At 46.0% G+C, this 57,671-nt stretch carries 53 protein-coding genes, 3 tRNA genes and 1 pseudogene (1 of these 57 only partly in view); 15 read left to right on the forward strand and 42 right to left on the reverse strand.

Annotated features, from left to right (window positions below; genetic code table 11):
* Positions 1-46 precede the first annotated feature (46 nt).
* Genes ACRJJO_RS08000 through ACRJJO_RS08015 form a run of 4 tightly spaced genes read right to left on the reverse strand, consistent with a single transcriptional unit; the run spans position 47 to position 4,548 of the window.
* On the reverse strand, positions 47-1,096 hold the full coding sequence (locus ACRJJO_RS08000; RefSeq protein WP_431065378.1) for a putative bifunctional diguanylate cyclase/phosphodiesterase: 1,050 nt from the start codon (positions 1,094-1,096) through the stop codon (positions 47-49).
* On the reverse strand, positions 1,018-3,399 hold the full coding sequence (locus tag ACRJJO_RS08005) for a CHASE domain-containing protein (RefSeq protein WP_431065320.1): 2,382 nt from the start codon (positions 3,397-3,399) through the stop codon (positions 1,018-1,020). Before ACRJJO_RS08005 ends, ACRJJO_RS08000 begins: the two co-directional genes overlap by 79 nt.
* On the reverse strand, positions 3,396-3,839 hold the full coding sequence (gene rnhA, locus ACRJJO_RS08010) for a ribonuclease HI (RefSeq protein WP_431065321.1): 444 nt from the start codon (positions 3,837-3,839) through the stop codon (positions 3,396-3,398). Before rnhA ends, ACRJJO_RS08005 begins: the two co-directional genes overlap by 4 nt.
* A complete protein-coding gene (locus tag ACRJJO_RS08015; RefSeq protein WP_431065322.1) occupies positions 3,832-4,548 on the reverse strand; it encodes a class I SAM-dependent methyltransferase in 717 nt (238 codons plus the stop codon). Before ACRJJO_RS08015 ends, rnhA begins: the two co-directional genes overlap by 8 nt.
* Before the next feature lie 91 nt (positions 4,549-4,639).
* Here ACRJJO_RS08015 and ACRJJO_RS08020 point away from each other — a divergent pair, with 91 nt between their 5' ends.
* Positions 4,640-6,253 (forward strand): LysM peptidoglycan-binding domain-containing protein, encoded by a 1,614-nt coding sequence (locus ACRJJO_RS08020; protein ID WP_431065323.1) that lies wholly within the window; start codon positions 4,640-4,642, stop codon positions 6,251-6,253.
* 57 nt (positions 6,254-6,310) lie between these two features.
* Here the strand turns inward: ACRJJO_RS08020 and ACRJJO_RS08025 are convergent, their stop codons facing one another.
* The 4 genes from ACRJJO_RS08025 to ACRJJO_RS08040 are packed head-to-tail and all read right to left on the reverse strand — an operon-like array spanning position 6,311 to position 12,388.
* On the reverse strand, positions 6,311-7,924 hold the full coding sequence (locus ACRJJO_RS08025) for an ABC transporter ATP-binding protein (RefSeq protein ID WP_431065324.1): 1,614 nt from the start codon (positions 7,922-7,924) through the stop codon (positions 6,311-6,313).
* Positions 7,921-9,252: an ABC transporter permease gene (locus ACRJJO_RS08030; protein ID WP_431065325.1), complete on the reverse strand. Its 1,332-nt coding sequence runs from the start codon at positions 9,250-9,252 to the stop codon at positions 7,921-7,923. Before ACRJJO_RS08030 ends, ACRJJO_RS08025 begins: the two co-directional genes overlap by 4 nt.
* The gene (locus tag ACRJJO_RS08035; protein ID WP_431065326.1) at positions 9,252-10,232 is read right to left on the reverse strand and encodes an ABC transporter permease; all 981 of its coding nucleotides are present in this window, start codon (positions 10,230-10,232) and stop codon (positions 9,252-9,254) included. The genes ACRJJO_RS08030 and ACRJJO_RS08035 overlap by 1 nt, the downstream gene beginning before the upstream one ends.
* 35 nt (positions 10,233-10,267) lie before the next feature.
* Positions 10,268-12,388 (reverse strand): ABC transporter substrate-binding protein, encoded by a 2,121-nt coding sequence (locus tag ACRJJO_RS08040; protein ID WP_431065327.1) that lies wholly within the window; start codon positions 12,386-12,388, stop codon positions 10,268-10,270.
* A 344-nt stretch (positions 12,389-12,732) separates the two neighbouring features.
* On the opposite strand from ACRJJO_RS08040, the gene ACRJJO_RS08045 reads away from it, so the two are divergent.
* Positions 12,733-13,515, forward strand: coding sequence for an enoyl-ACP reductase FabI (locus tag ACRJJO_RS08045; protein WP_014149471.1), 783 nt, complete (start codon positions 12,733-12,735; stop codon positions 13,513-13,515).
* 415 nt (positions 13,516-13,930) lie between these two features.
* Here ACRJJO_RS08045 and ACRJJO_RS08050 read toward each other — a convergent pair whose 3' ends face one another.
* From ACRJJO_RS08050 to ACRJJO_RS08090, 9 genes are all read right to left on the reverse strand, one after another.
* On the reverse strand, positions 13,931-15,793 hold the full coding sequence (locus ACRJJO_RS08050) for a SurA N-terminal domain-containing protein (protein ID WP_431065328.1): 1,863 nt from the start codon (positions 15,791-15,793) through the stop codon (positions 13,931-13,933).
* A 507-nt stretch (positions 15,794-16,300) separates the two neighbouring features.
* Positions 16,301-16,377, reverse strand: a tRNA-Asp gene (locus ACRJJO_RS08055).
* Positions 16,378-16,385: 8 nt separating this feature from the next.
* Positions 16,386-16,461: transfer RNA gene (locus ACRJJO_RS08060), tRNA-Val, on the reverse strand.
* A 13-nt stretch (positions 16,462-16,474) separates the two neighbouring features.
* A complete protein-coding gene (locus ACRJJO_RS08065; protein WP_431065329.1) occupies positions 16,475-16,747 on the reverse strand; it encodes an HU family DNA-binding protein in 273 nt (90 codons plus the stop codon).
* 181 nt (positions 16,748-16,928) lie between these two features.
* Complete coding sequence (lon, locus tag ACRJJO_RS08070) at positions 16,929-19,346, reverse strand: endopeptidase La (protein ID WP_431065330.1); 2,418 nt, start codon at positions 19,344-19,346, stop codon at positions 16,929-16,931.
* 400 nt (positions 19,347-19,746) lie between these two features.
* Positions 19,747-21,018 (reverse strand): ATP-dependent Clp protease ATP-binding subunit ClpX, encoded by a 1,272-nt coding sequence (gene clpX, locus ACRJJO_RS08075; protein ID WP_341327972.1) that lies wholly within the window; start codon positions 21,016-21,018, stop codon positions 19,747-19,749.
* A gap of 84 nt (positions 21,019-21,102) precedes the next feature.
* On the reverse strand, positions 21,103-21,750 hold the full coding sequence (clpP, locus tag ACRJJO_RS08080; protein ID WP_431065331.1) for an ATP-dependent Clp endopeptidase proteolytic subunit ClpP: 648 nt from the start codon (positions 21,748-21,750) through the stop codon (positions 21,103-21,105).
* 18 nt (positions 21,751-21,768) lie between these two features.
* Positions 21,769-23,064 carry a trigger factor gene (tig, locus tag ACRJJO_RS08085; protein WP_431065332.1) on the reverse strand — a complete coding sequence of 432 codons (1,296 nt, stop codon included), beginning with the start codon at positions 23,062-23,064 and terminating at the stop codon, positions 21,769-21,771.
* Between the two features lie 113 nt (positions 23,065-23,177).
* Positions 23,178-23,262, reverse strand: a tRNA-Leu gene (locus tag ACRJJO_RS08090).
* A 526-nt stretch (positions 23,263-23,788) separates the two neighbouring features.
* On the opposite strand from ACRJJO_RS08090, the gene ACRJJO_RS08095 reads away from it, so the two are divergent.
* Complete coding sequence (locus ACRJJO_RS08095) at positions 23,789-25,423, forward strand: hypothetical protein (RefSeq protein ID WP_431065333.1); 1,635 nt, start codon at positions 23,789-23,791, stop codon at positions 25,421-25,423.
* An 861-nt stretch (positions 25,424-26,284) separates the two neighbouring features.
* On the opposite strand, the gene norR is transcribed toward ACRJJO_RS08095, so the two are convergent.
* Positions 26,285-27,808 (reverse strand): nitric oxide reductase transcriptional regulator NorR, encoded by a 1,524-nt coding sequence (gene norR, locus ACRJJO_RS08100; protein WP_431065334.1) that lies wholly within the window; start codon positions 27,806-27,808, stop codon positions 26,285-26,287.
* A 366-nt stretch (positions 27,809-28,174) separates the two neighbouring features.
* Between norR and ACRJJO_RS08105 the strand changes: the two genes are divergently transcribed.
* From ACRJJO_RS08105 to ACRJJO_RS08130, 6 genes are all read left to right on the forward strand, one after another.
* A complete protein-coding gene (locus tag ACRJJO_RS08105; RefSeq protein WP_431065335.1) occupies positions 28,175-29,173 on the forward strand; it encodes a hypothetical protein in 999 nt (332 codons plus the stop codon).
* A 332-nt stretch (positions 29,174-29,505) separates the two neighbouring features.
* Positions 29,506-31,086, forward strand: a complete 1,581-nt coding sequence (locus ACRJJO_RS08110) for a DHA2 family efflux MFS transporter permease subunit (protein ID WP_431065336.1) — start codon at positions 29,506-29,508, stop codon at positions 31,084-31,086.
* A complete protein-coding gene (locus tag ACRJJO_RS08115) occupies positions 31,083-32,537 on the forward strand; it encodes an efflux transporter outer membrane subunit (protein ID WP_431065337.1) in 1,455 nt (484 codons plus the stop codon). The genes ACRJJO_RS08110 and ACRJJO_RS08115 overlap by 4 nt, the downstream gene beginning before the upstream one ends.
* Entirely contained in the window at positions 32,534-33,724 is a 1,191-nt protein-coding gene (locus ACRJJO_RS08120; RefSeq protein ID WP_431065338.1) for an efflux RND transporter periplasmic adaptor subunit, read from the forward strand. Before ACRJJO_RS08115 ends, ACRJJO_RS08120 begins: the two co-directional genes overlap by 4 nt.
* A gap of 80 nt (positions 33,725-33,804) precedes the next feature.
* Positions 33,805-34,164: a BrnT family toxin gene (locus ACRJJO_RS08125; protein WP_431065339.1), complete on the forward strand. Its 360-nt coding sequence runs from the start codon at positions 33,805-33,807 to the stop codon at positions 34,162-34,164.
* Positions 34,142-34,324 (forward strand): BrnA antitoxin family protein, encoded by a 183-nt coding sequence (locus ACRJJO_RS08130; protein WP_431065340.1) that lies wholly within the window; start codon positions 34,142-34,144, stop codon positions 34,322-34,324. Before ACRJJO_RS08125 ends, ACRJJO_RS08130 begins: the two co-directional genes overlap by 23 nt.
* Positions 34,325-34,879: 555 nt before the next feature.
* Here the strand turns inward: ACRJJO_RS08130 and ACRJJO_RS08135 are convergent.
* A complete protein-coding gene (locus ACRJJO_RS08135) occupies positions 34,880-35,800 on the reverse strand; it encodes an Rpn family recombination-promoting nuclease/putative transposase (RefSeq protein WP_431065341.1) in 921 nt (306 codons plus the stop codon).
* Between the two features lie 496 nt (positions 35,801-36,296).
* Between ACRJJO_RS08135 and ACRJJO_RS08140 the strand changes: the two genes are divergently transcribed.
* Together ACRJJO_RS08140 and ACRJJO_RS08145 are read left to right on the forward strand one after the other, a co-directional pair.
* Positions 36,297-36,593, forward strand: a complete 297-nt coding sequence (locus tag ACRJJO_RS08140; protein WP_431065342.1) for a BrnT family toxin — start codon at positions 36,297-36,299, stop codon at positions 36,591-36,593.
* Positions 36,583-36,861: a hypothetical protein gene (locus ACRJJO_RS08145; protein ID WP_431065343.1), complete on the forward strand. Its 279-nt coding sequence runs from the start codon at positions 36,583-36,585 to the stop codon at positions 36,859-36,861. Before ACRJJO_RS08140 ends, ACRJJO_RS08145 begins: the two co-directional genes overlap by 11 nt.
* Positions 36,862-37,699: 838 nt before the next feature.
* Here ACRJJO_RS08145 and ACRJJO_RS08150 read toward each other — a convergent pair.
* From ACRJJO_RS08150 to ACRJJO_RS08160, 3 genes are all read right to left on the reverse strand, one after another.
* Positions 37,700-38,086: a type II toxin-antitoxin system VapC family toxin gene (locus ACRJJO_RS08150; protein ID WP_404356657.1), complete on the reverse strand. Its 387-nt coding sequence runs from the start codon at positions 38,084-38,086 to the stop codon at positions 37,700-37,702.
* The gene (locus ACRJJO_RS08155; RefSeq protein ID WP_431065344.1) at positions 38,086-38,346 is read right to left on the reverse strand and encodes a hypothetical protein; all 261 of its coding nucleotides are present in this window, start codon (positions 38,344-38,346) and stop codon (positions 38,086-38,088) included. Before ACRJJO_RS08155 ends, ACRJJO_RS08150 begins: the two co-directional genes overlap by 1 nt.
* 559 nt (positions 38,347-38,905) lie before the next feature.
* Positions 38,906-39,445 carry a hypothetical protein gene (locus tag ACRJJO_RS08160; protein ID WP_431065345.1) on the reverse strand — a complete coding sequence of 180 codons (540 nt, stop codon included), beginning with the start codon at positions 39,443-39,445 and terminating at the stop codon, positions 38,906-38,908.
* Between the two features lie 74 nt (positions 39,446-39,519).
* Between ACRJJO_RS08160 and ACRJJO_RS08165 the strand changes: the two genes are divergently transcribed.
* Both ACRJJO_RS08165 and ACRJJO_RS08170 read left to right on the forward strand, forming a co-directional pair.
* Positions 39,520-39,768, forward strand: a complete 249-nt coding sequence (locus ACRJJO_RS08165; RefSeq protein ID WP_431065346.1) for a type II toxin-antitoxin system Phd/YefM family antitoxin — start codon at positions 39,520-39,522, stop codon at positions 39,766-39,768.
* A complete protein-coding gene (locus ACRJJO_RS08170; protein WP_431065347.1) occupies positions 39,765-40,151 on the forward strand; it encodes a type II toxin-antitoxin system VapC family toxin in 387 nt (128 codons plus the stop codon). Before ACRJJO_RS08165 ends, ACRJJO_RS08170 begins: the two co-directional genes overlap by 4 nt.
* Positions 40,152-40,472: 321 nt before the next feature.
* On the opposite strand, the pseudogene ACRJJO_RS08175 reads toward ACRJJO_RS08170, so the two are convergent.
* The 3 genes and pseudogenes from ACRJJO_RS08175 to ACRJJO_RS08185 all read right to left on the reverse strand — a co-directional run.
* Positions 40,473-40,700 (reverse strand): annotated as a pseudogene (locus tag ACRJJO_RS08175) (type II toxin-antitoxin system YafQ family toxin); the annotation flags it as partial.
* Between the two features lie 22 nt (positions 40,701-40,722).
* The gene (locus ACRJJO_RS08180; protein WP_431065348.1) at positions 40,723-40,989 is read right to left on the reverse strand and encodes a type II toxin-antitoxin system RelB/DinJ family antitoxin; all 267 of its coding nucleotides are present in this window, start codon (positions 40,987-40,989) and stop codon (positions 40,723-40,725) included.
* A gap of 308 nt (positions 40,990-41,297) precedes the next feature.
* Positions 41,298-41,744, reverse strand: a complete 447-nt coding sequence (locus ACRJJO_RS08185; protein WP_431065349.1) for a hypothetical protein — start codon at positions 41,742-41,744, stop codon at positions 41,298-41,300.
* Between the two features lie 550 nt (positions 41,745-42,294).
* Between ACRJJO_RS08185 and ACRJJO_RS08190 the strand changes: the two genes are divergently transcribed.
* The gene (locus ACRJJO_RS08190) at positions 42,295-42,765 is read left to right on the forward strand and encodes a hypothetical protein (RefSeq protein ID WP_431065350.1); all 471 of its coding nucleotides are present in this window, start codon (positions 42,295-42,297) and stop codon (positions 42,763-42,765) included.
* A gap of 244 nt (positions 42,766-43,009) precedes the next feature.
* Positions 43,010-43,288: a hypothetical protein gene (locus ACRJJO_RS08195; protein WP_431065351.1), complete on the forward strand. Its 279-nt coding sequence runs from the start codon at positions 43,010-43,012 to the stop codon at positions 43,286-43,288.
* 224 nt (positions 43,289-43,512) lie between these two features.
* On the opposite strand, the gene ACRJJO_RS08200 is transcribed toward ACRJJO_RS08195, so the two are convergent.
* The 17 genes from ACRJJO_RS08200 to ACRJJO_RS08280 all read right to left on the reverse strand — a co-directional run.
* Complete coding sequence (locus ACRJJO_RS08200) at positions 43,513-43,752, reverse strand: toxin-antitoxin system HicB family antitoxin (protein WP_431065352.1); 240 nt, start codon at positions 43,750-43,752, stop codon at positions 43,513-43,515.
* Entirely contained in the window at positions 43,752-44,168 is a 417-nt protein-coding gene (locus ACRJJO_RS08205; protein WP_431065353.1) for a putative toxin-antitoxin system toxin component, PIN family, read from the reverse strand. The genes ACRJJO_RS08200 and ACRJJO_RS08205 overlap by 1 nt, the downstream gene beginning before the upstream one ends.
* Positions 44,169-44,802: 634 nt before the next feature.
* Entirely contained in the window at positions 44,803-45,075 is a 273-nt protein-coding gene (locus tag ACRJJO_RS08210) for a hypothetical protein (RefSeq protein WP_431065354.1), read from the reverse strand.
* Positions 45,068-45,349 (reverse strand): helix-turn-helix domain-containing protein, encoded by a 282-nt coding sequence (locus ACRJJO_RS08215; protein WP_431065355.1) that lies wholly within the window; start codon positions 45,347-45,349, stop codon positions 45,068-45,070. Before ACRJJO_RS08215 ends, ACRJJO_RS08210 begins: the two co-directional genes overlap by 8 nt.
* Positions 45,339-45,653, reverse strand: a complete 315-nt coding sequence (locus tag ACRJJO_RS08220) for a transcriptional regulator (protein ID WP_431065356.1) — start codon at positions 45,651-45,653, stop codon at positions 45,339-45,341. Before ACRJJO_RS08220 ends, ACRJJO_RS08215 begins: the two co-directional genes overlap by 11 nt.
* A 649-nt stretch (positions 45,654-46,302) precedes the next feature.
* Positions 46,303-46,425 carry a hypothetical protein gene (locus tag ACRJJO_RS08225; protein WP_431065357.1) on the reverse strand — a complete coding sequence of 41 codons (123 nt, stop codon included), beginning with the start codon at positions 46,423-46,425 and terminating at the stop codon, positions 46,303-46,305.
* 220 nt (positions 46,426-46,645) lie between these two features.
* Positions 46,646-46,870, reverse strand: a complete 225-nt coding sequence (locus tag ACRJJO_RS08230) for a hypothetical protein (protein ID WP_431065358.1) — start codon at positions 46,868-46,870, stop codon at positions 46,646-46,648.
* 461 nt (positions 46,871-47,331) lie between these two features.
* A complete protein-coding gene (locus ACRJJO_RS08235) occupies positions 47,332-47,556 on the reverse strand; it encodes a hypothetical protein (RefSeq protein ID WP_431065359.1) in 225 nt (74 codons plus the stop codon).
* A gap of 306 nt (positions 47,557-47,862) precedes the next feature.
* On the reverse strand, positions 47,863-48,318 hold the full coding sequence (pssE, locus tag ACRJJO_RS08240) for a PssE/Cps14G family polysaccharide biosynthesis glycosyltransferase (RefSeq protein ID WP_431065360.1): 456 nt from the start codon (positions 48,316-48,318) through the stop codon (positions 47,863-47,865).
* Entirely contained in the window at positions 48,315-48,815 is a 501-nt protein-coding gene (pssD, locus tag ACRJJO_RS08245) for a PssD/Cps14F family polysaccharide biosynthesis glycosyltransferase (protein WP_431065361.1), read from the reverse strand. Before pssD ends, pssE begins: the two co-directional genes overlap by 4 nt.
* Positions 48,816-49,071: 256 nt before the next feature.
* The gene (locus ACRJJO_RS08250) at positions 49,072-50,484 is read right to left on the reverse strand and encodes a BNR-4 repeat-containing protein (protein ID WP_431065362.1); all 1,413 of its coding nucleotides are present in this window, start codon (positions 50,482-50,484) and stop codon (positions 49,072-49,074) included.
* Positions 50,468-51,652, reverse strand: coding sequence for a glycosyltransferase family 4 protein (locus ACRJJO_RS08255; RefSeq protein WP_431065363.1), 1,185 nt, complete (start codon positions 51,650-51,652; stop codon positions 50,468-50,470). Before ACRJJO_RS08255 ends, ACRJJO_RS08250 begins: the two co-directional genes overlap by 17 nt.
* Positions 51,642-52,976, reverse strand: a complete 1,335-nt coding sequence (locus ACRJJO_RS08260) for an O-antigen ligase family protein (RefSeq protein WP_431065364.1) — start codon at positions 52,974-52,976, stop codon at positions 51,642-51,644. Before ACRJJO_RS08260 ends, ACRJJO_RS08255 begins: the two co-directional genes overlap by 11 nt.
* 3 nt (positions 52,977-52,979) lie before the next feature.
* Positions 52,980-53,891, reverse strand: a complete 912-nt coding sequence (locus tag ACRJJO_RS08265) for a glycosyltransferase family 2 protein (protein ID WP_431065365.1) — start codon at positions 53,889-53,891, stop codon at positions 52,980-52,982.
* Between the two features lie 85 nt (positions 53,892-53,976).
* Complete coding sequence (locus tag ACRJJO_RS08270; protein ID WP_431065366.1) at positions 53,977-54,594, reverse strand: YdcF family protein; 618 nt, start codon at positions 54,592-54,594, stop codon at positions 53,977-53,979.
* 16 nt (positions 54,595-54,610) lie between these two features.
* A complete protein-coding gene (locus ACRJJO_RS08275; protein ID WP_431065367.1) occupies positions 54,611-56,395 on the reverse strand; it encodes a hypothetical protein in 1,785 nt (594 codons plus the stop codon).
* 3 nt (positions 56,396-56,398) lie between these two features.
* A protein-coding gene (locus ACRJJO_RS08280; protein ID WP_431065368.1) for a lipopolysaccharide biosynthesis protein crosses the window boundary here: on the reverse strand, positions 56,399-57,671 show its 3' portion. It continues 38 nt past the right edge of the window; the window shows 1,273 of its 1,311 coding nt (coding positions 39-1,311); its start codon lies off the right edge, out of view — the gene reads right to left on this strand; the stop codon is at positions 56,399-56,401.

Raw genomic sequence — 57,671 nt, forward strand, 5'->3', positions numbered from 1 at the left:
TCTTTCATCTTTCATCTTTCATCTTTCATCTTTCATCTTTCATCTTTCATCTTTCATCTTTCCTAACCCAAGCCTCAAAATCCGCACTCGTCATCGGCCGAGAAAAATAATACCCTTGAAACACTCGACATCCCTTATTATACAGAAAGTCTCTTTGCTCCTCGGTTTCGACCCCTTCGGCAATGACATCGATTCCGAGATTATGAGCCATATTGATGATGGTCTCGATAATAATGGCATCGTTGAAATCGGTAGCAATATCTCTGACAAAACTCTTGTCGATTTTTAATTCGTCCAGCGGCAGTTGCTTGAGATAGGTCAATGACGAATACCCTGTCCCAAAATCGTCTATCGAGATTTTTACACCCAATTGTTTCAAGGCTCGCATTTTTTCGACCGTGTCATCGATATTATCGATCACAACGCCCTCGGTTAATTCGATAACGAAACGCGAAGCCGGAACCTCATATTGCCTTATCGCGTCAGCAATTTGATCGACAAAGTCTTGCTGACGAAATTGCTTAGAGCTGACATTGATCGAGATATGCTGGATGTCCAAGCCGTTATCGAGCCACTTTCGCATTTGCGCGCAAGACTCGCGAAAGACCCATATACCCAAAGGCACAATCAAACCCGCTTCTTCGGCAACCGGTATAAATTGGTCGGGAGCGATTAAACCTTTTTGCCCATGCTCCCAGCGAATCAAGGCTTCCGAACCGGAAACCCGCCCTAAACGATCGGTTTGCGGCTGGTAATACAAAATAAAATCCTGATTTTCGATAGCCGATCGCAACTCTTTCTCTAAAAACATTCGGGCATCGGCTGCTTCTTGAATGCTTTGATGAAAAAAGCTTATCGTATTTCGCCCTTTAGCCTTGGATTGATACATAGCCTTGTCGGCCTGTTGCAGAATCTGATTGGCCGTTTGACCACTATCCGGAAACAAAGCGATACCAATACTCGGCGAACAATGGTGTTCGAAATCTCCAAAAAAATATGGCCGATTTAGTACACACCTTATTTTTTCGGCAACATGTAATGCCTCATCGCTAGCCGCTTCGAGACTGCTTTTATTGGCATGAATAATATAACGAATTCGTCTCCGCCCAGTCTTGACGGGATATCTTGTTCTCTGAGTGAATCCTTCAGACGACCCGCAACTTGAATCAACAACTCATCCCCGACATGATGACCCAATGAATCATTCAACACTTTGAATCGATCCAAATCGAGAAAAATAATAGACCCGAAAGTTCCTTGGCGTTTGCTCACAGCCAATTCGTTGGAAAGCTGATTGACCAGTAAACGGCGATTAGCCAGAGCTGTCAGCGGGTCATAAAAAGCAAGATCATGAATCTCGTTTTCCGCTTTCTTTTTCTCGGTAATATCATAAAAAATAGCGACAAAATGCGTCGTATCGCCTGTTTCATTCTTAACAGCCGTGATCGTTTGCCATGTCGGAACATTTTCTCCATTCTTGCGCCGATTCCAAATTTCGCCTTCGAATTTGCCAACCGTCAGCAAATTCCGCCAAAGCTCGTCATAAAAATCATCATAATGACGGTCGGATTGTAAAATCCGTGGAGTCCGCCCCACCACTTCATCGGCGCTAAAACCGGTAATTTCAGAAAAAGCATGGTTGACGCGTAAGATATTGCCGGCATTATCCGTAATTAAAATTCCCTCATGGGTTTCAAATGTCGTCGCGGCCAACCGTAACTGGCTTTCACTTTCCGCGAGGCTAGCATTGCTCCGCTTCAGTTCCAACGTTCGGTTTTTAACTTCTTCCTCCATCCTTAAGGTCCGCCCGGTCAACATCAATAAACCGATGCCGGTCAACCCTGTAAACAAAAAACCTCCTAACAACAACCACCAGACGCTCCACGATAAATGGTTATGAAAAAATTGCCCGGAAGGTTCGTAAAGTATATTCCAGACGCGATCCCCGACTTCAATTCTCTCCGCAATCTTTAAAGGCAAATCGATGACTTTATGAGTCGGCCTTTCTGGAAAATTGCTAAATAACATCGAGTCATGATCGGAGATTCGAATCAACAACTGCATATCCGGGAGGTTACTCAACACTATCGATACAAGATCGTCGATGCGAAACACCGTCGCGGCAACGCCCTTAAAATGCAGCCGCCTGGACTCGATGGTATCCACCGGTTGAAAGCGCTCATAAACCGGGGAATAAATAACGATACCGCTTTTGTCGGCATGACCGTCCTGCACCAATTTGAGCTTACCGGTAACCGCGGGAACCCCGCGATCTCTTGCGTTCTCGACCGCGCTTGATGCTATGGGGTTAACAAAAATATCGTAACCCAAAGCCTTCTCGTTGCCTTCTAACGGCTCAAGAAAAGTAATCGGCAAATAGCTCATGCGGGGGCCGGCTGAAACCATCCGCCCGAATTCGTCAGGCTCTCGTATTGCAAAGCCTTCATTTTGGGAATTTTCGAATCTATCCCGCTCTGATGCTGGCACATGAGCCATCCACTCCAACGCCACTAGACCGGGGTGCTTATCTAAAAGCGGAGCGGTAAAGATTTTAAAACCTTCTTTGGAAATGGGGTCGGCGCTATCGAATAAACCTTTTAGGATCTCATTGGTACCAATGTGGTCTTGAACCAAGACGCTGAAAGCATTATGGAACAACATCGCCTGTCGCTCGAAGACCGACTCGATTCTTAGAGACTCCTGCCGATTGGCATATTGAAAAACGCCAATGACCAACAGAACCAGTAAAACCAACGGATAGGCCACATAGTTGCGACGCACCCTCCATGAAGATCTTGGCTCGCCGATAAATGTCAGAACAAATGGTGTAAAAATCAACACGCCTATCGTATCGCCAATCCACCAAGTCCCCCAGCTCAACAAAATATCATCGCCGGTAATCACGCCGCGAATCCACAGCGCTGTAACTCCAACTGCCGGTGCTACCAAGCAGGCCAACGGTCCGCCTAGTAACATGAAGCGCAAGATGCGTCGATCTTCCGTTAATGAATCGCCGCTACCGACCCACCGCTCGATTAACGTAGCTCCGACCAATGCTTGAACACAGCAAGCCACACTGACGGCACTCCCGATCACCATGGAGCCAACAATCATTTCGACTGAAGAATGATCGAGAAAGGCATACACCTGTACAAACAAAGCGCCGAAAAAAACACCCGCCAGCACCCGAACCCGATAAACCAATATCAATGCTAGTGCGATACCCGAAGCGGGCCAAACCGGGCTCACGCCGCTCGGCGGAATTGCCAATAATGTGCCGAGACAACCGCCAACTATATAACTGAGCGAGGCAACTACATTGAGCACGACCGTGCTTCCATTAAAAAAACTTCCACCGGGAACAGTTTGAGAAGAGTCGGCGCGCTGAAACAAACTCATGCTCTCTTTAAAGAATCGATGCCTTGATTAGCCAGTCGGTCTGCCGTCTCATTACCTTGATCGCCGGAGTGTCCTTTAACCCAGACCCACTCGACCCGATGCCTAGCCATCGATGTGTCGAGACGCCGCCATAAATCGTCATTTTTTACCGGTTTTTTGGCAGCGGTCAACCAACCTCTTATTTTCCAATTCGGCATCCATTCGGTGATGCCTTGCAGTACATATTTCGAATCGGTAAATATCTTGACGGAACACGGACGGTTCAGTGCTTCAAACGCTTGAATCGCAGCCATTAGCTCCATTCGGTTATTCGTCGTTTGTGCTTCGCCGCCGAATAACTCCCTGGTCGACCCTTTATAACTTAGAAAGGCCCCCCAACCGCCAGGCCCGGGATTACCGCGACACGCACCATCGGTATAAATAATAACGGGCTCAGTCATCTTTCGTTAAACGCTGTGACGATTCAAAACCGTTCAAAATAGCCATACGTGGCTGTTTTACGGCTTTGGAATCCAAAGGAATAAGTGTGTATCGACGCTTGATTGCCCTGATTGCGTAGGCAGTGGCACGCAACGAGGATCTTTCAGACTTGGCATTCGCAGGATTTGAACGAACCGAATCGATACTTAAATCGGCAACCGATTTTGCTTCGAAATTAAGCAGCTTTAACCAATCCAGCACTCTTCTCTTACTGATAAAATGTCCGGTCCACGAATCCGCCATTTTTTTTTCCCAAAGATATTGATAGCGAACCCAAAAACTCCACGGATTAAAATTGATAATCAACACATGGCCTTCCGCTTTTAGTACCCGTTCGATTTCACGCATTGTTTGAAAACGGTTCGCATCGAATTCCAGCAAGTGAGGCAATAAAATCAGATCGACACTATCGCTAAGTATAGGCAAGCAATAAGCTTTAGCCTTAATTTTAAGCGCACCATCGCATCCTAGATTATTGGCATCTAAAATCGTAAACCCGTTATAAAGCGTGCAGTCAATAAATTGATCCTCCCAACCCAAACCGCCTATTTGCAGCACTTTTTGTTTACAACTGACCGTAATCGAACGCCGAATATATTCGGCTTCAACCTCTTGCAGCATTTTTCCTCTTGGTGTTTCATACCAGGAGAATAAAAAATCGCGCTTCATAAAAATAAGCTCAAAAAATTTAAATTACAGTGAATTATGATAAAAACGGGCTATACTACTCATTTCGTGCAATGAATTTAAAGATATAGATATGCCTAAGACTAATTCTAACAGGTCATTGACGCTTTTTTCGTTTTTGATTTTGACGCTCTCAGCTGGTTGTACTCAACAACCTACCAAAAGTTCACTTAGTATTAGCCAAAAACCACCGCTCGTTAAAAAAGATGATTACAAACCACGCCTAAATAAACTGAAATTCGCCAAGTCCAAAAAAAGCTTATTCAAATCTGGCAACCATACCATTTGGGAACGTTTGGTCTCGCTTTACGCACTGCCCGAAATCGAGAATGAAAGGATTGACAAGGAAATCAACTGGTTTCTTAAAAACCCGGAATACTTAGTACGCGTGCAAAAACGCGCCGAACCTTACCTGCATTTGATTTTAGAAGAAATTGAATCAAAAAATATCCCTGGTGAATTGGCCCTGTTACCGGTAGTCGAAAGCGCATTCCGGCCCGACGCCTACTCTCCAGCACATGCCTCAGGGCTTTGGCAATTCATTCCGGAAACCGGCCGCTTGTATGGCCTCAAACAAAATAATTGGTATGACGGACGCCGCGATGTTTATGCTTCCACTCAGGCTGCAACCAAATTCTTAAAAGACCTCGGCGATAATTTCGAGGGCGATTGGTTGCTCGCGCTGGCTTCTTATAACTGGGGCCGAGGCAATGTGCAAAAATCGATAGACAGAAATCTAGCCCAGGATTTACCTACCGATTACTGGTCATTGAAAATGCCCAACGAAACGTTTAACTATGTGCCGCGATTGTTGGCTGTTGCGAAAATTTTCGCTAACCCGGATCAATACAACATCCCGTTGTATGAGATCCCCGACCAGCCTTATTTCGAAGTCGTCGACCTGGATACGCAACTCGACTTAAAAAAAGCCGCCGAACTCGCCCAAACCAGCGTCGACGAAATCAAGCGCTTGAACCCGGCCTTCAAACGCAACGCTACCGCACCAAACGGCCCACACCGTTTATTGATACCGGTAGATCAAGTATCGATTTTCAAAGAAAACCTAGCCAAGCTTCCGGTTGCGCAACGCTATACTCAAGCATCCGTAAAGGTAGTACCGGACAAAAGTCGCGTCAAAGCCGCCGCGAGTCGCAAAATTAAACATAAAATCCGCCCTGGTGAATCCTTGGGCTTAATCGCCCGGAAATACAAGACTTCAGTCGGCGCTATTCGCACAGCTAACCGCCTTGGCAAAACAGACCACATTCAATCGGGAAAATCACTGATCATTCCCGCAAGCGGAAAATCGTCCATTGCCGCCAAATCAGCGCCGACCACTGCAAAACCAATCATTTACACGGTCAAACCCGGCGATACTTTCTGGAAAATCTCCCGGCAATTTTCGGTTAGCACTCAAAAAATTTATCAGTGGAATAAGTTGAACGCAAATTCGAACTTAAGAGCCGGACAAAAGTTGACGATCCATAAAGGCTCACAAATCGTTGCTAAAGCTAACTCCTCTTCACAACCGATTAACTATACTGTCCAACCGGGTGATTCTCTGATGCAAATCTCGCGAAAATTTAAAGTCCCAGTTAGCGATTTGTTGAAATGGAACTCGACCAGCGTCGACAAGATTTTGAAGCCGGGTCAACAACTGAAAGTATTAGCCGACAAATCGACTTAAGATTTGGCCCCATTTAGCGAATAAAGGCAAGAGCAATTATATTGCCCTTGCCTTTTTTTATACATCCTTGTTTTGCAAGCGCGGAACCGCCGCCAATAATTCGCGGGTATAGGTATTTTTCGGATTCAGCAGTACCTGTTCGACTTCACCGTGCTCGACGATCTTGCCGCGATACATCACCGCCACCTCGTCGGCAATTTCCGCAACGACACCAAGATCATGCGTAATAAATAAATAACTCACGCCTTGTTCTTTCTGCAAATCCTTCAACAACTCGATTATTTGCGCCTGAACCGAAACATCCAACGCGCTAGTCGGTTCGTCGCAAACAATCATTTTTGGTTGCACCGCCAAGGCTCTGGCAATACAAATTCGCTGCCGTTGACCGCCTGAAAATTCATGCGGATAGCGATGCGCACTATCAGGCGGCAAATCAACCCGTTCGAGCAACTCGACAACTCTCGCATATCTATCGACTGCACCAACCTTGGGATACAAGGCTCTAATTCCTTCATCGATAATCTCGCTAACCAACATTCTAGGATTCATCGACGAAAACGGATCTTGAAACACGATTTGAATATCGGCACGCTTGCGCCGCAAAGCTTCACCGGTCAGTTTATGTAATTCGATGCCGTCCATAACAACCCTTCCGGAATAAGCCGGAATCAAATTCAATAGCGCCTTGCCAAGCGTCGTCTTGCCGCAACCCGACTCGCCGACCAAGGCCAATGTCTTACCATGTTCAATTTCGAAGCCAACGCCATCGACTGCCCGAACATGGCCGACGACTCGCTTAAAGATCCCTTTTCTAATGGGATAATAGACCTTGAAATCATCGATCTTCAGTAGCGGGGGGGTTTGCTCTCTTTGATGACCGAGACAACTATCCATCGACGGCAAGGCATCGAGCAATTTTCGCGTATAAGGATGCGTGGGATTTTGAAATATCGAAGCGCTCCGACCAGTCTCGACGATTTTGCCATTTTGCATCACGGCAATGCGATCGGCCATCGTCGAAACCAATGCCAAATCATGACTGATCAACCATAACGCCATGCCGGTCTTATTTTGAATCGCCTTAAGGAGCGCCAAGATTTGCGCCTGAATCGTCACATCCAGCGCGGTCGTCGGTTCGTCGGCGATCAATAAATCGGGTTCGCCGGCTAAGGCAATCGCGATCATGACCCGCTGCCGCTGTCCCCCCGATAATTGATGCGGATATTCACCGACCCGCTTTTCAGGCTCCGGAATCTCAACCCGCGTTAATAATTCGATGACGCGTTGCCGAATCGCTTGTTTCGTCATCGAGAAATGTAATTTAAGCACTTCAGCAATTTGTTCACCGACCGTCATCACCGGATTAAGCGACGACATCGGATCCTGAAAGATCAGTGCAACACGCCGACCGCGAATTTTGCACAACTCATATTCGGCCTTGCGCAATAGATCGACGCCATTCAGGTTGATTTCATCAGCATTGACGCTTGCATTGACCGGCAATAACCGCAATACCGATAACGCGGTAATCGACTTGCCGGAACCCGATTCGCCAACGATTGCAAACGTTTCACCGGCATGCACCTCGAAGCCGATGGCATCGACTACCGGATTATCGACGCCGAATTTGACTGTTAGATTTTTAACTTCAAGAACGGGGCTTCGGTTCATCCCATGCGCCTCGGATCGAATGCGTCCCTGACCGAATCGGCGAACAGATTCGCGGCAAGTACCAGCGTAAACATAAATAGGAACGATGCCGCCAACGACCACCAAACCACCGGTTCGCGCGCCATTTCAAGCCGGGCACCGTTAATCATATTACCCCAACTATGCGTGGTCGGATCGACACCGATATTGATATACGACAAGACCGCCTCAGCCAACACCAAAGAACTAAAGTCGAGAACGACCGAAATCAATACGATATGCATCACGTTCGGCAGAATATGCCGGAATAATATAATTCTTCGTCTGACACCAAGCGCCGAAGCCGCCTGCACATACTCCATCTCGCGAAGTTTCAGCGTTTCGGCGCGCAGCATACGGCATAGCCCCGTCCAATTGGTCACACCCAAAATTATGCATAAAAACAGTAGCCTCATATCGGCGCGAACGATCAAGCTCGTGAACTGTTCTTCATTTTTCGCCATATAGACTTGCACGACCAGAATCGAGGCGGCAATCAACAATACACTCGGAATCGAATTGAGGGTCGTGTACAAATATTGAATCGTATCATCGACCCATCCTCGGAAAAAACCCGCGAGAATACCAAACACGATTGCCAGCGGCAGCATAATCAGCGTCGTCAGCGTCCCGATAACAAGCCCGGTTCTAATGCTTTTAATCGCCTGGTATAACACATCCTCACCAACTTTATCGGTGCCTAAAACGTGATAATAGGAAGACAACTCAAGCAATGTACCGCACACCGTCACGATCCAAAAGACGGTCCAAGCAACAGCCTTGACTGAAGCTTGACTTATTAAAGCATTTTGCCGACGCCGAAGCCTTTGCACCAATAAGACAAGCACGATAGCCGCAGGAATTGCGCTTTTAATGAATCCGATAGAGGCCTTCATTAAAACATCGTAGAACAACTCGGATTCCGGATCATCCAAATGAGCCCCGCCGTATTGCAATCGCGGATAAGCCCATACCGGACTGCCATCTTCTAGCACCATTAACTCCTTGCCGAAAAGATGGGCAGCAAATGGTGCCGAATAGGTCTTTTCGCCATGCAAACGAATCGGCGACAGCCATTGATCCAAAACACTGACGATTTCATTGGAATCCTTCGAATGAAAATGCATCGAGTCGAGCAAACCCACCGCCACGAAAAATAGCAGCACCGTCAGCGATACCATGCCGGTCTTACTCGTGCCTATTTGCCTTAACGGCCGGCTCATTCGAGGGTTGCGCAGCATATAAACCGACAATACGATCATGCCGAGCAGCAACACAAAAATAAGCGCATCGGTCCATAAAACAACCATTATGACAACCTGACTCTAGGGTCTACTAAAGTATAAGAAATATCGGTCAATAACAGCCCAACGATATAAAGCACCGAGCCAAGAAAGACCATTGACCGGACAATCGCGAAATCCTGACTGTTAATCGCATCGATCGTATAACTACCCAGGCCAGGAATACTGAAAAACGACTCCATGATCAAGCTTCCCATAAATAACAACGGCAGCACCACGACCACGCCGGTCAAAATAGGTATCATTGCGTTTTTTAACACATGCCGGAATAACACTTGGGTCTCGGACAAGCCTTTGGCCCTAGCGGTTCGCACATAGTCCTTTTCGACCTCCTCCAAAAACAGCGTTCTGTACCATCTCGCCCCGGAACCGATGCCGGAGATCACACCGATGACTATCGGTAGCACTATGAACTTCAACGCTTGAAAGCCCCCATCGTAGCCGGAAATCGGCACCAGCTTCAGCACCTTGCCGATAAAAAATTGTCCGCCGATGATATAAAACAATGACGATACCGACATCAACACGACACAAAGCACAATACCGCCGAATTCAAGATAAGATCGGCGAAACAAAACCATCAGCAAAGCGACGCAAATATTCGTGATCAGACCCAGCAATAAAGTCGGCAATGCCACTGCCAAACTGGGCCACATCCGCTGCTTGATATCGGCACCGATATTACGCCGATCACTGTCGGAAATTCCGAAATCGAACCAAAACAAACCGGCCGATTTTTGAAAAAAAATCGTTTCGGTGATCTTGCTTGTACCGCTAGCCTCAGCGTTCCACAACAACGGCAAATGATAACCTCGCTGCTGCTTCCAGTTCTCGACGGCTTGCTCGGTGACGTGCTTGTGCCCGAGTTGCATACGCGCCATATCTTCGGGACTGTTTACCACGAAAAACAACACAAACGTCAAAATGTTTACGCCCAGCAATAGCGGAAATGCATATAAAATTCGTCGGATGATATATTGAATCATCGCTAGGTCTCCAAAACCTTGTAAATCAATAAAGACTAATGAACAATCGCTCTAATTTTCCGGCGATAAGCGAGTACTGCCGGAACAATCAAGACCGCTAACAACAATAAAACGAGCACAATAGGCCAGAAAACCGGCTGATTCCACTGCTGTCTTTTTTCGGTACGGATGGCTGTATCGATGCGAACGTACTTTAGACGATTATTCGCCATTAAATTCGGCTTCACATTTTTATACCACTGGTGATAAAGAATGAAATCTTTCGGGTAAAAGCCGAATAACCACGGCACATCATAACGAACTTGTTCTTGTAATTTCTGAATCAAGCGAAAACGCTCATCCGTGTTATCCATATTACGCATTTTTTCGAATATGCGATCGAACTCCGGATTTTGGTAATTGCCGGTATTTTCGCCGCCGAATTGCACTTTTCCGTTTGGTCCATAAAGCAGAAAAAAGAAATTCTCCGGATCTGGGTAATCGGCATTCCAACCCCACATATAAATTTGCGCATTGCCGGCACGCATTTTTTGTTGAAAACGATTGTAATCGGTCCCACGTATGACCAACTTAATCCCTAATTGTCTAAATTGCTTGCGAAACCAGTTCAATCTAGACCGGTCATCGATACCCGACGAGGTCGTGTCGAAATACAGAATCAAGGGTTGGCCGGTTTTGGGGTCTATCCCCCCGGGGTATCCGGCCTCAACCATTAATTGACGAGCCGCCTCAATACTCTTTCGCTTTGGCCTGCCGTCCACCCAATCGTAAACATAGCGATTGAGCCCTTCCTGCCCTTCTGCGTAGCCGAATATACCCGGCGGCAAAACGCCCTGTGCGGCTTCGCCGCGACCATTCATGAATATCGAAATAAATTCCTCATAGTCGACCGCGATAGCGATCGCTTGGCGTAACTTTCTAGCCTCATCGGACAAACCACCGACTAGGCTATCCAGCATATTGAAGCCCATATAATAAATTGCGGTCACCGTCGATGTTTTCAATTGAATGCCTTTTTCTTCCATCGAGCGGGTCAAACCCACTTCGCCGCTGCCGGAAAATTGCACGGCTTGGTCGAAACTATCGGAGGCGATGCCGGATGCATCATAGTAACCTTGCAGGAATTTTTGCCAGTAGGGAATCGTTTCCTTTTCCAGCGTAAACACGACTTTATCGATAAAAGGCAAGGCCTTGCCGGCATCTTCGAGCAAGCCTTGCTCTCGGTCTTCCGGTTCACCTTCGTCGGGATAGGCTTCGAAACGAAAATTGGGGTTTTTTTCCAGCACCATGCGCCGATTCGGATTATTTTCCGCCAATAAAAAAGGTCCGGTACCGATCGGATACCAATCGAGCGTGATGTTTTTTTCGATCAAACCATTCTGATGATAAAAAACATCGGCTTCCCAAGGCATCGGCGCGAAAAACGGCATTGCCAACCAATAACTGAATTGCGGATACTTTCCGTTGATTCGAATTTTGTAACGGTACTTGCCCAACGCTTCCACACCGGATAGTTTCCGCTGCATTAATTCACCGATTTCGACGTCTCGGGTAGCCTCATAAAACTCATCGAACCCGACAATATACTGCTTCATTAATTCAGCGATCGGAGATTGAATCTTCGAATAAGCCAGGCGTTTGATTTGATAAACATAATCTTCAGCCACCAACTCCCGGGTCTCTAACTGATCGAAATCAGCCAACGCGGTTATGTGCGCTATCTCCGAATCACTCAATGCATGATATCGATACGTTCCGTCACTGTTTTTGGCAAACGCCGGATGCGGCTGATAACGAATTCCCGGCTTGATTTCAATCAGATAATCGGTAAAGGAAATATGCGCTTCCGCAGCGTTTTCAGGTAACGGGTTGCCTTCGACATCAAGATAGACGACTTCCGGCATTTGCATCGCGGTCAACGGTACCAATTCATAAGGCCTTTTGAGGTAGTGATATTGAAATGGCGGCTCATAAATCTGTCCGAGAAACGTATATTCGTTGGCGCTATAGGAAATCGCCGGATCCAGATGCTTCGGCCGCTCGGTAAATGCAGAATAAAGCACGGCCAAATCAGCGTCTTTTTTGGAATAAGGATTATTTAATTGCGAGATATCGCAAGCACTTAAGAATATGGCAGCAATTCCCAGTTTGAGCATTTTCGCCGATCTTAGGGTGAGGGGTATGCCTGACGAGGAACGCCGTAAACCCATCCATGGGGGCTTGGCGGCAGCTAAGCGCCAAGGATGGCGTGAATGCAGATTTTGCAGGAGCAAAAATCTGTCCCGCTGCCGACATCCTCGCCAAGCACACCCCATACCCTTTTTGATCCCTAAATTGGGAGTTGCTGAGAATATGGCAAACGCCGACAAAACTGCTTTTACACCGATAGTTTTAGATTTTATGTTCATCAGCAGCGTATTCATCCACAAAAGGCTGGACATCAAATTAACGGTTAGAGATACTTTGCGTTATTCTAACAATAAACCAATGGAGAGATCATATGGGTTTCATGCAAGGCAAACGTGTCTTGATTGTCGGCTTGGCCAGCAACCGCTCAATCGCTTGGGGTATTGCCAAGGCAATGCACCGTGAAGGTGCCGAACTGGCATTTACGTTCCAAAACGACAAATTGCAAGAACGTGTCGTCAAAATGGCCGCCGAGTGCGGCTCCAATATCACTGTCGAATGCGATGTCAGCAATGACGACCATATTGAAGGCGTATTCAAGGAACTGGGCAAGCATTGGGATGGATTGGACTGCATCGTGCATTCGGTGGCTTATGCGCCTAGAGAAGCGCTGGACGGCGATTATGTCGAAGCCACGACCCGAGAGAATTTTCAAATCGCTCACGATATCAGTTCTTACAGCTTTACCGCACTAGCCAAAGCGGGCCGACCGATGATGAAAGGACGCAACGGCGCCTTGTTAACGCTAAGCTATCTAGGCGCCGAACGCGCGATCCCGAATTACAATGTCATGGGTGTCGCCAAAGCCAGCCTGGAAGCCAATGTCCGCTATATGGCCGTAGCCTTAGGTGCCGAAGGCACCCGTGTCAACGCGGTTTCAGCCGGCCCCATTAGAACACTAGCCGCTTCCGGCATCAACAATTTTAAGGCGATGCTGAGTAAAGCGGCCGATACGTCTCCTTTGAAAAAGAATGTCACCATTGAAGAAGTCGGCAACGCAGCGGCATTTTTATGTTCGGACCTGGCTTCCGGCATCACCGGAGAAATCACCTATGTTGACGCAGGCTATAACATAGCGGGTTTAGCTGCATCCTAATTCTTTCCAAGAATAACGCAGTCAAAAAAGGGAGCTTTAAGCTCCCTTTTTTGACTGTGAAAGTATGCGAACCGAAGCGGGTGCGGTTGCTCGATCGACAGGCGTCGGCGGCAGGGCAGATTTTTGCTCCTGCAAAATCTGCATTCATGCCATCCATGGCAATCAGTCGCCGCCGTCGAGCCTACATGGACGTATTTACCCAGCACCTAAATTATCAATGTAATCAATCATGGCCAATAGGCTATGGAATTTAGGTGCTGGGTTTACGGCGTCCTGTCGGGCGAGTAACCGTACCCAGCCATTCCTCGCACTTTCATTTGCCGGGGCGATGGCCGGGCCTTCATGAACGTTATGCCGTTTTAAATCCGATAAGGCAACGCTTTTGCTAAAACGCTGCCCCAAGATCCGGACTCAATCATTTTGATCGGACAATTACATCGGCCTTTTCTTGCAAATTAGCCATTACCGCACTAAATAACGACTGACCTAAAGCATTGGCAATATTTTTGGTTGCCAATTCCATGCGTTTTTTGTCTTCTTCAGTCATCTTGCCATCGGTAACATTCTGCAAGCTAACCAACACTTGCTCACCGCTGCTCAAAGGCGCGACAAAAAGATTCGGCTGATCAGCGACAGGTTTGGCGGCTTTAAAAACAGCCTGCAAAAGTTCGCCAGGAACTTCCGCACTGGTCCGCGACAAGCCTGTTATCGATTTGTGACTAACATCGTTTGCTTCTTCGGCTAATTTCTTCAAGCTCTCGCCGGCTATTGCCCGGCTTTTAAGATCGAAGACGCGCTCTTCAGCCTGCCGTCTAGATTTCGATACCAACAACGCTTCGATGACGTCATTCTTGACTTCAGCCAGTTCGCGCACGGCAGCAGGCTGATGATCCTTGACATGCAATACGATCAATCGATCGCCCTCCAACTCGAGCGGCTCGCTGTTATTGCCTTTCAAGACATCTTCAGAAAATGCCGCATTACGAACCAACTGTTCCGCAGCGATTCCTTCGCCTTGGTCACGGGTAAAGAGTTTCGTCGTTTTAATAGTCAACCCTAATGCGTCCGCTACTTCGAGCAAGTCTTCGGAATGCTCATAGCTGAACTCCGTCAGCGTTTGCCCAAGCTCGTAATATTTATTTTCGGCTTCCGTTTTTTGATAGGATCGTATTACTTCATCCTTAACGTCCTCGAAAGACTTAGTTTCTCGGGGAACCAGTTCGGTCACTTTAATCAGGTGATAACCGAAAGCCGATCTAACCGGATCGGAAACCTCACCCAATTGCAACGCACTCGCAGCATCCTCGAAAGCTTTTTCCATCACGCCGGCTTCGAACAGTCCTAAATCACCGCCGGATTTTGCCGTTAATTTATCATCGGACAAAGCTTCCGCAACTTTAGCAAACGATTCGGTTTGCAATTGCTGTTTCGCTGCCTGAGCCTTTGCCAACGCCGCCGCATCATCGGTTTCACTAGTCACTGCAAACAGTATGTGGCTGATTTTTCGGCGCTCTTTAGTGCTGAAAAAATCCTTTTGCTCTTCATAAAATGCACGCAATTTATCGTCGACAACTTCGACCGCGTCGGCAAGCTCAATTAGCGATAACTCGATATAATCGACCGAAACTTGCTCGGGGGTACGATAATTATCTTGATATTGCCGGTAAAAAGCCTCAATTTCTTCTTCACCGGGCTGCTCGTCAATCCTTTTGACCGAAACGGTCAAATATTCAATATCCCGTAGTTGATTTTGAATTTTAAAAAAACTTTCAACATCGTATAGTGTGGCAAAACTGCTTTTAACAACCGCATGTTGAAACTGCTCCATCATCAATGCATTCTTAATTCTGCCTACAAACTCCATCGAAGACATGCCTTGAGAACCCAGTAATGCTTGGTATTGGTTTTTATCAAACCGGCCATCTACCTGAAAGTAATCCAAGGACTGGATAAAATCCCTAGCCGTTTTATCGGTTATCACTAAGCCTTGCGATTGCACATGCTGCAAAAGCACCTCATCTTGAATCAATTTTTGCAGCGCTTGCTGCTTAAGCGTTTCCTCTTCAATATCCAAACCTTGCAAACTTTGACTGAATTGAGCGTAAGCTTTAGATACATCGCGTTGAAAAAAATCTCTATCGCCGACCGATGCAACCGGAGTTTCTTTCCCGACATCGACATAGTTTTGAATTCCCCATAAAGCAAAAGGCACTGTGATTGCAATCAGAATGACCCACGAGAACACGCCCTGCGCTTTTTCTCTTATCTTTGTCAGCATATGCTAGATCCTTAAATAAAAGTAACTTGATTTGTAAGAACACTCATGTGCATTGATTCTTAGGCTACCGCCAAATTTCCATTCGACCCTTGTTATACTTTTCGTAGATCAAAATTCGGCCCCGCCCTCCCCGTCAAAGATCCAGCACCTAAATGATCCAGTATAGTTAACCATAACCAATGAGCTATTGGAATTTAGGTGCCGGGCCTGTCAAGCGAGTTGCCGAATCCTCAACAAGCTCATAGCCCAAATACGTTATTTATCACGAAATCCTTAGGTGCTGGGAGAACACATCCACTCAGACCCTGCGGTCTCAACAGCAGTAATTAAAACGCTTGGATTTAGAGTCTGGATGATCCTTTCCATGCGAGTTTGGCGGCAATCTTAACGCCATAACCCAGCTCCTCCAGAAATTAGGATGCTCTTCCGATCAGATTGGAGTAATAGCTACCTTTAATCGACGCAAAAAAAAACCCCGAACCGTGTAACGGCCCGGGGTTTTATATTTGGCGGAGCGGACGGGGCTCGAACCCGCGACCCCCGGCGTGACAGGCCGGTATTCTAACCAACTGAACTACCGCTCCTAAGTCTGTGGTGGGTGCTGAGGGGATCGAACCCCCGACCCTCGCCTTGTAAGGGCGATGCTCTCCCAGCTGAGCTAAGCACCCGACTAAAGAAGCGCTAGTTTACAGCATCTTTTAAAGATTTACCAGCTTTAAATGTAGGAATTTTTGCTGCACTAATGGTGATTTCTTCACCTGTTTGCGGATTACGTCCTTTGCGCTCTGCTCTTTCTTTGACAGAAAACGTACCGAAACCAACCAACGCTAAAGAATCGCCTTTGCTTAAAGCTGTTGTTACCGCAGTTAAAAAACCATCTAAAGCACGACCGGCATCCGCTTTCGTTAATCCTGATGAATCCGCGATAGCATCAATAAGTTCAGATTTGTTCATTATTCCCCCTAGGAAATTATTAAAGTTAAGTGTATAAGCAAAGCGCTTATTCTCTTATGTCGCCCCCCGCTACATAAGAAAGCGGACATTTATATCAACACGACTCCTTAAGTGTCAAGCTTTAAACTCTCCAGACCAGGCATTTTCCGGTTTTACCCACACTTTAACAAAAAAAGGTCGATTAATGCGCGGTTACATTCTGTTTTTTTGCTTTAGCAGCCGCTTCGGTTTTTTTTGCATGTTCAATCGATTTTTTCTTATTCCCGGGAACCGGCATGTACTGCAACGCTTCAACCAAGACCTCATCGATCCAATGTACACATTTAATCGTCAGCTTTTCTTTTATATTTACCGGAATCTCGGCTAAATCTTTTTCATTTTCCGCCGGAATCAATACCGTAGTAATGCCTCCGCGATGAGCGGCCAGCAGCTTTTCTTTCAGACCGCCGATAGGCAATACTTCGCCTCTTAATGTGATTTCCCCCGTCATTGCTACACTAGCCTTAACCGGTATTTTGGTCAATGCGGAAATAATCGCGGTACACATCCCGATACCGGCACTAGGCCCATCTTTCGGTGTCGCCCCTTCAGGGACATGAATGTGAATATCGTTTTTTTGAAAAACTTCATTATCGATATCGAGCACAGCCGCACGACTTCGCACCACCGTCATTGCCGCCTCGATAGACTCTTTCATCACATCTCCGAGTTTTCCGGTTGCGGTTTGCTTGCCTTTACCCGGAATAACAGCTGTCTCAATCGTCAGCAATTCGCCGCCAACCTCGGTCCACGCCAAACCGGTCACTTGGCCGATTTGATCATGCTCTTCCGCCAATCCGTAATTGAAACGCCTAACGCCCAAATATTTACCCAGATTAGTCGAATTAACTAGTACCTTAGCGTCTTTTTGTTGAAGCAACAAATCCTTAACGACTTTACGGCAAATTTTAGAAATCTCACGTTCCAAGCTTCTGACACCGGCCTCTCGCGTATAGTAACGAATAATATCCCTGACCGCCGATTCATCAATATCGATTTCTTTTTCTTTCAAACCGTTATTTTTGATTTGCTTGGGAATCAAATAACGCATCGCGATGTTGATTTTTTCATCTTCAGTGTAGCCGGCGAGACGAATAACCTCCATGCGATCAAGTAATGCCGCCGGAATATTCATCGTATTGGCCGTCGCTACAAACATCACATCGGACAGATCGAAATCCACTTCTAGATAATGATCCGAAAAGGTGTGATTTTGCTCGGGATCGAGGACCTCTAACAATGCCGATGCGGGATCGCCACGAAAATCGGCAGCCATTTTGTCGATTTCGTCCAATAGAAACATCGGGTTTCGCGTTTTCACCTTAGCCAAATTCTGCAGAATCTTGCCGGGCATAGAACCGATATAAGTACGCCGATGCCCGCGAATTTCGGCCTCATCCCTAACCCCGCCTAATGCCATGCGTACATATTTACGATTAGTTGCACGCGCAATCGATTCGCCCAACGAAGTCTTGCCGACACCAGGAGGACCCACTAAGCATAAGATAGGCCCCTTCAAGCGTTTAACTCTTTGTTGCACGGCCAAATACTCAAGAATCCTTTCTTTCACTTTTTCAAGCCCGTAATGCTCGGCTTCCAATACCTCTTCCGCCACTTTTAAATCATGCCTAACTTTGGTCTTCTTTTTCCATGGCACATTAACCATCCAATCGATATAGTTACGCACCACAGTCGCTTCTGCCGACATCGGCGACATCATTTTCAACTTATTGAGCTCAGCGGTCGCCTTCTCTTTCGCTTCCGCCGTCATGCCCGCCGAATTGATTTTCTTTTCGAGCTCTTCGATTTCGTAAGGCGCATCGTCCATTTCTCCCAACTCCTTTTGTATCGCCTTCATCTGTTCATTCAGATAATACTCCCTTTGGTTTTTCTCCATTTGCTGCTTGACGCGCCCGCGAATACTCTTCTCCATTTCGAGTAAATCGACTTCGCCCTCCATCAGAGTCATCAATGCTTCCAAACGCTGCTGAATATCGGACAATTCCAAGATCGTTTGTTTATCGGAAACTTTCAGCGTCATGTGAGCCGCCACGGTATCGGCGAAACGCCCCGGATCGTCGATACCGGCCAGCGCATTCAACACCTCGGGAGGAATCTTGTTGTTCAGCTTGACATATTGATCGAAAGATCCCATTGCAGTACGTTGCAAGACTTCCTGCTCTTGCTCAGACATCGTAATAATGTCATTAATCTCGGAGACCAGGGCCGAAAAATAACCGTCGGAAAACTCATATTTATCTACCTGGCAGCGTTTACCACCCTCGACTAGCACTTTTACGGTTCCGTCAGGCAATTTAAGCAATTGGAGGATATTCGCCAATGTTCCCACCTGATATAAATCAGTAAAATCCGGATCATCGACTTCGGCTTCCTTTTGTGCGACTAAAAGCACTTGCTTGTTATCCTTCATTGCCGAATCGAGCGCGACAATCGATTTTTCCCTTCCCACAAATAATGGAATCACCATGTGCGGATAAACCACGACATCTCTTAACGGCAAAACCGGCACGATCATTTTTGTTTGATGTATAACTGTCATTTCAATAAGCTTCCACAAAAGGGGTCATTTATTATTTCTTAATAACTTAATATAAGGCCACTTATTAAAATAGCAAGTTTTGAACGAATAACCATCGCAATTAAGCATAAAAAAGGGCTTTATATGTAACATATAAAGCCCTTTTTTATGCTAAGAAATATAGTAATTATTCACACCCACTATCGTTCCCACGCTCTGCGTGGGAACGATAATTTCCGGGGGACTGAATAGTTACAAGAAATATGCTAAACGATACGTTTTGGTAGTGGCCTGTGACTCGCCTGACTAGCACCTAAATAACCAAGATAGTTACTTAGCCAATGAGCTATGCCATAGCAGATTTGTATAACGCCATGGATAACGGAAGTCTTGCACCTAAGTATAACTAGCAAAAGGGATATCAGGAATCCGAAGCCGCTTTTTTTATCTCGGATTCATAAACCAAAATCGGCTTAGACTCGCCCGATATCACGCCCTCATCCACGACCACCTTTGTAATATTTTCCGCTGAAGGCAGCTCATACATTGTATCCAACAGGACATTTTCAACGATGGTCCTCAACCCTCTTGCTCCGGTTTTTCTTTCCATAGACTTGCGAGCAATGGCATGCAAAGAATCTTCTCTAAATTCCAATTCAGCCCCTTCCATTTCAAATAAGTGCTGATATTGCTTGACGAGGGCGTTCTTAGGTTCGGTTAAGATCTTGACTAACGCTTCCTCATCCAATTCCTCAAGCGTTGCAACAACCGGCAGACGACCGACAAACTCGGGAATCAAGCCATACTTGATCAAATCCTCCGCTTCGACCTGGGCAAAAATTTCTCCGACATTCTTGTCGTTATCCTTGGCCTTGACCTCGGCGGAAAAACCGATACCGCCTTTCTCGGAACGGGCCTTGATCACACGATCCAATCCCGCGAACGCACCACCTACGATAAAAAGAATATTCGCCGTATTGACTTGCAAAAATTCTTGCTGAGGATGCTTACGTCCGCCTTGCGGAGGCACTGAAGCTACGGTACCTTCGATCAGTTTCAATAACGCTTGCTGCACACCCTCACCGGAAACATCACGCGTTATCGACGGATTGTCGGCCTTCCTGGATATCTTATCGATTTCATCGATATATACGATACCCGACTCCGCCTTTTCGACATCGTAATCGCACTTTTGCAGAATTTTTTGAATGATGTTTTCGACATCTTCGCCGACATAACCGGCTTCGGTTAATGTAGTCGCATCGGCGATTGTGAAAGGAACATCCAGCAATCTTGCCAATGTTTCAGCCAACAGGGTTTTACCCGAACCGGTCGGACCGATAAGCAAAATATTACTCTTCGCCAGTTCGACCTCATCTTTCCTGGATTTGCTGCGTAATCGTTTATAGTGATTATAAACCGCAACAGCCAAAGTTTTTTTAGCACGTTCCTGCCCGATGACATATTCATCCAGCACGTTTTTAATTTCTAACGGTTTCGGCAGAGAGCCATCGCCTTCTGAAGACTCATCCAACAATTCATCCCTGATAATATCGTTACACAACTCGACGCACTCGTCGCATATGTATACCGAGGGACCTGCAATCAGTTTTCTGACTTCATGCTGGCTTTTACCGCAAAAAGAACAATAAAGAAGCTTGTCGTCATCTTTACCGCTTTTGTCATTACTCATAAATAGACTCCCACACACCCCAAGACTGAAGTATTCGCATCAATCGATTCAGTAAAAAAGGATATCCCGAACATTAGCAAATTGTTATTTGACAGTTTCGCCGACACGGCTGGTCAAGACCTTATCGATCAAGCCATATTCGACCGCATCGTGCGCACTCAAGAAGTTATCCCTATCGGTATCCAAACGAATCTTTTCAATCGGCTGGCCGGTATGTAAAGCCAAAACATTATTGAGCTTTTCTCTTATTGATAATATTTCACGAGCATGAATATCAATATCGGAAGCTTGCCCCTGAAAACCGCCCAAAGGTTGATGAATCATCATGCGCGAGTGAGGCAAACAAAAACGTTTACCTTTAGCGCCGCCAGTTAACAACAACGCCCCCATACTAGCGGCTTGACCGATACACATCGTACTGACATCGGGCTTAATGAACTGCATTGTATCGTATATCGACATACCTGCGGTCACCGAACCGCCCGGAGAGTTAATATAAAGATGAATGTCTTTATCCGGATTTTCCGATTCGAGAAACAATAACTGCGCAACAACCAGATTGGCCATGTAATCTTCGACTTGCCCTACCAAAAAAATTACGCGCTCTTTGAGCAATCGGGAATAAATATCGAACGAACGCTCGCCCCGAGCTGTCTGTTCAATGACGATTGGGACCAAACCGCCGGCTGCCTGTGGCTGCATGTTATTATTTAACTCATTTCGATAGTGCATTTGCATTCCTAAGATCTGTTACTTCTTGCCCATGATAGCATCGAAACTGACTTTTTCATCGGTGACTTTCGCTCTTTCGACAATCCACTCAACGGTTTGGTCTTCCAAAACCAGCTGTCGAATTTCATTCAGACGATTTTCATCGGAATAATACCAATTAATGACATCCTCAGAACGCTCGTAACTTTGCGCCATATCTTCAATCGTCGATCGCACTTTCGCTTCATCGACTTTAATATTGTTGGCCTGGATAACCTCGCTCAGAATCAAGCCTAAAGCAACTCTTCGACGCGCCTGCTCCTCAAAAACATCCCTAGGTAACTCAGACTCCTCTAGCTTGCGATTTTGCTTTTTGGCGTTTTCAACATAGGGCTTGATTATTTCCTCGACTTCCTGATCGACAAGCGTTTTAGGCAATGTAACCGAAATATTGGCATACAAACTATCCATTACGGCAGTTTTCAGGTTGTTACGCAGAGCTTGCCTCAATTCCCGTTCCATGTTGGCCTTGACATCCTCTTTGAAGGTCGTTAAATCGCCATCTAAAACTCCGTAATCTTTCAGAAATTCGGCGTCTATTTCAGGAACCACAGACTCTTCAACCTTGGCTACAGAAACTTCAAACTCCGCAGGCTTACCTGCCAACTTGGCGTTACCGTATTGTTCGGGGAATGTCACGGTAAAAGTTTTGACGTCGCCGGCACTCAAACCAATCAGATTGTCTTCGAATCCGGGTATCATTTTGTTGGTGCCGATTTCAACAGGATAGTCGTCGACTTTGCCATCGGTGAAATTTTCGCCTTCGCTAACACCAGAAAAGCTAATCCAAACTTGATCATTAGCTTGAGCTGGACGCTCTACAAGAGCCCAAGTTTTGTTTTGATTTCTGATTTGCTCGATCATGGCGTCAAGATCGGCTTCCTCAACAGACGCCACTTTTCGAACCACTTCGATACCGTCAATTCCTTGAAGAGATATCTCGGGATAGACTTCGAACTCCGCCGTGTATTGGAAGCCCTCCGACTCATCGATTGGCTGAATATGCGGATATCCTGCCGGTCTTAAATTTTGTTCTTGCAAGGCTTCAAAATAAGTCGACTGAATCAAATCACCGGCGATTTCTTCTCGAACCCTATCCTTGAACATTTTTTTAATGACATGCTGAGGTACTTTGCCCGGCCGAAAACCATCCAATTTGACTTCGCGCGCCAAGGATTTAAAACGGCTTTCCATTTTATCCTTAACGACCTCTTCAGGCACGCTCACGGTCATTTTTCTGCTTAATTCCGATGTTTTTTCGACAGAAACCTGCATTTTTTACCTCAGCTATTTTGATACGATTGGATTAAGACGCCTGATAAAGGCTTAAGACTTGGAAAAGTTAACGTTGGGAACACTAACTTGAAATGTATGTATATAGAATTTATTGGTGCGAATGGAGAGACTCGAACTCTCACAGGCTACCCTACTGGAACCTAAATCCAGCGCGTCTACCAGTTCCGCCACATTCGCACATTAAATGAACGCGGCATTATATTCGATATACGCTATTATACAAACCTTTTTTTGAAACCATTTATTCGTACTTATCTCACATCAACCTGAAAAGAGCAGTTGGCATGTGTTGTAGACCGTTCGTACTGAGCCACGTCGAAGCACGAAGGTTCTACAACACTTTCATCGGCCTGTGGTGAGGTAAAACCTCAAACTACCGTTCACCCTTCGACAGGGCTCTCCTGAGCGCAGCCGAAGGGCTCAGGGCGAAGGTAGTTTGAGGCTCTCAACCGCTCTTTTTAGGATCAAAGTTTCGACAGCGCTTATGGCAGCACACTCCATTTGTTACAGTGACAGACATAACTAAGGAATATACACAAAATAACTTCTACAAATAGTAGGCTTTGCTGCGGTTCGATGGCTCGCTTGACAAGACGCCGTGAACCCAACTATAAACAATAAAACTAACATAGTGATTCATGAGCAATGACAGTCCACGAATCGTCATCGCCCGCTTTTCGCAACACACACTAAAGAAAAACGTATGCATGATTTAACAAAGCTCTTGTTTTCGGCGCTGCTGCTCCATGGCTGCCATAACGTACAAGTCGAAACCGTACCGTTGTTCGACGATTTGGGCGACCACCGCTATCCGATCGCCACATCATCGACTGCGGTACAACGCTATTTCGACCAAGGCTTGATTCTAACCTACGGCTTCAACCATGCCGAAGCGGCACGTTCATTCCGTCAAGCCTATCACTTGGACCCGAACTGCGCCATGTGCTATTGGGGCGAAGCGCTAGTCCTTGGACCGAATATTAATGCGCCGATGGACCCAAGCAGTGCCCCACAAGCCTATGCATCGGTACAAAAAGCGATGACACTCGCCGATTCGGTCTCCGACAAAGAAAAAGCCCTGATTCATGCCTTAACCAAACGTTATGTAAAAGAGGCGCCGGCAGACCGGGTATTTCTCGATGAAGCCTATGCGGCGGCTATGCGCGAAGTGGCTCAACGCTTTCCTGACGACGCCGTCATCCTCTCTCTATTTTCCGAAGCTTTGATGGATTTGCATCCATGGGATTTTTGGACCAACCAAGGCGAGGCCAATCCGTGGACAGCGGAAATCGTATCGACTTTAGAACAGGCGCTGGCTATCGACGCCAATAATCCACTCGCCAATCATTTATATATTCACGCTCTCGAGGCCTCACCGTTCCCCGAAAAAGCACTTCCGAGCGCTCAACGCCTGCCGTCCTTGGTACCGGCTTCCGGCCATTTGGTACATATGCCTGCGCATATCTATATCCGCACCGGGCGTTACCGCGATGCGATTTTGGCCAATCAGCAGGCCGTTAAATCCGATCACGGCTATCTGAGTCACAACCATGCCGAAAGCATCTATACCCTTGCTTACGTCCCGCATAATTATCATTTCTTATGGGCTGCCGCAATCAAAACCGGACGCAAGGCATTGGCTACCCAGGCGGCCGCCGATACAGCATCCAAGGTCAAACCGGAATTGTTGCGCGAGCCCGGCTTTGACGGCACCTTGCAACATTTTTCCTTGATCCCGATTTACACTCAAGCCCTATTCGGAGAATGGGAAGCCATCTTGAATGAACCTGCCCCGGCTCCCGATCTGCTTTATCCGAAAGGCATCTGGCATTATGCGCGCGGATTGGCTTTACTCAGAACAAATCAAGCCGAACCGGCCCGCCAGGAACTGGCTCAACTTGAAAAAATCACGAACGATCCAGCTATTGCCGAATTGAAAGTGTTCGATTTAAACCCGGTCGCATCGTTGTTGCGAATCGGATCGGATATTCTGAGCAGCGAACTGGCCGCCGAAAGCAAAGACTACGACAAAGCCACCGCCCATCTCAAGCACGCAATTGAACTCGAAGACGGCCTCAATTATACCGAACCCAAGGATTGGTATTTGCCGCCGAGGCAGGTCTTGGGGGCTATTTTACTCGAAGCGAACCGACCGCAAGAGGCCGAACTCGTTTATCGCGAGGATTTGCGGCATCATCCGCAAAACGGCTGGTCATTGTACGGACTAGCGCAAAGCTTACGCAAACAGCATAAAAACCGCGAAGCCGATGAAATCGATACTCAGTTCCTGCACGTTTGGGCGGAAGCCGATGTCGAACTGACCGGCTCACGGTTTTAGGCAATTTCCAAGAATAAACATATCTTGACCTGATTAGCAAGCTTCTTCAGCTAAAGCCCAAAGATCAGCATATCCCTGGCAGGACGGGGTTCGCAAGCCATGCGCGTCAAGCTAAAAGCGGCCAACCCACATCACGCTCTTTCCCAAGCTCCAGCTTGCCCCCCCCCCGGAAGCTCCCCCTTCGACATGCTCAGGGCAAGAGCTTCCTGAGACCGACACAACCTCCGCTCACTCTCAATCAACCCCGCGACTTGCTCGTTCAATTTTTCTTGATTGTCGGGAAGCTAGAGCTTCCTGAACAGGTTACCCAAGCTGGAGCTCTCATCGTTATACATAAATTGTAGGGTACGCTGCGCGTACCAAAGCCGTGCCCTGGCGGCTCGGTTGGCACATGAACATTGCGGGGTTACCATGGTACGCACAGCGTACCCTACGCGGATCGCCTAGCGCTAGGTGATCCGCGAGTGTTAAGTGACAGTAAATGGTATCGAGGTCTTATTGGCTAAGATTGCAAAAGGGTAATTTTTGACTTATGTATAACGATGAGAGCTGGAGCTTGGGTAACAGCATATTGCAGTTTTTGCGACCTCAATGTCATTTATTGTAACTGGCTATTTTCTACCTTCAACCCCCATAAATATTACTACTCAGTTAAATTGACTAATTTTTTCTCTAATCCATTAATACTCAAACCTAAATATCGAAAGCGTTATCCCGGCAGGTTGCTGGCTTCAAGACTACAAAGATGTGGATGCCAATCACCAGGCGCCGAATTTTGATCTACGACGGGTATAACGGAAACATAGCCTTTTTCAAGCTACTATCCATAAAAGCGGCTCACAAAGCCCACGCCATTCACTATCATTTGATCGCCAAACGTTTAGCCAAACGGTGCAAATTGCCTCGATCGACACCAAGACGACGGGCCGTTTTCGACCAATTCGATCCCTCTTCGAGATAAGCAGTCCTTATCAATTGCCGTTGAAACTCATCGACCGCCTGCGACAACGAAACGTCTTTAACATCAGGCATGACCGACTCGACTTGTTTAACCGTCTCATGCCTCTCTGCGAGATCCAAATCGCCTGGCTCCAGTATCACCGAGCGCCCTCGTATCGACGAGGCCCTAAGCACCGCACGCAATATCACATGCTCCAATTCTCGAACATTACCCGGCCAACGGTAATCTTGCAGGACTTCGACAGTTTCAGCGGCCAGTCCAGCGTGAACCAAACCTAAACGCACCCTGGCCTGATTAAGGAAATACCGGGCCAGCACGGCAATATCTACGATACGTTCACGCAACGGGGCAACATGCAATGGATAGACGCTCAGTCTGTGATACAAATCGGCGCGAAAACGGCCTGCCTTGACTTCCTCGGCCAACATTCGGTTCGTGGCGGCAATGATCCGCACATCGGTTCGATGACTCTTGTCGGAGCCGATACGCTGGATTTCACCAAATTGCACCGCACGCAACAATTTCGCCTGTATCGTCAACGGCAATTCGCCGACTTCGTCCAAAAATAGCGTACCGCCATTGGCTAATTCGAATTTACCGGCACGGTCGTTATTCGCGCCGCTAAAGGCTCCCTTCACATGACCGAATAATTCGCTTTCGGCCAAGGCTTCAGGCAAAGCCGCGCAGTTGACATAAACCAAGGGCTGCTCGGCTCGCGGCGAACGGGCATGAATGATACGCGCGATGACTTCCTTACCGACACCCGTTTCGCCCAGCAGCAGCACGGTCAAATCGGAACCGGCGACGATATCGATCTCGCCGCTCAATTTCCGCATTGCCGGACTTTCACCCAAGGTTTGATTACTGCGCTGTAGGTTCTCGTTGACCAACTCGCTAGCGACCAATTCACGGTGCTTCGCTAACTGCTCCAAACGATTGATATACGATTCATATCGCAGCGACACCGTTGCCAAGGCAGCAAAAATACGAAACACGCTGTCTTCGATATGATCAAAGGCACCGGGCTCCAACGAATCTGCGGACAACACTCCGAATAGAGTGTTTTCATTATATAAGGCGCAACCGACACAGGCATGAACCCCAATCGTCCCATTCGCATCGTTACTTAGCAGACCGTCATAAGGATCGGGCCTCGGGTCGTTGGCCGGAAAATGCACCGGCACACGCGACTGCATGATGACCGATAAACGCGGATGAAACTCCGGTTGAAACTGCATATCGAGGACCTTGGGAACAAGACCGCGTGTCGCGACAGGGATCAATAGACCGTCTTGATAACGCAACAGGGCACACGCATGATTGCCGGTAATTCTGGCAAACACATTCAAAAATTCGGTATAACGCTCACTCATCGACAAATTAGCCGTCAAGGTGAGCACTACTTCACGTATAGCATTATCCATTTCAACAATCCCGGGCTGATCCGATTAAAGTATCGTGTTATTTAGACACAAATAGAGTCAATATAACAACTTCCTATTCTACCCCCTCCTCCTACAGTTCGCGCACACTTGATCCAGCAAATTCCGGTGACTCACGGCAAACCTTATTCCATCGATAAGAGTCATTATGACAACAGAAACTAATACACTAAAAAATAGCTATTATTATTCAATAACATATATCTAGGCCCAATAATTGCTTGCCTGCTCCTCAAGCTATGACGGAACACCCCAATCAACACGATCAATAGTTTATCCGATACCGAAATCATTTACCGGCACCGTTTAAATGATAGCAATCGAATAACTCAAGACAGGAGCACACCGATGCCAGAATCAATCTTGAATACGCCGCTAAGCCCTAATACAAACAATAGACATGACTTCGATTACCGAATACTTTTTACTCGTTTCGGCAAACCGCAACCCAACTGCATCAGAATTATCATGACCGGCATAATTGTGTCATTACTTCCAATAGCGCTATCCGGCTGCGCGGCCTCACCGATCAAGGCAACGGCATACAAAACCGCGCACTTACGCCAGATTCTCGTCGTACCAATCGAGACGCCGCCCCTCGAAGTCATTCCCGATCCCATCGACAGCCGCCTACCGGTGCAACGTCACTTCCGGAACATGGAGATCCCAACACCATTGACCAAAAAGATCTATCTCAATCCGGGCAAACTATTAATATCAGGGTTAATAAGCAATGAAGATGTCGTTGCCGAGTTCACCCTAGATACCGAGCAAGGTGCGCATCGCCCTTCGCTATCGCTCATCGGCCAAGACTATTGGCTACCGAGCCTGGCTTTGGCTGAAAACCTAGTGACGCAATTGACCTTTAACAACATCAAATCCCAATTGAGTAGCCATTATTACCGGCTGCCTAGCTCCACGACGCGGCTCGGCAGCGATCCGGCCGACTGGCGTAAATCGGTTGCGCAGTGGTACGAACAAACGCAATCCTCGATCGATTACCGCTCGATTAAAGACTCGGTCGGTTTTGATGCGGTTCTCGAAATCGGCATCGGACATTATCGAATCTTCGAAGGTCAAACAGCGCTACAAATTCTCATGCGCTTGGTCGATCCGGCCGACGGCACGGTCTTCGCCAGAACCAGCGCGGAAACGTATACGATTTCCGGCTCGTCGCAATCACTACTCGACAACGAAGGCCAACGCTTCAAACAACTGATTACCGATATGGGCATGCGACTCGTCGACCGTGGGCTCGGCAACATCGGGTTGCCGCTTCGGAAAACGGCTCTGAACCCATCTAAAATACCCTTCGTCGAAGCCCCGCCGGTCAATACACAATTTTAGCCTTGCCTCGATATGTTGATAGATTCGCAACCCCCATGTTTTAAGGATTTGGCCGTAAATAACTTCCCTATTTTAAGGAGGGTTCGGTTGCTCGATTGGCAGGTGTCGGCGGCAGGGCAGATTTTTGCTCCTCGGCAATTGCTCCTGCATTGCCCTAATACACGCCATCCATGGCGTAATGCAAAATCTGCATTCATGCCATCCATGGCAATCAGATTTCGCCGTGTCAAGCCTACACGGACGTATTCACGGCGTCCTGCCAAGCGAGTGACCGAACCCTCAACAAGGCTCATAGTTCCAGGACGTTATTTATTACGAAATCCTAAGCGGCAATGAGCATCATTTATGCGAAACGCCTGAAAGGTTGGCGCTTTATTTTGTTCAATGGCTGCCTAGGCTTGAGTCATGCCTTGGTCCTATTCAATGCCGGCGCCTACATCGCGATGCTGCCCCGCGTCGCCGGCGGCCTCGGCATTCCGTTGAGCTATGCCACTTGGACGCAAACCGATTATATGATCGGTTTAGCGCTAGCCTTTCCGGTCGGCGGCTGGTTGTCGCGGCGCATCGGCGAATACCGCCCCTTTGTCGCTGCCTTTACGATCTTTGCGCTGGCCTCGTGGATTTGCGCCTTCAGCTCATCGTTCTATGTTTATTTGGCCGGACGTATCGTCATGGGCTTTGCCGGCGGTCTGACATTACCGCTCGGACAATCGCTGTTGATCAAAGAGTTCCCGGATAAACGCAAATCGGTAGGCATCGGGGTCTGGAGCCTATTTACCTTGACGCCCTTCACTTTCGCGCCCCCCTTCGGAGGCTGGATCGCCGACACCCTGGGTTGGCGCTGGTTGTTTTGGATCAACGTTCCGGTAGCACTCACGATTGCCGGAATCGTCGGCGCGCTACTCTATGGGCGCGGCTACAAGCGAATATGGCGGCGCTTCGACTTCACCGGTTTTATTTTAATAGCCGTAATTCTGGGTTGCTTGCAAACGATTCTAAATATTGGCAACGACTGGGATTGGACGAATTCGCCGTTGATGGATGCCTTGATCATCGTCATGGCTATCAGTCTCGCCTATTGGATCGTTTGGGAACTCGGCGCACGTTATCCGTTTTTGGATATCGGACTGTTCGCGCATCGCAACTTCACAATCGGCGCCTTATCGCTGTTTCTGGGATTTCTGTGCTTTCAAGGCCTGCTATCGATGCTGATCGTGCAATTGCAAATCACCCTAGGCTACTCGTCATGGCTGGCCGGACTAGTGTTTCTGCCGATGGCAATTTTCGCGAAACCGATGGGAGGGATCTTCCATGAGATCATCAAACGCTTCGATGCCCGCCTATTGGCCTCTTTTAATTTACTCGGCTTCGCGGCGACCTATTTCTGGCTTAGCCGCTTCGATGTAAGCGACGCCTATGCCGATCTGTTCTGGCCCAAGCTATTGGAAGGCATTTGTCTGGGCAGTTTTTTCGTGCCGTTGACCGCGCTGATGCTGCACGGCCTGCCGCCGGAAAGGCAATGGCGAGCCGTCGAATTGGCCGGGCTAATGCGGATTGCCGGAGGTGCATTCGGAATCACGCTGCAAACCATCATCATCTATCAACGCAAACCGTTTCATATGACCCGGATAGCAGAAGTGCTAACGCCACTCGCCCCTCGTTACGATAAAGCCATCGAACCTTTGCTTGAAGTCGGGCTATCGGAGCGGCAGGCCTTCATTAAACTGGCCAAAATCGTGGAACGCGAATCGGTGCTGAACGCAATGAACGACGCTTACTGGTTGGCGGGCTGTCTATTCGTCGGCTTATCGATATTGGTTTGGTTCGCTTATCCGACCCGGCAACCGGCTAAATGGACGATCGCCCGCGCGCTAAGGCGCAAGGCTCAACAAGCCTTATCGGAGGGGCCATGACAGGTAATCTGGCCAAACAGCACACCGTTAGCGCATGCCTGCTCGGCGGTACGCTATTGATAGCCGGTTGCGCGTGGTTTCCCGAAAGCACGCAACGCGCCGTAATGAATGCGTTGCCTGAGATCGGCCAAACGATTAGCGAGGCACAGCAAAAACTGCCGGCGACCGATCGATGGCCGGACCCGGCTTGGTGGGACATTTTCAACAATCCGCAATTACAAACCCTGATCGAAGCCTCGCTCGAAAGCAACCCGGACCTGAAAGCCACCGCGGCACGACTAAGCCAGGCTCAGTCGATGGTCGATGCGCAAGCAGCCGAACTGTATCCGACCATCCATGCCAACATCACCTTCAATGCCCAACGATTTTCCGCGAACAGCGTGCAAGTCAAATTCGCCGGAGAAAATTTCCGGCACATGTTGATCAACCCATTAATCTTGCGTTATCACCTGGACTTTTGGGGACGCGACAAAGCCGCTTTGCAAGCCGCTGTCGGCCGTGCGGTAGCCGTCGAAAACGAACTGGCCGACGCCAAATTATTGTTATCGGCCACCGTCGCGCAAGGCTATTTCGACTTGAGCGAAAGTGCCGAAAAACTCAAACTGATACAACAAATCGTGCGGCACAAAGAAGCATTGTTAAAACTCGAACAGACTCGGCTCGAGCTCGGCTTGGTCGAACGCTCCGCGCCACTGAATACCGAAATCGAATTGAATAAAGCCCGGGAAATCGAAGCCGCTTTTCGCGCCAAGGTCGATCTACAGCGCCATTTGCTCGCGGCGCTCGCCGGACGTGGCCCCGACTGGGGACAAAGCATCGCGGCCGACCCAAGCTTGTTTCCGAAACGATTGAATCTACCGGCCGACCTGCCGTTGAGCCTGCTCGCACACCGTCCCGATATCGCCGCAGCCAGGCTGCATGCCCAAGCCGCCGCCGAAGAAATCAAAGTCGCCGAAACCGCATTTTATCCGGACGTCAATCTAATCGCATTTACCGGCTTGCATAGCGTCAGCATGACCGACGTAATGCTGCAAGGCGCAAGCTTGGCCTATGCCGTCGGACCCTCGATCGAGTTTCCGATCTTCGAAGGTGGTCGTTTGCGCGCTAATTTGACATATCAAGAAGCCACCTACGATGCGGCGGTGGAGCGCTATAACGCCAGTTTGCTGCATGCCGTACAAGAAGTCGCCGATGCTTTGACGCATTGGCAAGAGGTCGAAGCCAGACTCACTGAGCAGCAACGTTCGTTGGAGGCGGCGCAATGCAATGAAAGTCTCGCGCAAACCCTCAATCGAGCCGGGCTCAACAATCGTAGCAATTTACTGGAAGCTCGAATTCAGGTTTTGGATCAACGCTACCACTTGGCGACGCTCGAAAACCAACGTTTCAAAACCGCCGTGCAACTCTTTAAAGCCCTGGGTGGCGGCTATACCGAAAACGACAAACTATGACGACAGCCGTACCCAAAAAGATTCGCCCGAAAGAAATCCTCCGCCAACGTAACCGCCGACTGAAAGGCATAACACTGGCAATATTGCTGGCCGGCTTGAGCTATTTCGCCTATTGGTGGTATGTGAATCGGGATTGGGTCGCTACCGACGACGCCTTCGTCGCGGGACATTTGATCACTATCAAAGCGTTGACCGAAGGCATCGTCGTCGAAGTCGCGGTCGAAGACACCCAGTCCGTGCAAGCCGGCGACCTATTGATTCGCCTCGACGGCAACCATGCCGAAGTCGCCCTGCAACAAGCGAAAGCCGAATTGGCCGAAACGGTCAGAAACATCGTCACGCTGAAAGCCCGAATAGATACGCTCAATCATCGCGTGATTGCCCGGCAAGCTTCATTGGCAACGGTTCGCCACGATCTCAAGCGCTACGAAAGCGCCCTCTTCGAAGGCGCGGTATCCGAACAGCAAGTGCAAAACGCCCGCGACCAACTGCGTGAATTGGAAGCTGCGATCGGCGAAGCCGAAGCGGAAAAATCGGGTATCCAAGCTCAATTGCTCGAAACCGACATCGAAAACCATCCGTCCGTCGACAAAGCCAAGAGCCGTGTCAAAAAAGCCTATTTGGATTATCGGCGCAGCAACATCTTCGCGCCGGTATCGGGCTATGTTTCCAATCGCCGCGCGCATGTCGGCGATCATATCAAGTCCGGTATGCCGTTAATGGCCATTGTGCCGCTAGCCGAAGTCTGGATAGAGGCCAATTTTCTCGAAACCCAAATCGCTTCTATCCGCCCCGGCCAATCCGCGGAAATCAAGATCGACGCTTACGGCAGCGAAAGGCTATACCATGGCACCGTGCAAGGCCTAAACCCCGGAACCGGCAGCGTATTCGCGGTACTGCCGACCAACAACGCCACCGGCAATTTCATTCATATCGCCGAGCGCGTGCCGGTCCGCATCGGCCTTGACCAGAAAGAAATACAGGAGCACCCGCTGCAGCCGGGACTATCGACACTGACCCGCATCAACATTAGCGAAACGGGAGAGCCGCTCTTGACCTCGAACGCCGGCACCCGTACCGATTTTTACCGTACTACTATTTTCGACAACGAATTGGAAGAAGCCGAACGATTAATCCGAAAAATCATTTACAAAAACCAACCCAGCAACAATCGTTCAAACGATTAACCTAAAAAGAGCAGTTGAGAGCCTCAAACTACCGTTCGCCCTTCGACAGGGCTCTCCTGAGCGTAGCCGAAGGGCTCAGGGTGAACGGTAGTTTGAGGCTTCACCAAGCCGGTGAAAGTGTTGTAGGCCGTTCATGCTTCGACTTAGCTCAGCACGAACGGCCTACAACACATGCCAACTGCTCTTTCCAGGATAATAAAAACATCGCTGAACGCGGCTTGAGCTTTGAACGCGCGGTTGATTTTAATTCTGAAACCGCTGTTATCTGGATTGACGACCGCAAGACATACCCGGAAGTGCGTTTCTCTGCATTCGGTCTGTTGACAGGACGTGTCCATTCGCTGGTTTTTACTGAAACAGCCAACGGTATTCGGGTAATCAGCTTTCGCAAAGCAAATAAACGTAAGGTAAAACGGTATGAGCAAGCCAGTAAATCCTGAGTTGATAGATGACGAAAACCCTGAATGGACTGAAGAAATGATCAGTCGGTCTGTTCGTTTTGACGATGTGCTGGATGCCTTCAAGACGACCGGCAGCGGCTGGCAAACGCGTATGAACGAGGCATTAAAAGAATGGCTTAAAGAACATCCGGCTGCATAGTTTCCTCAACATTTCTCGATAAATTTATGCTGAGTATTTATATTTGATATGTCGAAATTTGCTCATTTGTCGTTTCCCACTTTTTATCGAGATAAATCGGCTTTTAGGGGTATTTTTGATGAATTTGCCGCTGATTTTCGCTGAGCGTATCTAGCCTGCTCTATGAGAAAGGTGCTTAAATCTAGGGCAACCGCATTAAAAATAAGTCGAAAACATAAAGCTCAGAAATGAGCATGAAATAAGTTAGGCAACCGACGTACCGATTTTTCGCTGTTTCCTAAACTCCGGGTTTGTGAAACCCTTCACGTAAACTCTTGCTTAAAGGTTTCGAGAAGCTGGAGCTTTTCGTACTGCATTCCCAAGCAAATAGATTGGGAACAAGCGAATAAACCAGGACGAACAGGCAAAACACCCCAAAAAGCCATCGAAGCCACAACGGCTAAGCATACTAGGTTGCGCATCGCGCACTTTAAAAACGCCGTTGCAACCAATCCGAGTCAATGAAGATGAACTTTAGGAAATGCTATATATCTAGACCTGACGCCAATGCCTCTTTTATAAGGACTCATCTGAAATGAAATGCGCAGGGTTAGCACGTATTTCGGCAATAGCATCAATGCTGAGCCCAGTCAATTCAGCTATGTCTTCATCGCTCATCTCCCAGCGGATCATTCTGATCGCTAAGTTGCGTTTTTCATCAAGCCGACCTTCTTCTTTTCCTTCTTTTTTACCCTCTTCTCTTCCTTCTTCTCTTCCTTCATCCCTCGCTGTGTCGATTACGTTTTTTAGATCGCGGTAGTATTTCAGACTGGACTCATAGGCGTCGCGCTCTTCCGGCTGAAAACGGGCGATCCGGGCTTTTTCGAACAGGCTCAGGAAGACCCTTTCGCGCAGTCTTGGCGGAATTTCGTCCAGTTCATGCAGGTGGCGGAACACGTAAAACCATTTATCTTGCAGCGTGTCCAGTTCATCCTCGGTTTTAGTGAAATTGGGTAGGGTCAAATAAATAAAGGTCAATTTATCGTAAAAAACCTGATGATGCTGGTTTTTCAATTGGACCCGATGCACGACTTCGTGACGGCCTTGGTTTTCGTCTTCATCAAAGACAAAATCCAGGATGCCGATCGTATAAACCGCAGCCAACTTAAAATTCCAGTCACCTCGCTCGGCTTGCTGTTGAATCGGAAAAGTGGAATAAAACACGCTACGATCTTTAAAGAAGTTCTGCTTAGCTTTTTGCAATTCTACAATGAAGTATTCGCCGGTCGAGCTGACACAGCTGAGGTCGAAAATTGCTTTACGGTCTAAAGCCGAAGCCCCCTGACGTTCATTTTGATTGAATTGCAACTCTTGAATTTGGTGTTTTTCCGGCAGCAGGGTATTTAAAAAGCTGATCAAGTGCTCTTTACTAGCTTCTTCACCAAACGCTTTTTTGAAACCAAAGTCGGTAAATAAGTTGATGTATTTTTCTTTCACGGCACGGATTGAGCTTATTAGGGGAAATTAGGATGGAGTTTAGCATATCTATTTATTAGCTTTTTCAAGCTTTAGATGAACTCGACATCGTCCTCTGATTTTCGATGGCCGTATCTACCCGACTCTATGAGAAAAGCACTCAATCCAAGACAATCGCATTAAAAATACATTGAAAATCTAAAGCTAAGCACAGTAGGCCGCGCACCTTGACAACGCCCATTGCAACCAATCACCCATATCCAAACCCCGGTGCGCGATGCGCACCCTACACAACTTCGATACGGTCCGTCTTACGGTAAGCGAATCTTTCCAGCCATTCCAAAGCGCCGATAATCTTCTTATTTTTGATTGCACCGACGGCAAGAAAAATAACCTTTTTCCTCAGGCTCTGACTCCTTAATTTAGTTTTAATTGTACTTTGTAAACAATTTTCGTTATGAAGTTAATAAATCCAATAATGTATTGACAATGTACATATAATGCATAAAATCGCCTAATGGATATCCGCTTTGAAAAAAATGGCATCGCCTTTACCTGGAATGATCGTAAAGCAGCGGCTAATCCTAAGAAACACAATGGAATAACTTTTGAACAGGCTACCGAGGCATTCTTTGATCCCTTTTTCAAAGTAGTTGATGCAGGGCGAAACCAAGAAGCACGAGATGCGGTTATTGGCTACGATGAGTCTGGCCGATTGCTTTTCGTCGTGCATATTGAGGTTGAAGACGAAGTTATTCGTCTGATTTCAGCTAGAAAAGCTACTATTACTGAGCGCAATGACTATGATTTCTGACACTCTTAAAAACCGTTTAACCAAAGACCGTCCAATGACTTCAATTACCTTACGTATTCCGGTCGATGTAGTGGAGTCTATGAAGGCTATTGCACCCTACAAAGGCTTTTCAGGCTATCAGGCGTTATTAAAATCATACATTAGTGAAGGGCTACGCCGAGATGAAGCGCAATTTACATTTAGCAAAGAAGCGAAATTGATCGCAGCATTAAAGAAACTGGGCGTTCCCGATAGCATCATTGAAGAGGCCGCACGAGATGTAGTTTAGCCGAAAGCTATAATTCTAATGGCTACAATGATTTGGTTTACAATCCCCACCTACTCAATTGCGGACTTCACCTAAAAAAATCGGCTCTTCCCTGCCTGCCATGGCAATAGCGAATCGATGCCAATAGGCGCCGCGCCTTAAGTAACTGATAACTGGCATTGAATGCCTTTATAGTACCTTTTTATCCCAATCAACCACGTCCGAACCCCTGTTCGCGATGCGGCACCCTACACAACTGATTCCAAAACTTCTTCAAAACGCCGCGCCAACACCCGGCGATCGAACTCGGCTCAGGCTGCTGTGGGAGCGATCCCCTGATCGCGATAATCGGAGACGAACAAGCAAAACACCCCAAAAAGCCATCGAAGCCACAAAAGATAAGCACAGTAGGCTGCGCACCGCACACCTTTGCATCGCCGTTGCAACCAATCAACTTTTCCTCGTTCCCACGGTCCTCCGTGGGAATGCATACCGATCTTGCCTCGGCAACCAACGTATGGGTTCCCACGGAGGACCGTGGGAACCAGAAATACTCGACATCGTCCTCTGATTTTCGATGGCCGTATCTACCCGACTCTATGAGAAAAGCACTCAATCCAAGACAATCGCATTAAAAATACATTGAAAATCTAAAGCTAAGCACAGTAGGCCGCGCACCTTGACAACGCCCATTGCAACCAATCACCCATATCCAAACCCCGGTGCGCGATGCGCACCCTACACAACTTCGATACGGTCCGTCTTACGGTAAGCGAATCTTTCCAGCCATTCCAAAGCGCCGATAATCTTCTTATTTTTGATTGCACCGACGGCAAGAAAAGTAACCCTTTTAAAACATTCACTTTGATCCCATATCGGTTTGGGAAAAATCGTTTCCTTTGAACAGCAATGGCTTGTTGAGTTGTTTGGCAAGCGCGTAGCTGCAACAATCACCAAAATTCAATTTAGCCGGATGTCGGCCTTTACCGTATTCTCGCCATGCTGTTCGTGCCAGTTTGGCCTGCTGATGATCGAATTCGACAATAATGGGGGACAAATTAGCAAGCCATTCGTCTAATTTTTTGGCACCGGCAACGCCTTTCTTATATTCGATGACCATAGCAGTTTCGACGAGACTAACCGCACTCAGGTAAAGTGTCTCCGCTTCAATGAGTTGATTCAATAATTGGTCGGCATCCGGCTCGAGCAGCAATACTGCGATCACTACGGATGAATCGATAACCATCAATCATTACCCCATAAACCGTTATCGCTTTGATCATAACCAAGGATTTGATCAGGGGAACGATGATCGAGCGTAGGCAAAGTTGCACAGTCTTTCGCTATCTGCATGAGTTTTTGCTTTTTTAACATCTTTTGAACGTTTCCCTCTTGAGAAAAACGATCGATCTCAATATCGTCGATTTTTAATTCTTGATGCTTGGACAAGATAGCCATTAATCGATCGACATAGGCTTCTTGTATTTTGATATGTATCGTGGCCATAATTTTTGGAGTTCCCCAAGTTGGCATCGGTTAAACCGTCCGTATTTCAAAATCCTCGCAATGTCTTTCTCCCGCTTGTTTGCCTACCAATAGGTCATAGCCATCTTCGGAGCGCGTAGGCGATATGCGTTATTTGACTTCGACTTTCATCCGGCTTTGTCTAAGCTGCGAACCAGCGAGAATGCCTGATTTTTGCGAAATTCAAGCGGAATTACGACTTTGACCTTGTTCGGAAACAGAAACGCTTTGCATGGCGTTGCCCCTCGATTTTGATCGGTTGATTCAGTATGCCGTGAACCGATTATTCAAGCAGTAAAATATACACTGATGTCAAAGCAACCGCAAAACGTTGCACAGTAGGCTGCACACCGCGCACCTTTGCATCGCCGTTGCAACCAATCAACTTTTTCCTCGTTCCCACGGTCCTCCGTGGGAATGCATACCGATCTTGCCTCGGCAGCGAATGTATGGATTCCCACGGCGGACCGTGGGAACCAGAACTTAGGATTGTCCTTCCACTAACTTAATAGCAGTGAACCCCGGTGCGCAATGCGGCACCCTACACAACCGATACCCAAACCTCTTCAAAACGCCGCGCCAACGCTCGGCGATCGAATTCGGCACTCACACAGGCTTTCCCGGCTTCACCCATCGCCGCGCATTTTTCCGGCGCATCGGCCAAAGCCGTTATCGCGGCAGCCAGTTCCTTCGCTTTTTCGGGCTCGATACTTATTCCCGAACCGGTCTTTATTCCTCGTTTCCTCGTTCCCACGGTCCTCCGTGGGAATGCATACCGACCTTGCCTCGGCAACCAATGTATGGGTTCCCACGGCGGACCGTGGGAACCAGAAATAACGTCAGTCTTACTCTCGCAACCGCCAAGCGCCACAATATGCACCTTAAAGGCATTGGTAACCGCTACGATACGATCCGCCTTACGGTAAGCGAATCTTTCCAGCCATTCCAAAGCGCCGATAATCTTCTTATTCTTGATGGCACCGACGGCAAGAAAAATAACTTGACTCCTTTGTACCAACTTGCTTGGGTTCGATAAAACGCTCGTTTTATCGAACCCAAGAATAGGGGAAGTAAACGGCAAAATTACCTATTTGAAGTCTTGATTGAATTACGTGGTTAGCTAGACTAGACTAAGTATTTTTTATGGGGAATGTAATGCAAACTGTAAATATGTTACAAGCCAAGTCCTCGCTGTCCCGCTTAGTAGAGGCCATTGAGCAAGGGCAAGAGCGTGAAATCGTGATTGCCAGGAATGGACGCCCAGCTGCTAAGCTTGTTCCGATAGATACTGCACCATCCGGGAAGCGGATTGGTGTAGCAAAAGGCTTATTCGTGGTGCCGGACAGCATTGATGTGCATAACGACGAAGTGGCTCAGTTGTTCATGGGTGAGGTGCAGTCTTGAATCTGTTGCTGGATACTCACGTTGCACTATGGGCTATCACGGATAGCCCAAAACTGCCACAAAAGGCACGTGATTTGATTTCATCACCCAAAACGACCGTTTGGGTCAGCGCGGCGAATGTCTGGGAAATTGCAATCAAGCATTCGCTAGGTCGAGGCGACATGCCGGTTTCTAGCCGAGACGCGATGCGCTATTTTCAGGAATCTGGTTATCGCTTCCTCGCCGTTGAGGCGGAACATGCTATAGCGGTCGAAGAACTGCCTTTACATCACCAAGACCCGTTCGACCGCATACTTGTGGCTCAAGCACTCGTAGAGCCGATGCGTTTAATGACCCACGATCCCTTGGTAGCGCTCTATAACGACACAATTATCAAGATTTAAACTTGAGTTGATTTTACTGTGAAAGTTACGTAGCAGCCGCCCGAAAGCCTAGCGACAAAACACCGTTGACTTTCATTTGCCGGAGCGATGACCGGGCGTTCATGAACCTAAAAAGAGCAGTTAAGAGTCTCAAACTACCGTTCGCCCTGAGCCCTTCGGCTACGCTCAGGAGATCCCTGTCGAAGGGTGAAGGGTAGTTTGAGGCTTCACCAATCCGCGCAACGGCTAAGCGGAGTAGTCGTCTGCATTTTCTGGCTCGATGCAAATACCCGAACCCAAAAGTAACCCCTTGTACTTTCCTTGTATATAGAAGCCTTAAGGTTAACCAAACAATTCACTATGCGAACCCAACCGCACTAACAGCAAGGTATCCTCGTCTGGCTTGCTGTAGATCAAAAGCAAGTCAGGTTTAACATGGCACTCACGATAGCCTGACCAGTCGCCAGACAGGGAATGGTCACGGTATTTTCCAGGCAAGTCTTCATTGCTAATCAGCTTGTACAAAACCTCAATCAGTGCGGTGTTTATATCGCCATGTTTTTTGAAATCCCGCTTAAAAGCCGTCTAGCGCTCAATCGTCCGCATTCAGGTCAGCCATCAGTTCATTGATGGTATTGAAGCTCTCACCCTTTCCTGCTTCAAGTTCAGCGATGGCTTTTCGCGTCGTTGCATTAGGCACTTCCACCGTAAATGGCAGTCGATGCTCCTCTGCAATACGTATCATAAGCAAACGTATTGCGTCCGATACCGTCAATCCCATTGCTTCTAAAGCTTCGGTTGCAAGCTCCTTCGTTCGTGTATCAATACGAGCACGGACATAAGTATCTGCGGGCTCCATAATTATTCCCATTAATTAAGTAATTGGCACAAATTGTAGTTTCAATGTAGTCACAAATCAAGTTAACTCATATACTACTTAGATCTTAGGGAGAAATTAAATTGGCAGAAGGAGTAGGCTAACTAACTGTGTGTTGTATTTTTCCAGAGTACTGAGCACCGCGCACCTTGACAACACATTGCAGCCAATCAACCGCATCCTAACCCGGTCCGCAATGCGGCACCCTACACAACCGAAGCCAAAACCTCCTCAAAACGCCGCGCCAACACCCGGAGGTCGAATTCGGCACTCACACAAGCTTTCCCGGCTTAGCCCATCGCCGCGCATTGGTCCGGCGCATCGGCTAAAGCCGTAATTGCGGCAGCTAGTTCTCTCGCATTTTCAGGTTCAATACTTATCCCCGAACCGGCCTTTTCCACAATTTCCCGACTCTCACCACGCACGCCAAGAATCCTCGTTCCCACGGTCCTCCGTGGGAATGCATACCGATCTTGCCTCGACAGCGAATGTATGGATTCCCACGGAGGACCGTGGGAACCAGAAATGTCTTCACGATCACGCAAAATTTCAGCCGCATCGAGAATCACATCCAAACCATGCGCCATGCCATGCGTGCCGACATAAGCCGAAACAAACTTACCCTTAACACCCAGCGAATCGGCAAACGCATCATCGCACGGTTGATCAACAAAAAACCCGAGATCGACGCCGTTACGAATAACGGTCGTTTTACTCTCACTACCGCCATACGTCACAATATGCAACCTGAATGCATAGTAACCGCTACAATACGGTCCGCCTTACGGTAAGCGAATCTTTCCAGCCACTCCAAAGCGCTGATTATCTTCTTATTCTTGATCGCACCGACGGTCAGAAAAGTAACCTGACCCCTTTTATAGCAATTAGACCCGAAAAACCAATTTATCGATCAATTTTTAGCTATAGCAAATTGTTTTATATGGCTATTTTGTGGGGATACCTCAGAACCTGACCCCTTTTATAGGCTGCGCACCGCCCACCTTTACAACGCCATTTCAAACAATCAACCGCATCCAAACCCCGGTGCGAGATGAGCACATTACAACTATCGAACGGCGCCATGACCCTATAAAACACATAATTGAATTTGTGCTTCACATGAATAAGAGGCCGGGATAATTTTTATAGTTAATGCCAGACAACAAGAAAAGTAACCTGGCCCCTTTTAACCGAAGGGTCCATAGATAAGGCTTGAAAAAACTGAAATTAAATGTAAGACGGGTATATAATGCCGGCTGAGACGAATACCAATTAAGTGATCGAATCATGTTAGCCGCAGAAGATATTGAATACATCAAAACACATTTAGCCGTTTGGCTTGCCGAACAATCGCTCGGCAAACCGCCGGTAGTTTATGAAATCGAATTGCGCGAGCGCATGGTGCGGGTTGAAGAAGCGCTGAAAAACCAAGGCGAAGAGCTCAAAGCGCAACGCGAAACCATGATGATGATCATGCAGCAGATGGATAAGCGTTTCGAACAGGTCGACAAGCGCCTCGAACAAATGCAGCAAGAAACCAACAAGCGTTTCGAACAGGTCGACAAGCGCCTTGAGCAGATGCAACAAGAAACCAATAAGCGCTTCGAACAAATGCAACAAAACACCAACAAGCGTTTTGAGCAAGTTCATCAGGAAATACTACAAATCCACCGCGACATGCGGCAACTAACCATGTGGGCGATGGGTATATTTCTATCAGTCGCCGGCCTAGCTGTCGCCGTGTTCAGGCTGGTATAGCGGTTATCTCCAAGCAGAACGGGGATTTACTAGGACGAGGCCTACAAAACGACTGCAATGTCATAACGTGGGAGCGATCCCCGGATCGCCCATTTTCAGGTTCAATACTTATCCCCGAACCGGCCTTTTCCACAATTTCCCGACTCTCACCACGCACGCCAAGAATCCTCGTTCCCACGGTCCTCCGTGGGAACGCATACCGATCTTGCCTCGACAGCGAATGTATGGATTCCCACGGAGGACCATGGGAACTAGAAATGTCTTCACGATCCCGCAACATTTCGGCCGCATCGAGAATCACATCCAAGCAATGCGCCATACCGTGCGTACCAACGTACGCCGTAACAAACTTATCTTTGACACCCAGCGAATCGGCAAACGCATCGTCGCACGGTTGATCGACAAAAAACCCGAGATCGACGCCGTTACGAATAACGGTCGTTTTACTCTCACTACCGCCATACGTCACAATATGCAACCTGAATGCATAGTAACCGCTACAATACGGTCCGCCTTACGGTAAGCGAATCTTTCCAGCCACTCCAAAGCGCTGATTATCTTCTTATTCTTGATCGCCCCGGCGGCAAGTAAAGTAACCCCTTTTAGATGTTTGATATTCTGATGCGAGACAATAAAGATAAGCTTTAAAAAAATGCTACATTTCCAGACTTGACCCCAATGCCTTATGACCCCAATGCCTTAACCCCAATGCCTTTATCTTTTACTAAAAGCCTGCGATTTAAAGCATCATGGCAATTCGTCGCCCTTCATTGGCTCGGCATCCGGGCTGGCGGACAGCCAAGCATCGAAAGCCATCGGTTCGCCGCGGGCCTGACGTTCAAGGAAGTAGGCTTCGGTTTTGAGTGCCGAGACTTTTTCGGCGATCGCGGTAACGAAAAACTGATTTACCGAAACCTGCTCTTCCTCCGCGACTTTGCGGGCATACGCGAACAGCGATTCGGGCACGCTCAAGGCATAATTGGCCATTAGTTCTGCTCCTGTTGTAAGCGGCGTAAACATTCACCGGGGTTAAGCACCGACAGACGGAAATGGCTGGCGGGGGCAAAATCGTTCACATTCAAAGTAACCAGCGCGTTAGCTCGACCGTTAAGCGCGGTTTCAAGCACCATTTCGTCGACCGGATCGCGCAACTGTGGTCGCCATAAATAGTGCAAATGCACCGGCTCGATGTACTGGCTCATTGCATCAAGAAAGGTATCAGTCATTAAGATCGTGCGATTACCAATGGCTAAATGCTCAGGGCGTTTCAGTACCGCCTCGTATTCCAACATTAGAGGCACCGATGCCAAAGCAATAAATCGGCGGTTGCGCAACGCCTGCAGCAGCGCGTATGAGGCCCCGTTACGACTTCGTGCGGCCGCAACCAGAATGTTGGTATCCAATACGATCCGGCTTTGATTCATATTGCATATATTATGACATTACTTAAAAATAAGCCAATGGGCCATTTCAGAAGCCCACCATGCTCACACTCAAAGCAGGAAAACCATACTCACCATTTTTCGTTGAGTAGGACGGGGCTTGAAATGCTAGGTGAAAATGCCATTAAGTTAAGGGCTTTTGCGTTCGCCCTGAGCTTGTCGAAGGGTGAATGAAATAGTCCTTATCGATAAGTGAAGACATCCATAACTTCAACAGACTCACCACAAACCGCTTAACTTATTGGCATTGAACGCTAGGTGAGAGGAAGGCGAAAAGGCCAAACACCCAAAAAGTGCACAACGGCTAAGCACAGTAGGCTGCGCACCGCGCACCTTGTTAACGCCATTGCAACCAATCAACCTCGACCAACCCCGGTGCGCGATGCGGCACCCTACACAACCGAAGCCAAAACCACCTAAAAATGCTACGCCAACACCCGGCGATCAAATGCGGCACAAGCTGCTGTGGGAGCGATCCCCAGATCGCGATAATCGAAGACGAACAAGCAAAAACACCCCAAAAAGCCATCGAAGCCACAACAACTAAGCACAGTAGGCTGCGCATCGCGCACCTTGACAACGCCATTGCAACCAATCAACCGCATCCAAACCCCGGTGCGCGATGCGGCACCCTACACAACTTACTCTCGCGCCTGCCATGCGCCACAATATGCACCTTGAACGTATTGGTAACCGCTACGATACGGTCCGCCTTACTGTAAGTGAATCTATCCAGCCATTCCAAAGCACCGATAACCGTCTTATTCTTGATCGCACCGGCGGCAAGAAAAGTAACTCCTTTTAGTGGGGGTCTCAATAATTTCCAGGAAAATATAAATAATGCAACGATGCCGAAACAATTAGGCATGAAATTCCCTAAGCACCTCCGGGTGAGTTATTGCAACTCTCAGCAAGGTTTTAGCTGCACCGGTAGGTTCACGCCTACCTTGTTCCCAATCTTGTAATGTTCGTGGCGATACGCCAAGCAACTTTGCAAACTCAGTTTGCGAAAGACCAACAAACGACCTAGCTTGTGCTGCCTCAGTGAGGGCCACGTTAGTTACCCTGGCAGCATCGCCGCGTTTCATTTGCTTAATTGACTCAAGCAAATCTTGTTGAAATTGTTCCATTTCAGAGAGCATTTTCCACCTCTTTTTTTAGTTCTGCCAAAAACGATGTTGGCAAATTGTCGAATTTTGCTTTCGTATAAGCAATCAACAGCCAAATGGCATCATTTTCAATAACAAAATAAATAACACGCGCTCCGCCTCTTTTGCCTTTCCCCATACGCGACCAACGGACTTTCCTGCAACCACCGGAACCGGAAATGACCGCACCTGAGTAAGGGTTTGCAGCAATCCAGTTGATGAATTCAGTTACTTCGGCATCTGTCCATATTTCTGATGCGTATTTGCGGAAAATAGAAGTTTCGGCGACTGTGAACATGCCATGATAATACGGCAAAGCCGAATAAGTCGCAAACTAGTCGATTCTTACCCCTATCGAATGTTTTTTTCTAGGCAAACGCCAAAAAAAAGAAATCATCAATGTGCTTAATTTGGCAATTAATGAGATCATGATTAAACGATATCCAATGCATTTGTTCATTTAGCAGCATTCTGCACCTCGTTACCGTTCTCAGAATTTGAAAACGCTATTATAAACACTATTTTTATAACGCAAGTATTCAGTCCTCTTCTTTGAAAATGAAGGCCTAGAGAAGATTTTTAAAAATAAATCCACCTATTTTTAAAGAGGGATGCTAGCAATTAAGCCTGAATTGCCGTTATTGTCTTTGGCAGGACGGGGTTTGTAACCCCGTCCGAAACGTTTCAACCGTAGCCGAAGCAAGTCGAAACATTGGGGACGGGTTAAATAACCCGACCCGCCGGAGATACCCGTCGGTCGAATTCGGCACAAGCTTGCTGTGGGAGCGATCCCCAGATCGCGATAATCGAAGACGAACAAGCAAAACACCCAAAAAAAGCCATCGAAGCCACAACAACTAAGCACAGTAGGCTGCGTACCGCGCACCTTGACAACGCCCATTGCAACCAATCAACCGCATCCTAACCCCGGTGCCCGATACGGCACCTTACACAACCGAAACCAAAACCTCCTCAAATTGCCGCGCCAATACCCGGCGGTCGAATTCGGCACTCACACAGGCTTTCCCGGCTTCACCCATCGCCGCGCATTTTTCCGGCGCATCGGCCAAAGCCGTAATCGCGGCAGCCAGTTCACTCGCATTTTCGGGCTCGATACTTATCCCCGAACCGGCCTTTATTCCTCGTTCCCACGGTCCTCCGTGGGAATGTATACCGATCTTGCCTCGGCAACCAACGTATGGATTCCCACGGAGGACCGTGGGAACCAGAACCTAGGATTGTCCTTCCATTAACTTATTAGCAGTGAACCTCGGTGCGCAATGCGGCACCCTACACAACCGATTCCAAAACCTCCTCAAAACGCCGCGCCAATACCCGGCGGTCGAATTCGGCACTTACACAGGCTTTCCCGGCTTCGCCCATCGCCGCGCATTGGTCCGGCGCATCGGCTAAAGCCGTAATCGCGGCAGCCAGTTCCTTCGTATTTTCGGGCTCGATACCAATCCCCGAACCGGTCTTTATTCCTCGTTCCCACGGTCCTCCGTGGGAATGCATACCGATCTTGCCTCGACAGCGAATGTATGGATTCCCACGGAGGACCGTGGGAACCAGAACCTAGGATTGTCCTTCCATTAACTTATTAGCAGTGAACCTCGGTGCGCAATGCGGCACCCTACACAACCGATTCCAAAACCTCCTCAAAACGCCGCGCCAATACCCGGCGGTCGAATTCGGCACTTACACAGGCTTTCCCGGCTTCGCCCATCGCCGCGCATTGGTCCGGCGCATCGGCTAAAGCCGTAATCGCGGCAGCCAGTTCCTTCGTATTTTCGGGCTCGATACCAATCCCCGAACCGGTCTTTATTCCTCGTTCCCACGGTCCTCCGTGGGAATGTATACCGATCTTGCCTCGACAACCAATGTATGGGTTCCCACGGAGGACCGTGGGAACCAGAACCTAGGATTGTCCTTCAATTAACTTAATAGCAGTGAACCTCGGTGCGCAATGCGGCACCCTACACAACCGATGCCAAAACCTCTTCAAAACGCCGCGCCAATACCCGGCGGTCGAATTCGGCACTTACACAGGCTTTCCCGGCTTCGCCCATCGCCGCGCATTGGTCCGGCGCATCGGCTAAAGCCGTAATCGCGGCAGCCAGTTCCTTCGTATTTTCGGGCTCGATACCAATCCCCGAACCGGTCTTTATTCCTCGTTCCCACGGTCCTCCGTGGGAATGCATACCGATCTTGCCTCGGCAACCAACGTATGGGTTCCCACGGAGGACCGTGGGAACCAGAAATCGCGGGGTTACCATGGTACGCATAGCGTACCCTACGCGGTTCGTCTAGCGTTAGGTGATCCGCTAATGTTAAGTGACAATAAATGGTATCGAGGTCTCATTGGTTAAGATTGCAAAAGGGTAATTTTTGACTTATGTATAACGATGAGAGCTCTAGCGTGGGAATGATAATTGCCGGGGGACTAAATAGTTACACCCGATCCCTTTTATTGCAGACCCTTTTTAGTGCATTGCTAAAGTAATAATCTAACCTAACAAATAATCTGCAATTTCCTTAGCACAAAAAAAACTATCTTTCTTAAAAGGCTTTAGTTCGATTTTTCCATCTATAAAAGATTGAATACAATCGGGGATTTTACTTATATCTTTTGCAAATAATAGATGCTCTTTGTTCGATAAATGCTGGCATATATCTAACTGGTGGTCATCTATTCGCTCAAGATTCGGAATAGCACAGATAGGTAATGACATTTCAAGCAATTTATAAATAGAACCAGCACCACCATGTGTTATTACAAAATCAGACGACTGATAATAAGCCTCGATATTTTTTTCAAATGAAAAGGCCTTTCGATTCTTTGGGATATATTTGCTTGGTCCGAATTGAATTGTCACCTCATGCTCATCGAAAAAAGGGCAGTTATCTACAAATTCAACTAACTCGTCGAAGGCAGTTGTGCCTACAGTGACAAAAATTCTCATAACAAGCCGCAGTAAATCGCTGATTTGTAAAAACGAAGTTGCTCTCTGTTTTGAACATAAAACTTATTACAAATCCAATAGTTAAGTTTTCCAGTTAAACTTTGGGTATCAAACCTTGACCAGGTTTCCAAGTGAACAGCGCGTTTTGTAAACAAGCGCGCTATTGCACAAATTACCACACAAAATCCTGGTCCCGTAGAAACCACGCCCAAGGTAGATGCGGAGCTGATTAAAACAAACATTTCTTTTAAATTCTTTATTGCATTTATAAAAGCTTTAACCGTATAGCCGTCTTCTTTATATCGTAAAGGAGGATAATATAAATGTTGATTAGACCATGTCGGCCTTTCGTGAAAATCACCTACTGTCACGATATCAATATTTACAAGGTAGGGTTTCATAGCCATATAAAGACGTGACGCTTGAGCCGTATGCCCACCTTCGCCAAAACAAAAAATCACGCGTTTTAGCTCCGCTTTGTTTCTTTTATCAAACATAGTCAGTTTGTTTCACTCCACCTAATTCTTTATAGAGTTTTGATATTTTCGCCACTATTACTCAATTAGTCTATCAACTGCTTTTTAGATTGCTTCCTGACTAGCACCGTATAAAAAAGCTTATAGCCCTTAGGTACTGATTGCTCGCAGATTGCAGGCATTAACTCTTTTTATTAACATTACAATCGTTATTCAATATTTGTTATAAACCGTACCAATGGAATTAAATAATATATTTACATAGGAATATAAAAATTCATTCCCAGTCTACTTTTGTAACTTTTAAACGTGTGTAATCACAGCTCTGAGTATAAATTAAAAACACTTTACTTTCAGGAACTAATGCTACTTTAGGATGGCACCACATATTGTGTTTGGATTTAATTTTTGCTTCTTTGTCTTCGTGAATCATTCTCCAAACGCCATGAATACCATTACGCTTAAAAATTCTCAATCCTGTAGCGAAAGCCCATAAATTACCGTTTGTATCAAACGCAATTTCCAATGCAGAATTGGGTAGTTTTTCAGGCTTAGACCAATGATTTTTAGTTTTATCATAGTATACTAGCACGCGAGCCTGGCCGATAGGTTGTAGTAAAAAATATGGTGTATCGTCTGGTCCAATAGCTATACGTGTTGGGCCATAAAATTTTGTGCCTGGACTAAATGAACCGATCTGATCAGCCATATTGACGGTTATTGGAAGTTCGTAATCTTTACTGTCAACCGTTTTAAACGCCTGTCCATTGTTTGCCGACCAAGCATAACTTGGATGTGAAAGATCACCGCCCGCTCGTCCTTGTCGCCACATCCAAGCAACATGTATCTGATTTCCTGAGTCAAAAGCTAACCTAGGAAAATAAGCCCACCAATCAAACGTCAAAGCAAAAGGTTTTACAATCGACCTGTCACTGTTCAAAAGCGCATCTATATTGCTTAATGAAAAATCACCACCTAATGAATCCCAAGATTTAGTTTCATTATTGTATTTGGCAATACCGGCTCCAAAGCCTCGCTTTAAATAATGTTTTTTTGGCCGTACTGCAAAACGATATGTCACATATAAATCATTATTTTTATCCTGAAAAAATGCTGGGTATGTGATTTGGTTACCCGGTATAGCAGCCTGACCTATTCCGGGAAACGGAGTTCTATTAAGATGTTTTACAGCGTATTTAACTACTGAGCTGACTGTTTGCCCCCTAAATTCAAACCCATTTATGTTAAGGGGTTTCGATGAAACCACATATTGCCAAGGCATGTTATGCATATTATAAGCAACGTGAATATATCCGTTAGCATCAATCGCTAACGAAGGAACATTATGCCACTGATCGTCTAACGTCTCCGAATCAACAACAAAAGAATCCCATTTCCAACCCTCACTAGATTTTTCACCTTTTCGTATGACTGTTTTTAAATTAATACCGTTTAATACATTGTCAGGCTGCTCCACGGTAACGATAAAAACTTGACCATCGCGATATGCAATGGGTGTCGCCCATGTACTAATATTAGACTTGGAAACCTTAATTGGCGAAAGAATATCTTCTACTTGTGCGCAATAGCCGACCAACGAATAAGTTAGAAATAAAAAAACTATTAATCTTCTGACAATGTTTGTATTAATCGATTCTTGAAACAAGTAATTTTTATTCGTATTTTTCAAGGCAACTCTCAATCGCTTGACAGTAGTTAGATGCAATTGACGCTTGACGAAAAAAATCAAAGCGCCCCTCCGCTAAATAAATTCTAAGCTTGTTGCGTAAATCATCGGCTATCTCGTTAAAATTATTAATTCCATTATTGATGCTATTTTGGTCGAATGGATCAACGCGTACACCTACATCAAGATCGTCCAGATATCCATCGATACCGGTATCTGCTGAATAGAGTATTGGAACACCTGATAACAATGCTTCAGTATAGACCATTCCAAATGTTTCATTAGGGCTTATTAATATAAAGCCGCGATATTGTGAAATTTGAGCAACTGTTTCCGCGTTATTAAATATCCCAAGAAACTTAACTTGATCAGATAAGTTAAATTCTTTTACCCAGTTAGCCTCAGTACTTTCCGAATCACAACCTATAACATCCAATTCAATTTTTTTATTATCAATTTTAGCGGCAACCAGTCCAATAAGTAATTTTCTAAACCCTTTTATTTTTCCACGACCTTCCCGAAATACAGTTACGAATCTATTTTTTCGTGTTAGTCCGGCTTTAATAGCATTTTCTGAAACTTTGACAATGTTTGGTAAAAAAGTATAGTTGAAATATTTATTCGAAACACTACTTTTACTTTCGATTTTTAAAAGTTTGTCTATTAATTTTTGTGTCCATGGAGCCGGAAAAAAAACCACTGAAGTTTTTTCAATAACTCTTTTATATATACCCCTCCGATCCGGTCGCCAACGCATGATACGTCCATCGGTTAATCCTCTAACGGTACATACATAAGGTTTCTCGGTATGTGATGTCAGAAAAAAAGCAACGAGCGCCTCTACTGTCAATTTATGTCCATGAATAATATCGTACTCCAACCCGATATCATCAAGTTCGCGTCCGATCCGTCGAGCCAACTTTCTCAAAAAATTGCTTTGGCCGATCGCCGCAGGCAAACCAAAATAAGAAATGGAAAGTATCTTTTCACCCCGAATAACATACTCATTCAGAGGATTCAACGTTCGGGAAATCGAAACCACATAGTGATCTAAATGATCGGAAGTTGCCTCGATTAAGTTTTTAACCGCATATGTGATGGGTTGCTGAAAAACTCCATCGGGATAATTAGCGACAATATGCAGTACACGACAACTATCTCTAGACAACATTATCCATCCTTTTATTTTCCATAGGAAACAACCATTTATAATTACAGCTGACTAGATAAACCCACACGAACGTAAACCAATACAGATGGGTCGGCCGCATAATCGAGGCTTCCGCCATATTATGCAATAAGAGTGCTGTTGCAAAGCCCGCAAGCCCCCAACCGAAAACACTATCGTGCCGGATGATTTTGAGTAACCCTCGGTAAGTCACAAAAATCATCGATACTAATATCGAAAAACCGATTATTCCGCCGCGAATGGCAAGATCTAAATAACCGTTATGAAATTGAGTTATATCGAAACGTAAAGTGTGCATAACCGACAACAATGCATCGAATCCCCAACCAAACCAAGGTTTCATATTAAAAATTTCCCAACCCATATCCCAAATTCGCGTTCGGCCGGTCATGGTCCTGTCTCTCCCTAATTTCGCAAGTATATAATCGACACTAAATACTTCCGGTAAAAAAGCTACGAGCGAAGTTATTCCAATGATTATCAAAAAAAACGCAAAAATAAATTTTATTAGGCGTGTATTAAAATTTCCCTTACTTAATGTCACAAAAAAAGGAATAGTTAAGCACAACAATAAAGACATCAAAAGCGACGTTACAGATGTAACCTCCTTACCTCCTTTCAATGCCAAAAAAGGGACAATCAAAAAAAACAAACACATTAATTTAGCAAAAAACCGAGTATGCAGGTTATAGAGCATCAGTAAACTCCATACGCAAACCACGCAAAACATGCCTAGCGTATTCGGATTACCGGCCACCCCTTGCCAGCGGGTTAATCGAAAAGTACCGATGCTTGGCATAGTAATCGAAACAAAAATAGATACCGCTATAAAGGCAAGAGATGCTATCGCTAAATGTTTAAACAAAAATTTCGGACCACGCTCCTTAAGTAATATCAACAAGACAATACCCACCATAAAATAACCGATATCGTGAGCATTATGTAACAACACCTTACTCGGAAAAACGGTCCAAAATACGGACAGCCCGCTAAAAACTATGAATGCTAAATAGATTTTACATTTTGCTAATATTTTCCAAACAACATTAGTACGCGACATAATAGCAAGCAGCGCCATAAGGTAAGCGGGCCCCAAAGTTAGGATTCGTACCAACTCACCTAGATTCCCCATTGCGGAAGCCCCACTGTGCCGGGCTGTTGCAAGCGTAAACCCCAAATACAAAAGGTAAATTGTAATAACAGTATATTTGGGGATCAAATAATTTTTTTTTGTAATATTAAGAGAATCAGCGCTACCCTTTCTTACCTGAGAGTAACCAACGCTTGATTCCGTATTAACTGCCATTATTTATCTCCGATATTCATAATAGTACCGACCAGAAAGAACGGATAGCTGACCCAAATTAAGAAACAATTTTCTAATTGCACGCATGGTATATTTAGTGCCTAAAATCATTGCAAACGGCACCAACAATATAGCAACTGTTGTATAAGCAAGTCGTTTAAAAAACCACATCAACTTCTCAATCAAGGTTGCTTCGGCTAAAATAATGCGCGCATAGCATTGACCGCCACGATACGATCGCCTTTTTAAAAATTCAAAAGTCATCCGCTCATCAGGAACTGACTCACTAACAATGGCCTCGTTACACCAAATGAGTTTGAAGCCGTCCTTAACCGCCTTTCTAAAAAGAGCCGCATCAGAACCACCGGTCAAGCCAAATTCCCGATCGAATGGCCCAGTATATTGATCCAGCAAAGATCTTTTCACCAATGTGTTATTTGTGGCGCCCGTTACAACTGTTGTCCCAGTTTTGTGACTTGGCCGGTCTATTAGTCCCGATTCAACAACCCAGGCAGGAGCGTTAGATGGGTAAATTGGCACAACCGGACCAAACACGCCGTCAGCCTCGTAACGACGCAAACAATCATACAAATGAGTCAACCAACTTTCCGAAGCTACTTCATCATCATCGATAAATGCAACATAATCACCTTTACCCATGCGTACCGACCTGTTTCTGGCTAAAGCAATATTTTGCTCAGGTTCGATATCATAGGTTATATCGATTAAGCCGCGCATCTTGAATTCGTTAATAACGGTTTCGGCGCCGGCATTCGCATCGTTATCAACAACAAAAACTTTGACATTAATATCAGGCGATAATTGCTGTTGCTCAATACTGGTAAGTGTTTCTCTTAACAGCTCAGGTCGCATGAAAGTACAAAGACAAATATCAATTTGTGTTTGATTAGACATAAAAATCCTTGTTCAGACTCAATTCAATAACTAAAATGTTAAAACCTATCATTACAACCTGATAGCATTGTAAATTATTTAAAATTTATAGTTTATTAAAATAAAAATATGTTAGTTTAAATACTTCAAGTAACACAAATTGAGCGGAAATAGTGTTTTTCCACCAATATTGAGCAGACCACCAATCCGGACTACTTGAAATCAAAAAAAACGACAAGTCAGATTTATCGCCAAAAATAAATGAAAAAATAATTGAAAGCCTTCTTAAGTGCGGGGGATCGCTAACAATTAAAACACTTTGCCATTTATTATTGATCATCAGCTGATTAATAATAACAGCCTCTTCGTAAGTATTTTTTGCACTACTATCCAGTAATATCGATCGCTTTGGCACACCTTGTTCAATTAAATACTGCAAGCGCCATTTAGAATAAGTTGGCAAAACATTTTCATTCATTTCAGGAAAACCTGTAGTTAACACAGTGCTTGCAAAGCCTTTAGTGTATAAATCCGCGCCTTTTTTAACTCTATCGCCAGTGCCTCCGCCTAAAATGACAATTAGGTCTGCTTTCATTGGCTTGTGCTCTGGTGTGCTAAAGAATGCTCCACCAAAAATTACTAAGGCTATAGTAAAAATAACTTGGATAAAAAATATAAAAACTAACAATAATAAAAATATAGATATTGGCTTTATATTATTCACAACTTTAATAAACTGATTAATCTATATCTTTATCATTTGGAGTAAACTTATTTAAAAAATACATAACCTGAAGTAAGTTTATTTTTTGCTTAATATCTAAATCTTTACCATTAAATATTTGTTCAGAGTTATCTGCTAAAGTAACCCCACTAATCGTGGAGAATCCCTTTGCATAGTTTAATAATGCTTGATGGAACTGTTCGCTTTTCATAACTAAATTCCAATCCCTCCAAGGTCCTTGATTTCCTTTTATCACCCCTGTTCGTATACCAATTTTTCTCCAAGTCCAAATTACAAATTTTATTGGCATGTTGACCCACCATGAAAAATAGGGTAAATAACCGTCACCATGCAGCAACCATTTTGTTCTATATAATAATGGCTTGGCTGCTTTATGAAATAAGCGACGATTAAGTTTCCAGGATTGTTGTGCTTTAGCGCTAATTTTAACAACTTCCTTACTCATAAATGGTTCGTAACTTCTAAAGAGTCTTCGGTTGCCATGTACGTTAGGGATTTCTGTTTGCATGGTAATTGGCCAAAGGTAAAACCATTCTTCGGCTGATTCGTAACGAAAACCTTTTATAAATTGTAAATGATCTCTACGCCTCTTGGTTACTTCTAACAATACATCATCTGAAAAAATTTTGTTAGATACAATGTTAGCAGGAGAAAATTTACGTTGTTTAATTTGCGGTAAAAAATTAAATCGCTTTGTAAAATGTGTTTTTTTAATTTTTAATCCTTTAAGGAGAGTATCTGACATAAACCCACCAAACACTGCTGGATATTTGTTTAACTTACAACTCTTATGAAAACCGAATGTATGTACATGATGAAATTCTGCTCCACTACCGACTAAGTCAGCGCAAGCAGGTAGTATATCTATATAATGTGTTACGCTACGCGTAGCTAAATTAAAACTAGCACCATAAGCATTAGCTGTCTGTTTTGCTAGCTTGCCCTCACGATTCATACTATCTAAAAAAATATAAGCATCTCGTTGAGATTTTTGAGGCAATAGAGCCGATAAAGTTCGAGAATCTTCACCACCGCTTATAAATTGAGCGATAACAGGCATTTCTTCGGCAATTGAATTAACGTAATTTTGTAAACTATTTCTTAGATAATTTGCTGTTTCTTTAATTGATTCTGATTGATGATTTTCTTTTGGCAACCAATATGAAGAATATTTGAATATGCAAGATTCTGCTATTAAGGTGTGTATCGATGCTGGAGCTATTTGTCGAATATTACTATAAAATGTATATGGGTAAGTTACTAAGCCATGAAGAATAAAATCAACTTGCGAAATGAAATCTAATTCCCTTTGCTGTTTCGATATTCTTGCCAACACATCTACGTGAGTTGAAAGTATTACATTAGCTTTATCTTGGCAAACAAATACGGGAACAAATGACATTAAGTCAGTAACACAAGTTATATCATTTGTAGATTTGTCAATAACTAGAAATACAAATGGACCACTTATGTCTTCATCCCATTGGATTAAATTTGTGAGCCAGCGATTATAAATAGAAGTCGTACCTGCTACGATATCATTACCAGTTATAAATTTATTATTCTGAAAACAAAGTACAGGCCCGCCTATTACGACACAAATATGCTCAGTATTTTCATAGACTTGAAAACCATTATATATATTCTTAGTTACAGCAATAGAACCCCAATCACCATGATATTCAGTTATATCAGGAGGATCAACGTGATAAATAGCTTGTAATTCCTTGGCCAGATAACCATGAACTTGCTTTGTATTAGTAAAAATAAAATCACTCATATATCAGATATTAAACCTTTTAGAATCACTTTTTCTTGCAAAACGTATTGTGAATGTAATCAATATTGCATTTAAAAAAGCGCTCGTTATGCTAAATAAAATTACAGCCGTAACATCGCTAGAATAAATGTAAAAACCAATAAAAAGAGCTGCCCCCCTTGATAACAAACTAAAGACTTCATATATTAAAAAATAGCTTTGCAATCCTAAAACCGGTATTACGCTGACACTTGGGCGGTTAATAAAGGCAAACATTGACCACAATGCCATCCAGCTTGCATATTCGCCGGCCTTTATCCATTCTTGCCCGAATACAAATTCAAATAACGATGGACCAAAGATTATGACTATCGAAAATGGGACTACACAGACTAAAGCAAGAGATCCTGTAGCTTTAACCAAAAGTTTGTTGACGCTTTTTCCTTCATTAAACGTTTCTGTAATTCGAGGATAAAACACATCGGATACTGATTTACCAATTAACGTTGTCGGTAAACCTAGAACAGTTTTGCCAATACTATAGAATCCTGCTGCCGCAGGACCAAAAAGTGATGCTAGCATGATCACGGGCAAACTTTGAGAGGCTGCATTGATGAAGACTTGTGGTGCCCTAAAAAATGGAAAATCCCTATGTCTATAAGCTAATTCTTTTAATCCGGTAAACGGTCGAAGCGCCTTACTTTTTTTGGAAAAATTTTCCGCATTTTCGGATTTTTCTATCGCTGCTAATAACTGCAGGATTTGAAAAGCAATCCCTAAAGTGGAAATTACTATTAATGCTGTTGATGTTGGGCTTTGCCAACCAAACCCAGCCTTTGTTCCACTTACTACGGCAGCCTGAGAAACGGCAACTTTTGCAGTAATCTTGTACTGTTTTTTTCTAATTAACCATTGCTGTATAACTTGTAACCAAGCTGATAGGAGCATATAGATAGGAATAAACAACAAAAAGCTGGAAATCGACTCAAGGTTTAATAGTGTCAATAAGGTGTCGCCAAAAGTCAACAAACATGACGATAACAATAAAAATACTAGTATCGAAATTAACACCGATAATCTAGCGATAGCTTTGGCATCACGATCATCTTTAGGTAGTACTATCGCGATTGGGTATGTAAGGGCTGCAATGGGTGTTAAGACTGCAACCGTTGACATAAACACTCCCATAACACCATAGGCTTCAGGACCATATAATCGTGTAATGACCGGAGCAAAAGCCATTGTTATAGCTTGTGCGCCAGCAGTACCCGTTGCAACAGTTAATACATTACGCACA

This window comes from Methylotuvimicrobium sp., from assembly GCF_050611805.1.
Taxonomy (GTDB): Bacteria; Pseudomonadota; Gammaproteobacteria; order Methylococcales; family Methylomonadaceae; genus Methylotuvimicrobium.

What these genes read in the sequence shown, in the direction of transcription:
- ACRJJO_RS08005 (WP_431065320.1), bottom strand. Translation starts at nt 3,399, where the DNA reads ATGAGTTTGTTTCAGCGCGCCGACTCTTCTCAAACTGTTCCCGGTGGA.
- rnhA (WP_431065321.1), bottom strand. Translation starts at nt 3,839, where the DNA reads ATGACTGAGCCCGTTATTATTTATACCGATGGTGCGTGTCGCGGTAAT.
- ACRJJO_RS08015 (WP_431065322.1), bottom strand. Translation starts at nt 4,548, where the DNA reads ATGAAGCGCGATTTTTTATTCTCCTGGTATGAAACACCAAGAGGAAAA.
- ACRJJO_RS08020 (WP_431065323.1), top strand. Translation starts at nt 4,640, where the DNA reads ATGCCTAAGACTAATTCTAACAGGTCATTGACGCTTTTTTCGTTTTTG.
- ACRJJO_RS08025 (WP_431065324.1), bottom strand. Translation starts at nt 7,924, where the DNA reads ATGAACCGAAGCCCCGTTCTTGAAGTTAAAAATCTAACAGTCAAATTC.
- ACRJJO_RS08030 (WP_431065325.1), bottom strand. Translation starts at nt 9,252, where the DNA reads ATGGTTGTTTTATGGACCGATGCGCTTATTTTTGTGTTGCTGCTCGGC.
- ACRJJO_RS08035 (WP_431065326.1), bottom strand. Translation starts at nt 10,232, where the DNA reads ATGATTCAATATATCATCCGACGAATTTTATATGCATTTCCGCTATTG.
- ACRJJO_RS08040 (WP_431065327.1), bottom strand. Translation starts at nt 12,388, where the DNA reads ATGCTCAAACTGGGAATTGCTGCCATATTCTTAAGTGCTTGCGATATC.
- ACRJJO_RS08045 (WP_014149471.1), top strand. Translation starts at nt 12,733, where the DNA reads ATGGGTTTCATGCAAGGCAAACGTGTCTTGATTGTCGGCTTGGCCAGC.
- ACRJJO_RS08050 (WP_431065328.1), bottom strand. Translation starts at nt 15,793, where the DNA reads ATGCTGACAAAGATAAGAGAAAAAGCGCAGGGCGTGTTCTCGTGGGTC.
- ACRJJO_RS08065 (WP_431065329.1), bottom strand. Translation starts at nt 16,747, where the DNA reads ATGAACAAATCTGAACTTATTGATGCTATCGCGGATTCATCAGGATTA.
- lon (WP_431065330.1), bottom strand. Translation starts at nt 19,346, where the DNA reads ATGACAGTTATACATCAAACAAAAATGATCGTGCCGGTTTTGCCGTTA.
- clpX (WP_341327972.1), bottom strand. Translation starts at nt 21,018, where the DNA reads ATGAGTAATGACAAAAGCGGTAAAGATGACGACAAGCTTCTTTATTGT.
- clpP (WP_431065331.1), bottom strand. Translation starts at nt 21,750, where the DNA reads ATGCACTATCGAAATGAGTTAAATAATAACATGCAGCCACAGGCAGCC.
- tig (WP_431065332.1), bottom strand. Translation starts at nt 23,064, where the DNA reads ATGCAGGTTTCTGTCGAAAAAACATCGGAATTAAGCAGAAAAATGACC.
- ACRJJO_RS08095 (WP_431065333.1), top strand. Translation starts at nt 23,789, where the DNA reads ATGCATGATTTAACAAAGCTCTTGTTTTCGGCGCTGCTGCTCCATGGC.
- norR (WP_431065334.1), bottom strand. Translation starts at nt 27,808, where the DNA reads ATGGATAATGCTATACGTGAAGTAGTGCTCACCTTGACGGCTAATTTG.
- ACRJJO_RS08105 (WP_431065335.1), top strand. Translation starts at nt 28,175, where the DNA reads ATGCCAGAATCAATCTTGAATACGCCGCTAAGCCCTAATACAAACAAT.
- ACRJJO_RS08110 (WP_431065336.1), top strand. Translation starts at nt 29,506, where the DNA reads ATGAGCATCATTTATGCGAAACGCCTGAAAGGTTGGCGCTTTATTTTG.
- ACRJJO_RS08115 (WP_431065337.1), top strand. Translation starts at nt 31,083, where the DNA reads ATGACAGGTAATCTGGCCAAACAGCACACCGTTAGCGCATGCCTGCTC.
- ACRJJO_RS08120 (WP_431065338.1), top strand. Translation starts at nt 32,534, where the DNA reads ATGACGACAGCCGTACCCAAAAAGATTCGCCCGAAAGAAATCCTCCGC.
- ACRJJO_RS08130 (WP_431065340.1), top strand. Translation starts at nt 34,142, where the DNA reads ATGAGCAAGCCAGTAAATCCTGAGTTGATAGATGACGAAAACCCTGAA.
- ACRJJO_RS08140 (WP_431065342.1), top strand. Translation starts at nt 36,297, where the DNA reads ATGGATATCCGCTTTGAAAAAAATGGCATCGCCTTTACCTGGAATGAT.
- ACRJJO_RS08145 (WP_431065343.1), top strand. Translation starts at nt 36,583, where the DNA reads ATGATTTCTGACACTCTTAAAAACCGTTTAACCAAAGACCGTCCAATG.
- ACRJJO_RS08150 (WP_404356657.1), bottom strand. Translation starts at nt 38,086, where the DNA reads ATGGTTATCGATTCATCCGTAGTGATCGCAGTATTGCTGCTCGAGCCG.
- ACRJJO_RS08155 (WP_431065344.1), bottom strand. Translation starts at nt 38,346, where the DNA reads ATGGCCACGATACATATCAAAATACAAGAAGCCTATGTCGATCGATTA.
- ACRJJO_RS08165 (WP_431065346.1), top strand. Translation starts at nt 39,520, where the DNA reads ATGCAAACTGTAAATATGTTACAAGCCAAGTCCTCGCTGTCCCGCTTA.
- ACRJJO_RS08180 (WP_431065348.1), bottom strand. Translation starts at nt 40,989, where the DNA reads ATGGAGCCCGCAGATACTTATGTCCGTGCTCGTATTGATACACGAACG.
- ACRJJO_RS08190 (WP_431065350.1), top strand. Translation starts at nt 42,295, where the DNA reads ATGTTAGCCGCAGAAGATATTGAATACATCAAAACACATTTAGCCGTT.
- ACRJJO_RS08195 (WP_431065351.1), top strand. Translation starts at nt 43,010, where the DNA reads ATGGGAACTAGAAATGTCTTCACGATCCCGCAACATTTCGGCCGCATC.
- ACRJJO_RS08200 (WP_431065352.1), bottom strand. Translation starts at nt 43,752, where the DNA reads ATGGCCAATTATGCCTTGAGCGTGCCCGAATCGCTGTTCGCGTATGCC.
- ACRJJO_RS08210 (WP_431065354.1), bottom strand. Translation starts at nt 45,075, where the DNA reads ATGCCTAATTGTTTCGGCATCGTTGCATTATTTATATTTTCCTGGAAA.
- ACRJJO_RS08215 (WP_431065355.1), bottom strand. Translation starts at nt 45,349, where the DNA reads ATGCTCTCTGAAATGGAACAATTTCAACAAGATTTGCTTGAGTCAATT.
- ACRJJO_RS08220 (WP_431065356.1), bottom strand. Translation starts at nt 45,653, where the DNA reads ATGTTCACAGTCGCCGAAACTTCTATTTTCCGCAAATACGCATCAGAA.
- ACRJJO_RS08230 (WP_431065358.1), bottom strand. Translation starts at nt 46,870, where the DNA reads ATGCATTCCCACGGAGGACCGTGGGAACGAGGAATAAAGACCGGTTCG.
- ACRJJO_RS08235 (WP_431065359.1), bottom strand. Translation starts at nt 47,556, where the DNA reads ATGCATTCCCACGGAGGACCGTGGGAACGAGGAATAAAGACCGGTTCG.
- pssE (WP_431065360.1), bottom strand. Translation starts at nt 48,318, where the DNA reads ATGAGAATTTTTGTCACTGTAGGCACAACTGCCTTCGACGAGTTAGTT.
- pssD (WP_431065361.1), bottom strand. Translation starts at nt 48,815, where the DNA reads ATGTTTGATAAAAGAAACAAAGCGGAGCTAAAACGCGTGATTTTTTGT.
- ACRJJO_RS08255 (WP_431065363.1), bottom strand. Translation starts at nt 51,652, where the DNA reads ATGTTGTCTAGAGATAGTTGTCGTGTACTGCATATTGTCGCTAATTAT.
- ACRJJO_RS08260 (WP_431065364.1), bottom strand. Translation starts at nt 52,976, where the DNA reads ATGGCAGTTAATACGGAATCAAGCGTTGGTTACTCTCAGGTAAGAAAG.
- ACRJJO_RS08265 (WP_431065365.1), bottom strand. Translation starts at nt 53,891, where the DNA reads ATGTCTAATCAAACACAAATTGATATTTGTCTTTGTACTTTCATGCGA.
- ACRJJO_RS08275 (WP_431065367.1), bottom strand. Translation starts at nt 56,395, where the DNA reads ATGAGTGATTTTATTTTTACTAATACAAAGCAAGTTCATGGTTATCTG.